The organism is Gilliamella sp. W8136 (assembly GCF_016101285.1).
GTDB classification, from domain to species: Bacteria; Pseudomonadota; Gammaproteobacteria; order Enterobacterales; family Orbaceae; genus Gilliamella; species Gilliamella apicola_N.
Genome location: NZ_JACFQU010000019.1, coordinates 1 through 57,671, shown reverse-complemented (window position 1 = coordinate 57,671; position 57,671 = coordinate 1). Strand labels below are relative to the sequence as shown.

The 57,671-nt window shown below is 34.1% G+C and carries 59 protein-coding genes and 1 pseudogene (1 of these 60 running past the window's edge); 25 read left to right on the top strand and 35 right to left on the bottom strand.

Annotated elements, in window-relative coordinates:
* A protein-coding gene (rpmB, locus tag H3T96_RS12880; RefSeq protein WP_025314527.1) for a 50S ribosomal protein L28 crosses the window boundary here: on the bottom strand, positions 1-158 show its 5' portion. Its footprint begins 79 nt before the window's first position; only the first 158 of its 237 coding nucleotides appear in the window; the start codon lies at positions 156-158; its stop codon lies beyond the left edge, outside the window.
* Between the two features lie 742 nt (positions 159-900).
* Between rpmB and aroE the strand changes: the two genes are divergently transcribed.
* The 9 genes from aroE to argA all read left to right on the top strand — a co-directional run bounded on the left by aroE (position 901) and on the right by argA (position 7,390).
* Positions 901-1,731 (top strand): shikimate dehydrogenase, encoded by an 831-nt coding sequence (aroE, locus tag H3T96_RS12875; RefSeq protein ID WP_144093221.1) that lies wholly within the window; start codon positions 901-903, stop codon positions 1,729-1,731.
* Positions 1,732-1,879: 148 nt separating this feature from the next.
* On the top strand, positions 1,880-2,233 hold the full coding sequence (locus tag H3T96_RS12870; protein WP_039130077.1) for a DUF1870 family protein: 354 nt from the start codon (positions 1,880-1,882) through the stop codon (positions 2,231-2,233).
* A gap of 221 nt (positions 2,234-2,454) precedes the next feature.
* Positions 2,455-2,967 carry a shikimate kinase AroL gene (aroL, locus tag H3T96_RS12865; RefSeq protein WP_086327304.1) on the top strand — a complete coding sequence of 171 codons (513 nt, stop codon included), beginning with the start codon at positions 2,455-2,457 and terminating at the stop codon, positions 2,965-2,967.
* A 278-nt stretch (positions 2,968-3,245) separates the two neighbouring features.
* The gene (locus H3T96_RS12860; protein ID WP_065738369.1) at positions 3,246-4,445 is read left to right on the top strand and encodes an MFS transporter; all 1,200 of its coding nucleotides are present in this window, start codon (positions 3,246-3,248) and stop codon (positions 4,443-4,445) included.
* A gap of 113 nt (positions 4,446-4,558) precedes the next feature.
* On the top strand, positions 4,559-4,696 hold the full coding sequence (locus H3T96_RS12855) for an MFS transporter (RefSeq protein ID WP_143422853.1): 138 nt from the start codon (positions 4,559-4,561) through the stop codon (positions 4,694-4,696).
* Positions 4,697-4,728: 32 nt separating this feature from the next.
* Positions 4,729-4,923: an MFS transporter gene (locus H3T96_RS12850; RefSeq protein WP_144093223.1), complete on the top strand. Its 195-nt coding sequence runs from the start codon at positions 4,729-4,731 to the stop codon at positions 4,921-4,923.
* Positions 4,924-5,130: 207 nt separating this feature from the next.
* Positions 5,131-5,340: an MFS transporter gene (locus H3T96_RS12845; protein ID WP_144093226.1), complete on the top strand. Its 210-nt coding sequence runs from the start codon at positions 5,131-5,133 to the stop codon at positions 5,338-5,340.
* Positions 5,341-5,503: 163 nt separating this feature from the next.
* Positions 5,504-5,839, top strand: a complete 336-nt coding sequence (locus tag H3T96_RS12840) for an MFS transporter (protein ID WP_144093228.1) — start codon at positions 5,504-5,506, stop codon at positions 5,837-5,839.
* Between the two features lie 222 nt (positions 5,840-6,061).
* Positions 6,062-7,390: an amino-acid N-acetyltransferase gene (argA, locus tag H3T96_RS12835; protein WP_039129191.1), complete on the top strand. Its 1,329-nt coding sequence runs from the start codon at positions 6,062-6,064 to the stop codon at positions 7,388-7,390.
* An 86-nt stretch (positions 7,391-7,476) separates the two neighbouring features.
* On the opposite strand, the gene H3T96_RS12830 is transcribed toward argA, so the two are convergent.
* The 11 genes from H3T96_RS12830 to H3T96_RS12780 form a co-directional block, all read right to left on the bottom strand.
* Positions 7,477-8,730 (bottom strand): PTS ascorbate transporter subunit IIC, encoded by a 1,254-nt coding sequence (locus H3T96_RS12830; RefSeq protein WP_086308705.1) that lies wholly within the window; start codon positions 8,728-8,730, stop codon positions 7,477-7,479.
* A gap of 772 nt (positions 8,731-9,502) precedes the next feature.
* Entirely contained in the window at positions 9,503-10,918 is a 1,416-nt protein-coding gene (locus tag H3T96_RS12825) for a glycoside hydrolase family 28 protein (RefSeq protein ID WP_144093230.1), read from the bottom strand.
* Between the two features lie 176 nt (positions 10,919-11,094).
* Positions 11,095-12,066, bottom strand: coding sequence for a sugar-binding transcriptional regulator (locus H3T96_RS12820; protein ID WP_065738373.1), 972 nt, complete (start codon positions 12,064-12,066; stop codon positions 11,095-11,097).
* Between the two features lie 108 nt (positions 12,067-12,174).
* Complete coding sequence (locus tag H3T96_RS12815) at positions 12,175-13,419, bottom strand: zinc-binding dehydrogenase (RefSeq protein ID WP_144093232.1); 1,245 nt, start codon at positions 13,417-13,419, stop codon at positions 12,175-12,177.
* Between the two features lie 160 nt (positions 13,420-13,579).
* Complete coding sequence (locus H3T96_RS12810) at positions 13,580-14,410, bottom strand: mannose/fructose/sorbose PTS transporter subunit IID (RefSeq protein ID WP_065738375.1); 831 nt, start codon at positions 14,408-14,410, stop codon at positions 13,580-13,582.
* Between the two features lie 18 nt (positions 14,411-14,428).
* Positions 14,429-15,247: a PTS mannose/fructose/sorbose transporter subunit IIC gene (locus H3T96_RS12805; protein ID WP_144093234.1), complete on the bottom strand. Its 819-nt coding sequence runs from the start codon at positions 15,245-15,247 to the stop codon at positions 14,429-14,431.
* Between the two features lie 34 nt (positions 15,248-15,281).
* A complete protein-coding gene (locus H3T96_RS12800; RefSeq protein ID WP_039129366.1) occupies positions 15,282-15,773 on the bottom strand; it encodes a mannose/fructose/sorbose PTS transporter subunit IIB in 492 nt (163 codons plus the stop codon).
* Positions 15,774-16,193: a PTS sugar transporter subunit IIA gene (locus H3T96_RS12795; protein WP_039129369.1), complete on the bottom strand. Its 420-nt coding sequence runs from the start codon at positions 16,191-16,193 to the stop codon at positions 15,774-15,776.
* 212 nt (positions 16,194-16,405) lie between these two features.
* Positions 16,406-17,092, bottom strand: a complete 687-nt coding sequence (gene mutH / locus H3T96_RS12790) for a DNA mismatch repair endonuclease MutH (RefSeq protein ID WP_144093236.1) — start codon at positions 17,090-17,092, stop codon at positions 16,406-16,408.
* Between the two features lie 69 nt (positions 17,093-17,161).
* Positions 17,162-17,710, bottom strand: coding sequence for an NADPH-dependent FMN reductase (locus H3T96_RS12785; RefSeq protein WP_144093238.1), 549 nt, complete (start codon positions 17,708-17,710; stop codon positions 17,162-17,164).
* Positions 17,711-17,792: 82 nt separating this feature from the next.
* Positions 17,793-18,353, bottom strand: coding sequence for a Dps family protein (locus H3T96_RS12780; RefSeq protein ID WP_025314541.1), 561 nt, complete (start codon positions 18,351-18,353; stop codon positions 17,793-17,795).
* A gap of 276 nt (positions 18,354-18,629) precedes the next feature.
* Here H3T96_RS12780 and srlA point away from each other — a divergent pair, with 276 nt between their 5' ends.
* The 6 genes from srlA to H3T96_RS12750 all read left to right on the top strand — a co-directional run bounded on the left by srlA (position 18,630) and on the right by H3T96_RS12750 (position 22,762).
* Entirely contained in the window at positions 18,630-19,178 is a 549-nt protein-coding gene (gene srlA / locus H3T96_RS12775) for a glucitol/sorbitol-specific PTS transporter subunit IIC (protein ID WP_065738381.1), read from the top strand.
* Between the two features lie 19 nt (positions 19,179-19,197).
* Positions 19,198-20,190: a PTS glucitol/sorbitol transporter subunit IIB gene (locus H3T96_RS12770; RefSeq protein WP_086327296.1), complete on the top strand. Its 993-nt coding sequence runs from the start codon at positions 19,198-19,200 to the stop codon at positions 20,188-20,190.
* Between the two features lie 90 nt (positions 20,191-20,280).
* Complete coding sequence (srlB, locus tag H3T96_RS12765) at positions 20,281-20,649, top strand: PTS glucitol/sorbitol transporter subunit IIA (RefSeq protein ID WP_039128977.1); 369 nt, start codon at positions 20,281-20,283, stop codon at positions 20,647-20,649.
* A 12-nt stretch (positions 20,650-20,661) separates the two neighbouring features.
* On the top strand, positions 20,662-21,441 hold the full coding sequence (srlD, locus tag H3T96_RS12760; protein WP_039128979.1) for a sorbitol-6-phosphate dehydrogenase: 780 nt from the start codon (positions 20,662-20,664) through the stop codon (positions 21,439-21,441).
* Between the two features lie 73 nt (positions 21,442-21,514).
* Entirely contained in the window at positions 21,515-21,880 is a 366-nt protein-coding gene (gutM, locus tag H3T96_RS12755) for a transcriptional regulator GutM (protein ID WP_172398420.1), read from the top strand.
* Between the two features lie 102 nt (positions 21,881-21,982).
* On the top strand, positions 21,983-22,762 hold the full coding sequence (locus H3T96_RS12750; RefSeq protein ID WP_086327295.1) for a DNA-binding transcriptional repressor: 780 nt from the start codon (positions 21,983-21,985) through the stop codon (positions 22,760-22,762).
* Positions 22,763-22,975: 213 nt separating this feature from the next.
* On the opposite strand, the gene serA is transcribed toward H3T96_RS12750, so the two are convergent.
* Together serA and rpiA are read right to left on the bottom strand one after the other, a co-directional pair.
* Complete coding sequence (gene serA, locus H3T96_RS12745) at positions 22,976-24,217, bottom strand: phosphoglycerate dehydrogenase (protein ID WP_144093256.1); 1,242 nt, start codon at positions 24,215-24,217, stop codon at positions 22,976-22,978.
* Positions 24,218-24,272: 55 nt separating this feature from the next.
* Complete coding sequence (gene rpiA, locus H3T96_RS12740) at positions 24,273-24,938, bottom strand: ribose-5-phosphate isomerase RpiA (RefSeq protein ID WP_086327067.1); 666 nt, start codon at positions 24,936-24,938, stop codon at positions 24,273-24,275.
* Between the two features lie 207 nt (positions 24,939-25,145).
* On the opposite strand from rpiA, the gene H3T96_RS12735 reads away from it, so the two are divergent.
* The 4 genes from H3T96_RS12735 to H3T96_RS12720 all read left to right on the top strand — a co-directional run bounded on the left by H3T96_RS12735 (position 25,146) and on the right by H3T96_RS12720 (position 28,246).
* On the top strand, positions 25,146-26,051 hold the full coding sequence (locus tag H3T96_RS12735) for a LysR family transcriptional regulator ArgP (protein WP_039128992.1): 906 nt from the start codon (positions 25,146-25,148) through the stop codon (positions 26,049-26,051).
* 88 nt (positions 26,052-26,139) lie between these two features.
* Positions 26,140-27,213: a uroporphyrinogen decarboxylase gene (gene hemE, locus H3T96_RS12730; protein WP_086327066.1), complete on the top strand. Its 1,074-nt coding sequence runs from the start codon at positions 26,140-26,142 to the stop codon at positions 27,211-27,213.
* A complete protein-coding gene (locus H3T96_RS12725) occupies positions 27,206-27,799 on the top strand; it encodes a YjaG family protein (RefSeq protein ID WP_144093258.1) in 594 nt (197 codons plus the stop codon). The genes hemE and H3T96_RS12725 overlap by 8 nt, the downstream gene beginning before the upstream one ends.
* Before the next feature lie 174 nt (positions 27,800-27,973).
* Positions 27,974-28,246 carry an HU family DNA-binding protein gene (locus H3T96_RS12720; RefSeq protein ID WP_025314554.1) on the top strand — a complete coding sequence of 91 codons (273 nt, stop codon included), beginning with the start codon at positions 27,974-27,976 and terminating at the stop codon, positions 28,244-28,246.
* Positions 28,247-28,387: 141 nt separating this feature from the next.
* Here the strand turns inward: H3T96_RS12720 and ybaK are convergent, their stop codons facing one another.
* From ybaK to glyQ, 4 genes are all read right to left on the bottom strand, one after another.
* Positions 28,388-28,873 (bottom strand): Cys-tRNA(Pro) deacylase, encoded by a 486-nt coding sequence (gene ybaK, locus H3T96_RS12715; RefSeq protein ID WP_144093260.1) that lies wholly within the window; start codon positions 28,871-28,873, stop codon positions 28,388-28,390.
* Positions 28,874-28,971: 98 nt separating this feature from the next.
* Entirely contained in the window at positions 28,972-29,775 is an 804-nt protein-coding gene (locus H3T96_RS12710; RefSeq protein ID WP_039129975.1) for a hypothetical protein, read from the bottom strand.
* A gap of 65 nt (positions 29,776-29,840) precedes the next feature.
* The gene (gene glyS, locus H3T96_RS12705) at positions 29,841-31,910 is read right to left on the bottom strand and encodes a glycine--tRNA ligase subunit beta (RefSeq protein WP_144093285.1); all 2,070 of its coding nucleotides are present in this window, start codon (positions 31,908-31,910) and stop codon (positions 29,841-29,843) included.
* 10 nt (positions 31,911-31,920) lie between these two features.
* Complete coding sequence (glyQ, locus tag H3T96_RS12700) at positions 31,921-32,853, bottom strand: glycine--tRNA ligase subunit alpha (RefSeq protein WP_084810878.1); 933 nt, start codon at positions 32,851-32,853, stop codon at positions 31,921-31,923.
* A gap of 209 nt (positions 32,854-33,062) precedes the next feature.
* Between glyQ and envC the strand changes: the two genes are divergently transcribed.
* Both envC and H3T96_RS12690 read left to right on the top strand, forming a co-directional pair.
* Entirely contained in the window at positions 33,063-34,274 is a 1,212-nt protein-coding gene (gene envC / locus H3T96_RS12695) for a murein hydrolase activator EnvC (RefSeq protein WP_086326241.1), read from the top strand.
* Entirely contained in the window at positions 34,274-35,092 is an 819-nt protein-coding gene (locus H3T96_RS12690; protein ID WP_186279291.1) for a divergent polysaccharide deacetylase family protein, read from the top strand. Before envC ends, H3T96_RS12690 begins: the two co-directional genes overlap by 1 nt.
* Here H3T96_RS12690 and rapZ read toward each other — a convergent pair whose 3' ends face one another.
* The 4 genes from rapZ to dsbB all read right to left on the bottom strand — a co-directional run bounded on the left by rapZ (position 35,093) and on the right by dsbB (position 37,974).
* The gene (gene rapZ / locus H3T96_RS12685) at positions 35,093-35,941 is read right to left on the bottom strand and encodes an RNase adapter RapZ (protein WP_144093264.1); all 849 of its coding nucleotides are present in this window, start codon (positions 35,939-35,941) and stop codon (positions 35,093-35,095) included.
* Positions 35,942-36,024: 83 nt separating this feature from the next.
* Positions 36,025-36,621, bottom strand: coding sequence for an XTP/dITP diphosphatase (locus H3T96_RS12680; protein ID WP_086308686.1), 597 nt, complete (start codon positions 36,619-36,621; stop codon positions 36,025-36,027).
* A gap of 85 nt (positions 36,622-36,706) precedes the next feature.
* On the bottom strand, positions 36,707-37,363 hold the full coding sequence (gene rluA, locus H3T96_RS12675; RefSeq protein WP_144093266.1) for a bifunctional tRNA pseudouridine(32) synthase/23S rRNA pseudouridine(746) synthase RluA: 657 nt from the start codon (positions 37,361-37,363) through the stop codon (positions 36,707-36,709).
* A gap of 92 nt (positions 37,364-37,455) precedes the next feature.
* The gene (gene dsbB / locus H3T96_RS12670; protein WP_086326236.1) at positions 37,456-37,974 is read right to left on the bottom strand and encodes a disulfide bond formation protein DsbB; all 519 of its coding nucleotides are present in this window, start codon (positions 37,972-37,974) and stop codon (positions 37,456-37,458) included.
* Positions 37,975-38,122: 148 nt separating this feature from the next.
* On the opposite strand from dsbB, the gene rluC reads away from it, so the two are divergent.
* Both rluC and H3T96_RS12660 read left to right on the top strand, forming a co-directional pair.
* Positions 38,123-39,112 (top strand): 23S rRNA pseudouridine(955/2504/2580) synthase RluC, encoded by a 990-nt coding sequence (gene rluC, locus H3T96_RS12665; RefSeq protein ID WP_086326235.1) that lies wholly within the window; start codon positions 38,123-38,125, stop codon positions 39,110-39,112.
* A gap of 17 nt (positions 39,113-39,129) precedes the next feature.
* Positions 39,130-39,792 carry a histidine phosphatase family protein gene (locus H3T96_RS12660; RefSeq protein ID WP_144093268.1) on the top strand — a complete coding sequence of 221 codons (663 nt, stop codon included), beginning with the start codon at positions 39,130-39,132 and terminating at the stop codon, positions 39,790-39,792.
* An 80-nt stretch (positions 39,793-39,872) separates the two neighbouring features.
* Here the strand turns inward: H3T96_RS12660 and H3T96_RS12655 are convergent, their stop codons facing one another.
* The 3 genes from H3T96_RS12655 to proS all read right to left on the bottom strand — a co-directional run bounded on the left by H3T96_RS12655 (position 39,873) and on the right by proS (position 43,782).
* The gene (locus H3T96_RS12655; protein WP_144093270.1) at positions 39,873-41,327 is read right to left on the bottom strand and encodes a M48 family metalloprotease; all 1,455 of its coding nucleotides are present in this window, start codon (positions 41,325-41,327) and stop codon (positions 39,873-39,875) included.
* A gap of 125 nt (positions 41,328-41,452) precedes the next feature.
* Positions 41,453-41,923 carry a tyrosine-protein phosphatase gene (locus H3T96_RS12650; protein WP_172398422.1) on the bottom strand — a complete coding sequence of 157 codons (471 nt, stop codon included), beginning with the start codon at positions 41,921-41,923 and terminating at the stop codon, positions 41,453-41,455.
* 137 nt (positions 41,924-42,060) lie between these two features.
* On the bottom strand, positions 42,061-43,782 hold the full coding sequence (proS, locus tag H3T96_RS12645; RefSeq protein WP_144093272.1) for a proline--tRNA ligase: 1,722 nt from the start codon (positions 43,780-43,782) through the stop codon (positions 42,061-42,063).
* 422 nt (positions 43,783-44,204) lie between these two features.
* On the opposite strand from proS, the gene H3T96_RS12640 reads away from it, so the two are divergent.
* Entirely contained in the window at positions 44,205-45,506 is a 1,302-nt protein-coding gene (locus H3T96_RS12640; protein WP_144093274.1) for a serine/threonine transporter, read from the top strand.
* A 196-nt stretch (positions 45,507-45,702) separates the two neighbouring features.
* Positions 45,703-47,070 carry an L-serine ammonia-lyase gene (locus H3T96_RS12635; protein WP_086326229.1) on the top strand — a complete coding sequence of 456 codons (1,368 nt, stop codon included), beginning with the start codon at positions 45,703-45,705 and terminating at the stop codon, positions 47,068-47,070.
* Between the two features lie 92 nt (positions 47,071-47,162).
* On the opposite strand, the gene H3T96_RS12630 is transcribed toward H3T96_RS12635, so the two are convergent.
* The 10 genes and pseudogenes from H3T96_RS12630 to H3T96_RS14785 all read right to left on the bottom strand — a co-directional run.
* Complete coding sequence (locus tag H3T96_RS12630; protein WP_065738408.1) at positions 47,163-47,522, bottom strand: helix-turn-helix domain-containing protein; 360 nt, start codon at positions 47,520-47,522, stop codon at positions 47,163-47,165.
* Positions 47,523-47,568: 46 nt separating this feature from the next.
* Positions 47,569-49,047, bottom strand: coding sequence for an NAD(P)H-hydrate dehydratase (locus tag H3T96_RS12625; protein ID WP_144093276.1), 1,479 nt, complete (start codon positions 49,045-49,047; stop codon positions 47,569-47,571).
* A 70-nt stretch (positions 49,048-49,117) separates the two neighbouring features.
* Entirely contained in the window at positions 49,118-50,512 is a 1,395-nt protein-coding gene (gene mpl, locus H3T96_RS12620; RefSeq protein WP_086326912.1) for a UDP-N-acetylmuramate:L-alanyl-gamma-D-glutamyl-meso-diaminopimelate ligase, read from the bottom strand.
* A 125-nt stretch (positions 50,513-50,637) separates the two neighbouring features.
* Complete coding sequence (recJ, locus tag H3T96_RS12615; RefSeq protein WP_144093278.1) at positions 50,638-52,374, bottom strand: single-stranded-DNA-specific exonuclease RecJ; 1,737 nt, start codon at positions 52,372-52,374, stop codon at positions 50,638-50,640.
* Positions 52,375-52,454: 80 nt separating this feature from the next.
* Positions 52,455-53,159 carry a bifunctional protein-disulfide isomerase/oxidoreductase DsbC gene (dsbC, locus tag H3T96_RS12610; protein WP_086326910.1) on the bottom strand — a complete coding sequence of 235 codons (705 nt, stop codon included), beginning with the start codon at positions 53,157-53,159 and terminating at the stop codon, positions 52,455-52,457.
* Between the two features lie 25 nt (positions 53,160-53,184).
* Complete coding sequence (gene xerD, locus H3T96_RS12605; RefSeq protein ID WP_086326915.1) at positions 53,185-54,084, bottom strand: site-specific tyrosine recombinase XerD; 900 nt, start codon at positions 54,082-54,084, stop codon at positions 53,185-53,187.
* A gap of 530 nt (positions 54,085-54,614) precedes the next feature.
* Positions 54,615-55,283, bottom strand: a complete 669-nt coding sequence (locus H3T96_RS12600; protein ID WP_144093279.1) for a hypothetical protein — start codon at positions 55,281-55,283, stop codon at positions 54,615-54,617.
* A gap of 74 nt (positions 55,284-55,357) precedes the next feature.
* Positions 55,358-56,797 carry a hypothetical protein gene (locus H3T96_RS12595; RefSeq protein ID WP_144093281.1) on the bottom strand — a complete coding sequence of 480 codons (1,440 nt, stop codon included), beginning with the start codon at positions 56,795-56,797 and terminating at the stop codon, positions 55,358-55,360.
* Between the two features lie 121 nt (positions 56,798-56,918).
* A complete protein-coding gene (locus tag H3T96_RS12590; RefSeq protein ID WP_144093283.1) occupies positions 56,919-57,467 on the bottom strand; it encodes a hypothetical protein in 549 nt (182 codons plus the stop codon).
* Positions 57,464-57,671, bottom strand: a pseudogene (locus H3T96_RS14785) (hypothetical protein); the annotation flags it as partial. The pseudogene H3T96_RS14785 and the gene H3T96_RS12590, both read right to left, overlap by 4 nt.

The window sequence follows — 57,671 nt, the reverse complement described above, 5'->3', positions numbered from 1 at the left end:
GCAGATATACGCAATTTTACAAAACGTTTTTCGCTCTCAACCCAGAAACGGTGAGTTTGAAGATTTGGTAGAAAACGACGTTTAGTAGCATTCATCGCATGAGAACGATTATTTCCTACTAAAGGACCTTTTCCTGTTACTTGGCATACTCGTGACATGTCAATAATTCTCCGAAATTTCTATGCTTAAGCCTTGGGCGTAATATGTTAATGGAATTAACCTCGTCAGGCTTTTAGTTTGCTGCAGTTCTATCTGAGAAGCAGTCTAACCTCTCACACTACACCCACAATAATGAGGTAGCGAAGTATACGCTGTTATACGCAAATTCTCAAGCATTATCTTATTTAAGCTTAAAATAAGTTTATATAAATATAGTTCACATAAAACCCAAATTGAGATAGAAAGTGCCGTGATGGATTTGGCTTCGATCTATTATGGTATAGACATTATAACAAGAGTACTCATTCTTGAAGAGTTTAATGTTGCTCACCTTATCATAAATAAAAACTATCAGAAAAGAGATATTTTTATAGCCACAATGAAAAATAGACCTTTATTACCCACAGAGCAAAAGTTTTATTGCTTTCTAATTGAACATATCTTAATTAAATATAATGACAATGCTATTTTGGTGGAGCTTGGAAAATTATCTTACTATTTGATGTGTCAAAAATATTAGCTTGCGACGGTGAATAATTAAAAAGTTAAACTCTGCTCAAAATATTCTATTAATAGAGTAGGTATTATTTTTTATATATTTAACAAATTATTATAAAACAAAATGTTAACTTTACCTGTGATTTTAGAAAAAATGATTTAATTTTATAATAAATGTGTTTTAATAATTAGGACGAAGATTTTATTTATTCCTTTTGATTTTCCAACTTTCAAGGAGATTATATGAGCCAGTTTCAGCCATATAGCATATACGGCATTATCGGTTATCCTTTAGGACACAGTATGAGTCCACTTATTCATACTACATCATTTCAAGATTATGGTATTCCTGCTGTATTAGTACCATTTCCTACTCCTCCGGAAGAAATTCCAACATTATTTAAATCGGTAAGATTATTAAATATACGTGGATTATGTGTCACTATCCCACATAAACAAACCATTATTCCTTATTTAGATGAAGTAACTGAGCATGTAAAAAAAGCGGGAGCAGCGAATTTAGTTTATTGGGATGGCGACAAGCTTTGCGGTGACAATACTGATATTGTTGGTTTCATGGAGCCACTTAGAGCGAAAGATTTGCCTGCTGAATACAAAAAGGTTTTATTACTTGGGGCAGGCGGTGCCGCACGAGCTGCCGTTGTTGGTTTACAAGATCTTGGTTATACCGATATTACTGTAACTGACATTGTTGATGATTTACCTCAATCATTAGCTAAAGAGTTCAATCTTAAAACCGTTGCATGGCAAGATCGAAATAAAGTAGAAGCGCAAATAATTATTAATTCGACTCCATTAGGTATGACAGGTAAATTTGAAGATCAAACACCTTATGAACAAGCATGGTTTAAAGGTAAAGGTATTGCGTACGATATCGTTTATACGCCATATAATACTCGCTTCAGACAAGAAGCTGAAAAAGCAGGTTGGGAGTCAATTTCCGGTCGAGAAATGTTTATTGGGCAAGCGAATGCACAATTTAAAATTTGGACGGGTAAAGATCTTTCTGAACGGGCAAAACAAGCCGTAATTGATGCCCTAGCAGGTAAATAATAAATAAAAGTATATACATCTAATTTAAATTAGATGTATTGCTGATATCTATACGTTTAACTTTTTTAAATTCTTTATATAAATAAATGATATCGGTGTCATATGTAAAGTTACTGTATAAGTAAAAATACGATAAGGAGGAGTATTTATGACTAACTTAGAATTGCAAGCGTATCGTCGTTTCCTAATGTTAAAAGTGTCTGAGGCAAGTGAATATATTGGTAAAACTGATGCTAGTACATGGCATAATTGGGAAAAAGGTACTGTTCCTGTTCCCCAATATGTTGTTACCGCAATGCAAGAATTGAAAAAATTCCGAACTGATAAAATAAATATTATTATTAATAGTATTAATGATCGTGTTGGTAGTAATACTATTCGCTATTTTATGACCTATGAAGAGTTCAAAAAAGTCAATCCAGAACTTGATATCATTCAGTGGCGATTACATCAATCTATTGCGACAGAGTTATATTTTCGTGGTTTAGAAAAATTGTGTTAACAAAAATTAATACAACCACCATTTAAGTTAGAGATATTTTTAATAAAGTGTAAATTATTTTTTACAAGTAAATATTAAAATTTATTTATATATTTCATAAAAATCAATTGCTTTTAAAAATATATAATAATATGTAAAAAAAATATTGCAAAATTTAAAGTGAATCACTAGCATAGACGGTATATTCTGTAAGCTGTAAATTTTAAAGGACAGGACTCAATATGAATAATACTATTTTTTTAGTAGGCGCCAGAGCCGCTGGCAAAACGACAATGGGAAAAATGCTTGCAAATAAGCTATCGTTTTCTTTCATTGATACAGATTGCCATTTGCTTGAAACTACTCAAAAAACAGTAGCTGAAATTGTTGAAAAAGAAGGTTGGGAAGGCTTTAGAGCCAGAGAAAGCCAGATTTTAATCGATACAACTAAGCCAAATCGAGTCATTGCTACAGGTGGAGGAATGGTACTGGCCGATCACAATCGCCATTTTATGAAACAAAATGGTACTGTCATTTTTTTATCAGCTACAGCTGCAACATTAGCAGCACGTTTAATGAAAGATCCTAATGTTGCTCAGCGTCCATCATTGACGGGTCTATCCATTGTTGATGAAATGGAAAAAGTGTTGGCAGAGCGGTTACCGTTATATCATGATGCAGCACATCATATAGTTAATGTTGAACAGGATGAAGCTCTAATACTTAATAATATACTTCATATGTTGCAAAATTAATCTAATATCCTTTTATTAAATACCACTTAAAGAGTGGTATTTTTTATTAATGATAAATAAAAATAATAAGTTAGAAACTTATAAAAACATCTATTGATGAGTTCGACTTTTATTCAATATTATTCTAATTTTATTTATACCTAATTTAGAAACTATAGATAAATATAAAAAACGAGAAGTTTAATAATAAATTTGGCGTAATCGTTTACAGATGAATATTTATATATTGAATACAACCAAATGCTCAAAAATTTAATTTTACATATGGAGTATCACAAATGGATAATCGAAAAATTAATTCTTATGGAATTGTCGGATCTATTTATGCCAATTATATTATTCAAAGTATTGCATTGATTGTGATTATGCAATTTTCTCAAGATCTTACAAAGCAGCTTAATACCGATTTGCTTGGTCTTGGCTATGTTGCTTCAGGTATAGGTATTGGCAAGATTTTTTTAATGTTTGCAGGTGGAATACTATCGGATAAATTTGGAAGAAAACTCTTTATCTATCTGGGCATGGCTTGCTATGCGATCTTCTTTATTGGCATGACTTTCTGTACCAATATTCATATCGCTTTTTGTCTTGCAATTGCCGTGGGGGCAGGCAATTCTTTTTTAGATACCGGTTCAATGCCTGCTTTGACCGAGTGTTTTCCTCGTTCAGCGGGTTCTGCAAGTGTCCTCATTAAAGCATTTATTTCTATTGGAACGCTAATTCTTCCATTTATTGTTACCTTTTTTAATACAAACGAAATATGGTATGGTTGGGCGTTTCTTGGCTTTACGGCTTATTTAGTTATTAATGGTTTAATTCTATTTCCTCAAAATTTTCCTAACAAAGATACCGCAATAAAAGGTAATGGCGGTACTGAAGATTATTTCAAAGCTAAACCAAAGTTTGAATTTGAAGGCATTTTATTAATCCTTATGGGATTCACCACCACAGCAACATTTGTCATAATTTTACAGTGGTTACCAACCATTGCGATTAATGGGGTTAATATGAGCGATCTTGAAGCTAAACAATTGATTAGCTACTATAGCACCGCATCAATTATCTCAGTCTTTGTAACGGCATTTATCGTTAAACATTTATTAAAACCTATATTTTGTATCATTATTTTACCTTTACTGTCGGCAATAGTATTAATGCTATTTTACTTTAATATTTCACCTATGATGTGTGTTATCGCTGCAATTGGTATGGGTTTTACGGCAGCCGGTGGCGTGCTTCAATTAACTCTAGTTGTTATGCAGCAATTGTTCCCAACACGCAAAGGTATAGCGGTCGGCTGTATGTATACTTTTAGTGGATTATCCTTTATCGTTATTCCGCTTATCGTTCCAAAATTGGCTATGTATGATGTAAGTTATGCTATTTTGATCGACTTCTTTATCGCCCTAGCAAGTGTCATACTTGGCTCTATTGTCCTTTATCGATTTAAACAAGTAATTGATATGACAAAAATATAAAACAAAATATTAATAAATTTTTTTAAAAATAATTACTAATAATCAAAAAATGAATGTTTATAGGAAATAATAGGTGTCTAAATAAATATTTAGGCACCTAAATTTGTTTATATATGAACTATTTTGTGCACGGAATGGGAGCCATCATTCTTGGGCTAAATATTGATTATTTAGCTGCACAATTTAACCCAGAGCTTACCTATTTATTTAATATTGCAAAAGATTCATTAACGCAGAACAAATTGGATTAGTCTGTGAAGCTAAACAAAATGTTTATAATGTCATGATGGGGCTAGGTGTTGGCCGATTATTAGTATTATTTATCATGGGGACTCTCTCAGGTAAATTTGGACGTAAACCATTTATCGTTTTAGGTGGTCTATTTTATATAGGATTCTTACTTGGTATTTTAGTTAGTCCAAATGTACAAATTGCTTTTATGTTTGCAATTTTAGGTGGCATAGCCAACTCAACATGAGATTTGGGTACTTATCCTGCTTTGATGGAAGCATTTGCAAAATCACCGGGTTCGGCGTCAATTTTAATTAAAGCAGCCATTGCCTCAGGTCGTCAATCTGTACTACCAATTATTATGGACATTATCATAGCTAACTAAGGTTATTATGGTTGATCATTTATACTGTGTTGTATTATTTTAGGATTGAATGCATTAATTGTATTAAAAATGCTATTTCCAAATTATAAAATTACTCCAGAGGAAAAAGAGAAAGACCTACAAACGCTTGAAAACCAAACGCCGATATTAAAACAAAAAGCTAATTTTTATATTGAAGGTTTATGCTTTATTGTTATTGGTTTTACATCGACAGCAACATTTTATTTAGTCTCATCTTGTTTAAAAGATTTTTCACAAACGGTTGCTGGTATGGATTAATCTGGGGCGGTTCAGGCATTTTCATCATACGGCATTGGTACATTAGCAGTGTATTTTTAACCTCAATTTTAGTAAAAAGTCTGGTAAGACCTGTTTATATTGTTGTCCTATACCCATTACTTTCAACCTTAATGTTAATTATTCTATATAGCTACCAACACCAATGATGTGTATTATCGCTGGTTTCGTGCTTGGTTTCACTGCAGCAGGTGGTGTATTGCAGTTAGCATTAACCACAATGGCCGAATTTTTCCCATCGGGTAAAGGAAAAGTATTGGGGATTTTCTTTACATCATTGAGTGTTGCAACAGCCGTGATACCATTTTTCATTGGTTGGATATCAACAAATTTAGGTTTGTATCATGTTATGCTTAGCGATGCAATTATTGCTGGTTTAGGGACATTATTAGCGGTAGTTGTATTAATCCGTTACCGAAAAATATTTAATATTCCTAAAAGAGCAGATAAAGATAATTATTCATTTAACAAAATACTCTGATATTAAGAGCATGCCGTTATTGGTATGCTCTTTTTTTTATATTTACTAAATAAACCACATTTGAAAAATTAATTATTTCAAATTGATAATTTAAGTTTTTTATTTTTATATTAGTAAAAATCCCTTTCTGAATTATTTTTTAAAAACTGCTTGCGATCAAAATAAAAACACATAAAATTACATAAATAATGAATAAATATTCAATGATGAAAGGTTGTGAAGATGAAAGAGCGTACAACAGAGTTAGTTGAAGGTTTAAGACATTCAGTGCCTTATATAAATGCCCATCATGGTAAAACATTTGTGATTTTACTTACTGGAGCGGTTCTAAAAAGTGATAATTATTCAAGTATCATCAGTGATATTGGTTTGCTTTATAGTCTAGGAATTAAACTCGTTATTGTTAATGGTGCACGTAATCAAATTGATGCGTCGTTAAAAAATCATAACATTACGCCTAAATATCATAAAAATACCCGTATCACTGATGCCGCGACATTGGATGTCATCAAGCAAGTTACAGGCCTATTGCAGCTCAACATTACCGCAAGTTTATCAATGAGTTTAAATAATACACCATTACAAGGCGCTCATATTAGTGTCGTTAGCGGTAACTTTGTCATTGCTCAACCATTGGGGGTTGATGACGGAGTTGATTATTGTCATACAGGTAAAATTCGTCGCATAAATAACGAAGCCATCGAAGAACAATTAGAGCGTGGCTCCATTGTATTACTTGGTCCTGTAGGCGTTTCGGTAACAGGCGAAAGTTTTAATTTAGCATCTGAAGATGTCGCTGCTGAAGTCGCTATTCGCTTAAAGGCCGATAAACTAATTAGTTTTTGCGCAGAACAAGGTGTTCTCGATGAAAATGGTCGAGTTATTACCGATCTTTATCCTATAGATGCGGATAATTATGTAAATAATAAAGAGCAACAAGGTAAACATTTATCAAGTGAAGCACGTTTTTTACGGGCAGCCTCTAAAGCATGCCGTTGTGGAGTTAGACGAAGCCATTTAGTTAGTTATTTAGTTGATGGCTCTATTTTACAAGAACTCTTTTCCCGTGATGGTATTGGAACACAAGTTTCGATGGAACATTCAGAACAGATTCGCTCTGCAACCATTAATGATATTGGTGGCATATTAGAACTCATCCGACCATTAGAAGAACAAGGTGTATTAGTTAAGCGTTCACGTGAACAATTAGAGATGGAAATTGATAAATTTACCATTATTGAACGTGATAATATGACGATTGGTTGTGCTGCTCTTTACCCTTATCTAGAAGAAAAAATGGGTGAAATGGCTTGTGTCGTAATCCATCCTGATTATCGTAATTCATCTCGTGGTGATTTATTGATTGAAAAGATCATGGAAAGTGCAAATAACTTAGGGTTAAAAAAAATATTTGTATTAACTACCCGTAGTATTCACTGGTTTAGAGAAAAGGGTTTTAATCCAGCAGAAGTGGATGATTTACCAATTAAAAAGAAACAACTCTATAATTATCAAAGAAATTCAAAAATATTAATGTTTAATATTGAATGACATAATCATTAAAAAGTCTGCTTATTCGGCAGACTTTTAACCAATCATGAATATTTAACTTAATAAAAGCGAAAACGCTTTTAGTGCTAGTTAAACAATTTCACTACAAATTCGGTAATCAATGACAAACTGGTAAAGTCAGGATCGGCAAATGTAACGCCTTCTACACCAAGAAATGCAAAAAGAGGTAACGCTAGGGCAGGTAATATACATAACAATAGCCCATTGATAAAAGCAGCAATTATTGCACCTCGTGCTCCGCCAGTTGAATTACCAAAAATAGCCGCGGTTCCACCTGTAATAAAGCTTGCCATAATTCCTGGAATAATAATGGGTAAGCCAACAAAAGGAAAAACAACAACACAGGCTATTTCCGTGAAGAAACTCACAATAAAACCGACCAATACACAATTGGGTGCTTTATCAAATAACACCATAGGGTCGACAGCGGGTACACAACCGGGTGCGACAACTTGAGCAAATCCTTTAAAAGCAGGAATAATTTCTTCAGTAAAAATGGCTACCCCTTTTTTAGCAATATATAAACCGCCTGCAAAAATAGCTGATTGTTCCAGTGCAAAAATAATGAACGTGTTATTTTTAAGAATATCTTTTAAATAATCAGCAGAAGAAAACGCGCCAGATAAACATAGTAAGACAAACATGGTAATAAAAGTCGCCACATCAGACTGTCTTAAAAAGCTAAAACGATCGTTTATTTTGATATTTTCAATATCATTTTTTTTATTTCCTAACAATGAACCTAAATAAGAACCTATCAAATATGAGATAGTCCCTGCATGAGCAATACAATAATCATTATTACCTATTATTTTACGGCTGAATTTAGAGAGTAAAGTTGGAAATATCGCCATATAAAGCCCAATAATAATTGCGCCAGTAGCAACAATTATATAGCCATTATAGCCCATACCCTGTAATACGGCAGTGAACGAAAATGCCATAAATAGCACTAAATGCAATGATAAATAAATCGATTTAAAGCGAGTAAATCTTGCTAATAGCAGATTAATGATCATCGCAAAAAAGAGGATAAAAGCAGCGCTTGTGCCAAGTGATTCCATTGTCAATGCGGTAATGGCTTCATTACTTGGTACTACGCCATGCATTCCAAATGCGTGAGTAAACATGTTACTAAACATAATTAACACACCACCCAAAATTTTTCCGCCAGTCTTAATTAACACAAATCCAATAAATGAAAGTAGCGTTCCAGTAATAATTTTAGAAATTTTTGCTCTCTGTAATACCAGACCGATAAAAGCTACTAATGCAATAATGATAGCTGGTTGACCAAATATATTTAGAAAAAGCTCCATGTTTCTACTCCAAAACCTAATAATAAAATTATAAATCATTATAAGTGAAACGCTATTTCATTTTGTGTTTTGGATCACAAATTAGCAAATGTAATAAAAAAATAATTAATTATAAGCAACTATTTATCTTAATTAAGGATGATTAATTGACCTTTTTTAGATAACACTTACTTGAGTTTATTCATGTTAATCTGTAAAAATAATTCAGGAGTCTATACCATTTCATTAAGTTTTGAATATGAGAAAAGGATTATAAGATAAAAAAGTTGATAAAGATGTTATCACCATACTTTTTAATTCAAAGTTATTTCTGGCAGTGACCATTATCCCTACAGTTGTCAGCAACTATTTTATTGATTGTCTTTTTTAGATAACTCTTACTTGAGTTTATTAACGTTTATCTGTAAAAATAATTCAGGAGTCTATACCGTTTCATTAAGTTTTGAATATAAGAAAAGGATTATAAGATAAAAAAGTTGATAAAGATTCACTATACTTTTTAATTCAAAGTTATTTTAGGCAGTGACATTATTCTTCATTGTTGTCAGCAAATATCCCAATTGATTGTTTTTTAGATAACACTTACTTGAATTTATTCATGTTTATCTGTAAAAATAATTCAGGAGTCTATACCGTTTTATTAAGTTTTGAATATATGAAATGAGCGTTACCTGTTTTGATTGTCGATTTAATATTTTATATCAAAACAGGTAACGCCCTCCGTTGTTAGCTTTTTATCCAGTTCAATCTAAACTAACACATTAAATTATTATTACTTAGTTATTTTACTGCCCTTTTCTTTAATAATATCTGCTCCTTTTTCTACCTTAATTGTCGTTTTACTGAACTCTACGGAGGCATTACGAATTTTAAAACCAAGTTCAGATTCAATATTAATGTTAGAAAATTTGATATTATCAAATGGTTTTTCAGGGGTTCCAATGATAAAACCTGCATAATTGGTTTTACCTTTAACTGTAAGATTATTAAAGCTTATGTTATTAAAGTAAGGTGTTTCGTTTTCTTTATACTCTTTCGGTTGTTCATTATCAGCAGGATAGATTTGGTCGCCTAGCATAAATCCACCTGCAAATTCGCCTTCTTGCAATGCTTTAATTCTCGCATCTTTAGTTGTTGGTCCTCCTTTATAATAAGCTGACAGTACAATTGGTGTTTTTACATTAATCATTGTGTTGTTGTTATATTGAATATCTTTGACTTCGCCACCTTTACCTCGAGGAGATTTTATTCGAATACCATACATTGCATCGGTGAAAGTATTATTTTCAGCAAGCAGATTACTCACGCCACCATTTGTTTCTGAGCCAATAGATAACCCACGCCCAAGCATAAAGTTATTATCAGCAATATAAAAATCATGGCTAAGGTTGTTTACGGTCGCTTTGATTGCAACGTGATCATCGCCAACACTAATATTGTTTTTGGTAATACTGACTCTTCTACTATTCATTGGATCAATTGCATCAGTATTTTGCCACCAAGCAGGAGCGGATATGGTTGTTTTGTTAATCGTAATATCTTCTACATTTTTAAAAACGATATGAAAACTTGGTGAATTCTGTATAGTGACGCCTTCAATTAAGATATTATTCGCGTCTTTAAATAAAAGTAAACGTGGACGATTTGTTGGTCCTTTTTTTCCTGCCTTACGAGTCTCCGCGCGATATTTTTCTAAAAGCGTTGAACCCTGTCCATCAATAATACCTTCACCAGTGATAGCAATATTCTTTTCTTCTGCAATATTAATAAAGCCAATCCATTGTTCAGCCAATGGCAATGATTTAGCCGAGCTTGACCATTTTTGTTGCTTTTCTGTGGGATGATAAGCACTCTCTTCAGCAGAAGCTTGTAAAACAGCACCTTTTTCTAAATGAAATTCAATGTTACTTTTTAAAAAAAGGGGTTCTGATAAGTAATAACCCTCAGGGACAATAACTTTACCCCCGCCTTTTTGAACACAATCATCGATAGCCGCTTGAAATGCTTTTGTGTCATACCAAATACCTGTTGCTTCAGCACCATAGTCTCTAACATTACATTGTTTATTAGGAATATTTAATTTTTCTAAAGTAACAGGGGAAAATGAAGGCGATGCAAAAACACCAAAGCTAGCCGTGAGAGAGAATAGACCAATAGATAATCCATTTTTTATAGTTAACCGATACATAATTTTTCCTTAATCAAAAGTAAAAAAGACAAAATAGTGAATATACAAATGATTATCTAGGTTAACTGTAAAAGAATCTGTTAATAGAATCACAAAACAGAAAAATAGTTTATAAAAATTGAAATGAAGTTTTATTTTTTGATGTATGTTAACTATCTATTCGATTATCTAATGGCTTAATTAGCTAATTGATTGGCCATTTCATCACTAATGACTAATATATCAATATAATTTGCATTTAACGCCGCAATCAAACTATTGAGTTTTTCCGCATCACCACTCGCACATATTTTTAAAGGAATTTTTTTGAGATTTTCTAAGGTAACACCAATGATTTGATCATGAAAAGGGGTTTGTAATTCCTTACCGTTTTTATCGTAAAATCGTGACAAAATATCTCCAACAATTTTTTTGTTAGTAATTTTTTGAAAAAGTTCACCATAAAAACCATACCAAATGGAGTTTTTGGATATTGCAGGACAGCCTATACTAAATAAAGCAACGGTAATTTTATTCCACCAATTATTAAGTTCCTTCATATGCTGAGTTTTTTCTATTTCAGTTTTTAAATTAGCGGTATCGACGATGGCTGGATAATCAATTAATATCGCGTTACTTTTAAGTTTATCCGATAGTTTATAAGCTATATTATTTACGTGGTATTTTGTTTCGATCTTGCCAGATGGGCCGCCAATCATTGGTACGATGGTAACGTTTTCGAATGTAGCATTATCATTTTTTAAGCTATTAACTATATAATTGATCGATCGACCCCAAGACACACCAATTACATCATTCTCGGTAATATTTTTGAGTAGAACATTTGAAGCGACATTACAAACAATCTGATTTTTACTTTCATTGTCTATATCAAGATTGACTGGTACGACAATAACTTGTTTTAAATGATATTTCTTACGAATTTTTTCTTCTAACGCGATATCGGGTAACAAATTATAATTAATCGAAATAGAAACAATACCGAGCTCGCGTATTGTTTTTAACATGCGACTAATGCTTGAACGATGTATATTCACAATTTTTGCTATTTCTGATTGTGTTTTATTTTCTTCATAATACAACTGAGCAATCTTAATTAACATCTTGTGTTGTTCAAACTCGTCGTTGCGAAAATTTTGATTAATCATAGTAGCGTTATCTTATTATTTTTAGTTATTAAAAAACTCCGTGTTTTTATTCACATCAAGAAGTCATTTTTGTATGACAACTTGAAGTGAATAGAGTATACCAAAAAATCAAGAATCGACATCAGGAAAATAGTTTAAAACATAATCTTCGGCCTCTTTTGACCAAATGCCATGATTTTTAGACAATATTTTGTGTAAAGCAATATCATCCGCATCTTCATTTAATGATTCCAAATTTTTAAGATCAAACTTTTTATGAGTATAAACCAATTTTTTTCCTCCTTTAATCTGGTCTTGAATTTGAGTGATGTTACTCGCGTGATCAATACCCATAATGTGCGATACGATTTTTGCCACATCGACTGCTCCCGATTCAATAAGTTTAACCGCTTCGCGCATGTCATTAGTATTACCGCCTGAAGTGCCAACGATATGGGTAAAGTTATAATGAACATCGTAGAAATTAATTTCAGCAGAAAAGTTTTTGTCTTGTGGACCGGCAAAAAAGTTAAGGCAACCGTCAATTGCCAATAATTGAGAGGCAAGTTGAATCAACTCTTGCGAAGGTAAGAAAACAAAAACATCATCGAAACTGCCTGTTGTTGATTTATTTTTTAATAGGGTAACTTGATCATCGGTCTTTGAGATATCCACAAATTCTAATTCAATACCATTGCGGGATTGGTAAAGGGTTTTTAAGTGTTCTATTTTTTCTTTACTGCGACCGGTTACAACTATCTTTTTAGGTGCAATAGGACCACCTAATGCATAATCTATTGCCAGCATTCCCATCGGACCGGTACCACCTAAAATAATCAAATTACCATTAGGTTTTATACCCATAATATGTTCATAACTATTGGATTTTAAGTGAAAATTAGCATTAAATGCGCCAATAATACATGATAAAGGTTCAATTAATGCACCTTCGAAATAAGTTTGTCCATCATAAGGAATCAAACAGTCTTGTTTTAATACATCATGGTTGATTATCATGTACGTTGCACAACCACCAGTATAAGGATAGGAGTATCCTACGCAATATGGACTATCCGTCAGTTGCAAATTGGCTTGAACAACATATTTTTGTCCGGGCTTAAATTTATGTTGCCAATTTTTTCCAACCTGTATAATTTCACCACAACATTCATGGCCAATAATGATTGGATTATTTTTTAAATCAGGTGGTGTCTTTTTATGATTTTCACCTTGATTGACTAGTTTTAATGAAGACATACACATACTATCAACAATGACTGTCACTAGAATTTCATCATCAGTAATTTTGGGAAGTTCAAATGATTCCAATCGCAAATCATTTTTTCCATATAGTCTAACTGCATGAGTTTTCATATATTCCTCTTATTTTTAAAATTGATTAAATTTGCTCAGTAAAAAAGGTTCAAAGTAACTGTATTACTGGTTAAAAATCAGTGTTATCCGATCACTTTGTAATGACTTTGAACCTGTTAATTAATTTTGGGCGGTGAAGTTTTTGTTTTGAATCTATCTTTTAACCAAGAATACCTAAACCATAGCCAATAATGCCTACCGCAAATAATGCAAAGATTAAAGTTATTGGACTAACTTTTTTTCTTAATAATTTCATCATTAACAGTGTTAATGCTAAAGGGAGTAATCCTGGCACCAGATCATTAAGGATGCCTTGTACTGTCATAGTGACCTCTTCACCATTAATGCCCGTAGTTTGTGACACAATAAGTGGGACATTAATCGAGGTCCATTTGGTGACCAATACGCCCATTATGAATAACCCCAAAATAGACGCACCTTCAGTTAATTTTGGAAGAATATTACCGGATAGATCTTTAACGATTCCGATTCCTTTCGATAACCCATAAGTTAAGCCATACCATTTCATCGCAATTCGAATTAAGTTAAAGAGGATAAAAAACAGTAATGGACCAGCGATATTTCCAGTAAGCGCTAATGATGCACCAAGAGCGGCGGTAATTGGACGTAATGTGCCCCAAACTAATGGATCACCCACACCCGCTAAAGGCCCCATAAGACCAACTTTCAAACTGTTAATCGTGCCATCAGAAATATCCGCGCCATTTGCTCTGGCTTCCTCCATTGCCATGGTGACGCCCAAAACAGGCCCACACATTGCAGGTGTTGTATTGAAAAAGGTTAGATGTCTTTTTAATGCTTCTCGTTGCTCTTCTTTTGTTTTGTATACCCGTTTAATTGTCGGAATCATATCGACACAAAAAGCTAAGGCATGAATTCGTTCATAATTGAAAGATGCTTGTTGAAAATTAGATCGAATAAATGTACTGACAATATCTTTCTTTTGTATAGTATTTAATACTTCTTTCATAATAAAACCCTTTACTTATTAATCATCTAATTCATCATCAGCAATGATTGAATGGTTATTGGTCACGACATTAATGTTTGTTTCAGTATTTTTAGTCGTATTAAATTTAGAATTTAATTGAACATAAATGATGGCGAAAATGACGCCTAAAATGCCAAATGACAGTAAACTAAAATTCAAATACCCACCAAGAACAAACCCTAAATAGAAGAAAGGGGCCAGATATTTAACCATCATCATGTTCAAGACCATTGCATAACCAACCACAACAATAAAACCACCGGCAACAGCAAGGCCTCCAGTCACAATATCTGGTAACAGATTTAATAAGCTCTTGACAGTGTTTGCATCAACATAAATGGCAACTAAAGTTGCAGGTATTGCCACTCGCAATGCTTGTACAAACAGCGCACTAAAATGCAAAAGCTCTATTTTTTTGAATTGAACTTTTTCAGCGGCGTTATCCGCTTCATGTTGAAAGGCAACCGTGATGGTTCTTGCAAATACCGTTAAAACTTGTCCAGCGGCAGCAACGGGTAGGGCGATTGCAATTCCGGTTTGAATATCTTGTTTACCAACGACAACTAAAATTGCTGATATAACACTAGCGAGTGCTGAATCGGGTGACTGAGCGGCACCTATATTCATCCAACCTAATGCTATCAATTCAAGCGTACCGCCCAAAATAATACCTGTTTTTATATCGCCTAAGATTAAACCTATCACGGTACAAGCAATTAATGGCCGATGGGTTTGAAACTCATCAAGTACACTTCCCATTCCTGCGATACAAGAAAAAATAAAAATTAATACAATTTGAAATAATGAAATTTCCATTTTCTACCTCCTTATTTATTACTAATGATGGTTGTTAATATGGAAATTCTTGGTTAAGCAATTTGATAAAATCGACGGTAGGATCGGTAATCACCACTTTTAAGCACAGATCAACCCCCATCTGATGCATTTTTCTAAATGCTGATACATCGTTTTCATCAAGTGAAACAGCTTTAGTAATCTGCTTTTTGCCTGTTTTGAAAGACATACCGCCAATATTGATACTTTTAATTGGTACACCTTCTTCAATCAGTCGCATGACATCTGTTGGGTTGGTAAAAAGATAAAACACCGTATCATTTTCATATTTAGGGTTTTTATAAACAGCCGCCGCTTTAGCAATACTCACCACAGAAACTTTAATTCCAGGAGGCGCTGCTTGTTTAACTAAAGTGGAACGAATTTCGTCATTAGCCACTTCATCACTAACAACAATTATTCTTTCTGCTTTGGCCTCTTTGGTCCAAACAGTCGTGACTTGACCATGTATTAAACGGTCATCAATACGGACTAAATTTATAATCATTTAAAATTCCTCATGTTTAGCGATGTTTTTGGATAATTGACTGAAAGATTTGATAAAATCTGCTTTCATGTCGTTAAGTTGTTCAAAAGTTTCTTCTAAGCTGATTGAGGCGTAATCAATATGTAATAACGCTAAACAAAGTGGTAAGGATAGGCCACTGATGACTTCAATATTGCCATTTTGCATTGCCAACATTGCCGCTGCGTTATAGGGGCTACCGGAAAAGATGTCAGTAATAATAATGAATGGTTGCTCAGTTGATTGACTAATAATTTTTAGGTATTTATCTTTTAAACTCTCAATACCTTCACCTAATTGAAAAGTAATAGCATGTAGGTTTGCATATTCTCCAGCTATCATTTCAATACTCTTTTTCATTTCAATAGCAATGTTTCCATGGCCAGCTAATATAAAGTTCATATCACACCTCTTTCACAAATTCTCTTGTTGCTTCACAAATGTTTAGGTGAATTTATATTCACAAATAATCAAAGTAAATCACAAATGTGAAGAAATGTGATTTAGATTTGATTTTCTTGCAAAATAAAAGAAATTTCTTTTATGGTGATATAAAAAAGTAGTAATTTGTAAGGTTAAACTTTATAAATTTGAGGGGAAAAATTGAATTATGATTATTTTTTAATAAAAGAAGGTGTTGCGTTTTGTAGAATCTGTAAAGTAAAAGATTTTTTAAGATAGAATCCTCTTGGACGTGTTAGGATAATTTGTCCATTTTCACCAATCGCTTCAGTTAATGCTTTTCCATTTGCTGCTTTAGGTCTGATTTGTAGATAAGTACCATAGCGAGCGGTAATCTTTTCCACTTGACCCAGTGCTATCATATCCATCAATTCTTGCCAATCTTGCTTAAGCTGTTGCTCTTGTTCGTGCGTTGGTGTCCATAAAATAGGATGCCCCACTTTTCTATCTGCAAGAGGAATGGTTCTTTCTCCTTCAATTGGGATCCAAAGTACTTTACTGAGTTTATATTTGACATGACTCGTTTCCCAAATCACACCATGATTCGCCATTAATGGCGTAACACTAACAAAGGTCGTTTCTAATGGTTTACCTTGTTTGTTGATTGGAATTGTTTTTAGTTCAATGCCTAAATTAGCAAAATCGCGTTCCGCTTTACTTCCAGCATTCGCACCTAAAAAGGTCTCAATAAGATTACCCGCCCAGCCTTTTTGCTTATTAAGATTATTCGGTACCGGCATATTGAGATAATGGGCTATTTCACCAAACGTATAACCCGCAACTAATTGGGCACGGTTTAATAATTGTTGTTCATTGGTTGGAAAATAAATTGTTGTCATGTCAAAACTTTATCAATTGCAAAATAAACCCACAGTTAATTAGAACTGTGGGTACTCAATAAAACATAATTAACTTAACTTTTCAACCCAATGTGCATAACTGTTGATAATAGCAGAAAGAAATTCTTTGGTTTTCTCGTTCATATTCCCATTTTCATCAAAAGCGTTATTAATATTTCCTATATAGGCTTCAGGTTGCTGTAAGGTTGGCATATCAAGAAAAACGAATGATTGTCGAAATTGATGATTAGCGCCAAAACCGCCTATAGCGCCTTGTGATACAGAAATTACCGCCGCAGGTTTTTTGGACCAAACACTTTTACCATAAGGACGAGAGCCGACATCCAAAGCATTTTTAATTACGGCTGGTAAACCTCGGTTATATTCTGGGGTAACAAAAATTACACCATTACAATTGGCAATTTCTTGACGAAAACGAACGTAGGATTGGGGTGGGGTGTCTGTATCAATATCTTCATTATAAAAAGGTAAATCGCCGATCTCGATAATATCGAGTGATAGTGATTGTGGTGCAATTTGCTTAAATACCTTCGCTACTTTTAAATTGAAAGAATCTTTACGTAAACTACCAACAAGTACAGCTATTTTTTTACTCATTTGTAATTCCCCTTAACAGAAAGATAAAGAGACACAATAATGTGTCTCTTATTAGGGATAATGATTCAACATTACTAAATTTTTAGTGACCTGAAGAATCCAATTTACGACTGGTTTCAAACAAAAACCAAGCACGTTTTTCTGTTTGATCTATCCACTCTTCAATTAAACTTGCTGTTGCCGAATCGTTATATTTATCACAAATATCATGTGCAACCCGCATACGAGTGGTAAGTTTAATATTATCTTGGCAGAGTTCAGCAATCATATCTGACGGCTCAACAAAATCCGCATCATTATCAGAAATACTTTGTAATTTTGAAATGTGACCAATAGAGCGCAATGTTGTGCCACCTAATTTACGCACACGTTCAGCAATTGGATCGGTCATTGCGAATAATTCGTCACCATGATCATCTAACATTAAGTGATAATCACGAAAATGAGGGCCACTTACATGCCAATGAAAGTTTTTAGTTTTTAAATATAAAGCAAATACATCTGCTAATACAGAGTTCATTGCGCCGGAAATATCTTTTGATGCTTTTTGACCTAAATCAGTAGGGAACAAAATTGCTGCTTGCTGTAGTTTCTTTGCGCTAGCTGCTTTTTTAGATTTAGAAGAGGTAATACTTTTAGCCATGATATTCTCCTTAAGTTGAAAAACAAAATAAGTGTGTATTTACAAATTACGCTAACTGGCAATCAAAGTCCAATCAAAATGAGCTATTGTTGGCTATCACTGCTATTTTAGCAATCTATGGATAACACTCATTTCATACAGTTTCCTTTTTTTAATTATTTTCTAATAAATTTCTTTCACAATAAAAGAAAATATTTCAAAATGTGATCGAGTTAAAAGTTATTTGTTTTTGAAGTTGATAGTATTTAATCGAAATTTAACTCAATAGGAGACATTATGATTGATGCTATTTCATTTGGTGCCGAATGGTTTATTGGTTTATTCCAAGAAGGAGGCAAAGTTTTTGTGGGGATGGTAACGTCGATTTTACCATTATTAATTTCATTACTGGTTGTGATGAACGCACTTATTAAATTTATCGGCCAAGAACGTATCGAACGTTTAGCTCAAGCTTGTGCTGGTAATCCTGTTTCTCGTTATTTAATTTTACCGTTAATTGGTACTTTTGTGTTTTGTAATCCAATGACATTAAGTTTAGGTCGCTTTATGCCAGAGTTTTATAAACCAAGTTATTACGCTGCTTCATCTTATAGCTGCCATTCAATGAATGGTTTATTTCCTCATGTTAACCCTGGTGAACTTTTTGTTTATTTAGGGGTTGCAGCTGGCTTAACCACTTTAAATTTACCGTTAGGTCCTTTAGCGGTTAGCTATTTCCTTGTCGGTTTAGGCACCAACTTCTTTAGAGGTTGGATCACAGATTTTTGTACTGCCATTTTTGAAAAAAAAATGGGCATTAAATTAGATAGAAAAGTGCATTTATAACAATGGTAAGGAACACAAAATGGCTAAATTTATTCGTATAGAAAAAGGTGAATCGGGTTGGGGCGGACCTTTAGAACTTCCTATCATTGCAGGAAAAAAAATCGTCTATATTGCAGCCGGTACGCGACCAGCAATAGTTGACACACTCACTCAATTAACAGGCTGGCAAGCAATTGATGGTTTTAAAGAAGGCGAACCACCTAAAGAAGAAATTGGCGTGGCGGTTATTGATTGCGGTGGCACATTACGTTGTGGTATTTATCCAAAAAATCGTATACCAACGATTAATATTCATGCAACGGGCAAATCCGGGCCTCTTGCTCAATATATTGTTGAAGACATCTATGTTTCAGCCGTAAAACCAAACAATATCACATTAATTGAAAAAGAGGGGGATGCCGTTAACCAAGCTGCATCGCAAGCGAGCAAAACCACTTCTGAATTTAAAGATTATGATAGCAGCAAAAAAATTACTGAACAAAGTGATGGTTTACTAGCAAAAATCGGTATCGGAATGGGATCGGGTGTTGCCGTTTTCTTCCAAGCGGGTCGTGACACTATCGATACCGTACTTAAAACCATTCTTCCCTTTATGGCGTTTGTATCGGCATTAATCGGAATTATCATCGCATCTGGGTTAGGCGACTTTATTGCACATGGTCTTGTGCCATTAGCTAATAATCCACTTGGTCTAGTTATATTGGCGCTAATCTGTTCTTTCCCTTTGCTTTCACCGTTCTTAGGACCGGGCGCGGTTATTGCACAAGTTATTGGAACCTTAGTTGGGGTGCAAATAGGGCTGGGTAATATTCCACCTCATCTCGCTTTACCAGCATTATTTGCCATTAATGCGCAAGCAGCATGTGACTTTATACCGGTTGGTTTGTCATTGGCAGAAGCTAAGCAAGATACCGTTAGAGTTGGCGTACCTTCGGTACTTGTTAGTCGCTTTTTAACGGGAGCACCAACCGTATTAATTGCTTGGGGCGTTTCATTATTTATCTATCAATAAACCGATTAAAAAATGGGATTGCGCATCCCGTTTTAAGCTAACAATCGCAATAAAAATGAGTGTTTAGTACAGAAAATAAGAAGGTTAAGAATGTCAAATGTTATCTATCAATCAAACATTAATCAAATTGGTGAATTTGCGTCAGAAGCATTAGCTGATGGCATGCTAATTCTATTTAAAACCGGTGCGCCAGCCGATTTAGCCGATTACTGCTTTATTCATAGTCATGATGTTTTAAAGCAGGATTTACAAGTCGGACAAGTGATTCATTTAGGTCATCATATTTATAACATTACCGCGGTAGGTGATGTAGCAAATGTTAATTTTCAACAATTAGGACATATCACAATAAGGTTTGATGGTAATCGTCAAGCTGAATTACCCGGAACGGTGCATGTAAAGGGTGAAATCCCTGAAAAACTTTTTGTAGGTGATGAAATTAAAATTTTAAATAATTAAGGAAAATAAAAGATGAAACAAGTAGCAGTTATTGTAGGTGGTGGTCAAACTTTAGGTGAATTTTTATGTAAGGGTATTGCTGATGCTGGATACAAGGTTGCCGTTGCTGATTTAAATATCGCAAACGCCAATAAAGTTGCAGACGAGATAAACCAAAAGCATGGTGCAGGTACTGCTAAAGGTTTTGGGGTTGATGCAACAAACGAAGAAAGTGTTATTCAGTTGGCAAATGATGTTAATGATACTTTTAAACGTGCGGATTTAATGGTGTACAGCGCCGGCGTTGCTAAAGCTGCGCCAATTACTAATTTCGTATTAAGCGATTTTCAACTATCAGTGAATGTAAACCTTACTGGTTATTTCTTATGTGCACGTGAATTTGCTAAATTAATGGTAAATCATAAAATCCCGGGTCGAATTATTCAAATTAACTCTAAATCAGGTAAAGTCGGCAGTAAACATAACTCTGGATACAGTGCGGCTAAATTTGGCGGTGTTGGGTTAACTCAATCATTGGCGCTGGATCTTGCTGATTATGGAATTACAGTCAACTCATTAATGTTAGGTAATTTATTAAAATCGCCAATGTTCCAATCATTAATACCTCAGTATGCTAAAAAGTTAGGTATTGCAGAAGATCAAGTTGAGCAAGTTTATATTGATAAAGTACCCCTTAAACGTGGTTGTGATTATCAAGATGTACTTAATGTCTTATTATTTTATGCAAGTGACAAAGCTTCTTATTGTACAGGACAATCAATTAATATAACGGGTGGTCAAGTGATGTTTTAATGAGAATAAAGTGCGTAAGTTAATTTAAAACTTATCGCACTTTATTATTCAATTTATATAAAAAGGATTAATCATGAATATGACCAATACGCTAATTGTCATGGCATTGATTGCGTGGTGTATCCAAATTATTTTTAGTTGGTTTCAAATACGCCGTTTTAATCATGCTTTTTTATCCTTGAAAAAAGGTATGTACTTGGGAGTTGGTCGTAGTAAAAATAAACGTTTTAAACCCAGAGTATTAATTGCGATTTCGTTAGATGAAAATCAGGTAGTCATTGATTCTGTTATTATGAAAGGGATTACGGTTTTTGCTATACCCAAACCTATCTCACAATTACATGGATTGTCGGTTTTAGATATCATACCTGAAAAGATATTTCCTAATGAGCCATCTTCACAAAGTGCATTAACTGTCGCTTTGACTGCCAATAAATGAAAATTAACTTTTATTTTGAAAAGTATTTTCTTTCATTATAAAGTATAATAATTATATAAAATAAAAATTTTTATACGCTAGTTATAGTGATGGGATCCAAGCATGAAGGTAAGGCAAAGACAGACAGCTATTTTAGAATATTTGCAAAGTCATGGACAAGTTAGTGTTGATGAACTGGTTGAACACTTTAAAACTACTGGCACAACTATCCGTAAAGATCTTACACAACTTCATGAAAGTGGTTTAGTTTTGCGTACTTATGGTGGTGCTATGCTAAACCGCGAAATTGGTGACCGAGCCATCGATCATAAAACTTACATTAATACTGCTCAAAAAAAGGCGATTGCCGAAGAAGCCTCTAAATTGATCCATGAAGGTGATTCAATCATTTTTGATGCTGGTAGCACGGTTGCTCAAATGATCCCTATGCTTGCTAGATTCAATAATTTAACTATTATGACCAATAGCTTACATATGGTAAATGAACTGGTCGCTAATGATAATGACCAAACTATTATCTTAACGGGCGGAACATTTCGCCGTAAATCAGCCTCATTCCATAGCAATAATGCGTCCGCCATTGCTGCTTTTGAATCCTACACGTTTGATAAACTCTTTATGGGTGCAGATGGCGTAGATTTAGTTGGTGGAGTTACTACATTTAATGAAAGCTATCATGGTAGTGTTGCAATGAGTAAAGCGGCTGCGAAATTAATCTTATTAGCGGATTCTTCAAAATTTGGAAGACGCAGTCCAAATGTGGTGTGTGATTTAAGTGCTGTCGATACCATCATTACAGACAATAATTTAGATGATAAATATTATGATGCATTAATTCAAAAGGGCATTAAAGTAATAAAAGTAAAGCCCTTAACCAAATAAAAAATCCAGATAAAAAATCTTAGAAAGGGTTCAGCCCAAAGTTATGCATCAAACCTAATAATGAATATCAAAGCTTATTAAAATTGGCTTAATAATAAGCTTTGAGTCTTTAACCGTTTTAGGTCATTTCCGACAGTATAGATATGCGCTCAAACGTTTTTTATTCATTAAATTCTTTGAAAAATGATCATTCGAACATATCACTAAGATAAATTAAAATAATAATCTAGCTCGAATGGTACCATTTACATTTTTTAATTTAACTAATAACTCTTCGGCTTTGCTTTGTTCTACTCTATCGATATCAATAACAACATAACCAATTTGAGGAGCGGTTTGCAAATATTGTGCAGATATGTTCAGGCCTTGTTCTGCAAATAACGTATTAATTGCCGTTAATACGCCAGGTTGATTGTGATGAATATTGATAAAACGACTTGAACCTTTTGCTGGAATTGGCAAAGCAGCTTTAGGAAAATTAACTGCGGAAAGTGTTGCCCCGGTGTCTGAATATTTAGCTAGTTTTGTTGCTACTTCAATACCAATATTTTCTTGAGCTTCACTGGTTGAACCGCCAATATGAGGAGTAATAATGACATTATCAAATTTACACAATGGCGATTCAAATGGATCACTATTGCTAGCCGGTTCAGTTGGAAATACATCAATTGCTGCGCCACTAAGCTTATTGGCTTCTAGCGCTTGAGTGAGTGCATCAATATCGATCACACTGCCACGGGAAGCATTAAGCAAAATTGCACCTGATTTCATCATATCAATTTCTGATTTGCCAATCATTTTAATTGTTGTTGCATTTTCAGGAACATGCATACTAACAATATCACTCATAGCAAGTAATTCTTTCATGGTTGCAATTTGTTTGGCGTTTCCTAATGGTAATTTGGTTTCAATATCATAAAAGTAAACATTCATACCTAATGATTCAGCAAGTACACTCAATTGACTACCAATATGACCGTAACCAATGATGCCTAAATTTTTACCTCGTGCTTCGTGAGAGCCAGTGGCTATTTTGTTCCATTTACCTTGATGAGCTCTAGCATTGGCTTCTGGTACTCGACGAAGTAATAAAATCGCTTCAGCTAATACGAGCTCTGCAACTGAACGAGTATTAGAAAACGGTGCATTAAAAACAGGAATTCCTTTAACGGTAGCAGCCTCAAGTTCAACTTGATTGGTTCCAATACAGAAACAACCAATCCCAGCAAGTTTAGGTGCAGCATCAATGATATCTTTCGTTAAGTGTGTCCTTGAGCGAATACCAATAAATCTTGCATCTTTTAATACGTCTTTAAGTTCAGATTTAGATAATGCAACTTTATGATATTCAATGTTGTTATAACCTGCTGATTTAAGTGTTTCAACCGCACTAGGGTGGATCCCTTCAAGTAATACAAACTTGTTTTCATCTTTCGTTAACGCCTGAACAACCATTATTTCCTCTCTATCCATCAAAATATAATAGGTATTTACTATAATTTTTTAAAAATTAAATAGTTTTATTTAACTCTTTTACACCTGAGCTGCATCCAACTAGTGCGATATCTGCCCCTCTATTGGCAAATAATCCAACGGTTACCACACCAGCAATATTATTAATACGATGTTCTAATTCCACCGGATTGGTAATAAGAAGATCATGCACATCTAAAATAACATTGCCATTATCGGTCACGACCCCTTGTCGATATATTGGTTTACCGCCAAGTTTAACTAACTCACGGGCAACATAGGAACGAGCCATTGGAATGACTTCTACAGGTAATGGGAATTTTCCTAATACATCGACAACCTTTGATTCATCCACAATACAGATAAACTGTTTTGCAAGTGCTGAAACTATTTTTTCACGTGTTAAAGCGGCTCCTCCGCCTTTGATCATTTGTAATTGTTGATTTATTTCGTCAGCGCCATCAACATATACATCTAAGCTATCAACATCATTACAGTCTAGTACTGGAATACCATAGCTCTTCAATTTTTGTGTCGAGGCTTCCGAACTTGAAACAGTGCCTTTAATCTGATCTTTGATTGTCGCCAAGGCATCAATAAAATGAGATGCTGTAGAGCCCGTTCCTACTCCAACATATGAATCTGGTTTAATATATTTTAAGGCTGACCAGCCTACCGCCTTTTTTAATTCGTCTTGTGTCATGATATCATCCTATGTTAAGGATACTTTTTCTTAAAAAAATAAAATTTTAAAAGAAAAATTATTAAAGATATGGCATAGTACCCAATTGGAAAGCAAAAATCATTAGTATTTTAATAAATATATTAATTTTCGATAGGTTAAAAATTTTTTACGATATTAAAGTAGCTTTAATATCCAAGCAATGATCAAATCATTAGTAAAGAGATTATGAAGCGTCCAGATTATAGAGCATTACAAGCATTAGATGCAGTGATAAAAGAACGGGGATTTGAACGTGCAGCTGATAAATTGTGTATCACACAACCAGCCGTATCGCAACGTATTAAACAATTAGAAAGCTTTTTCGGTCAACAATTATTAGTTAGAACGATACCGCCGAAAGCCACCAAGCAAGGAGAGCATCTTTTAGGATTATTGCATCAAGTTGAATTATTGGAACAGCAATGGTTAGGTGATAATGAACAAAACACAACACCATTGTCGTTATCGATTGCAATCAATGCTGACTCTTTAGCAACATGGCTTTTACCAGCTTTAAAGCCCGTATTGGATAAAAATATTCTTCGTTTTGATATTCAAGTAAGGGATGAAGAACATACTTTAGAACTACTGCGTTTAGGCACAGTAGTTGCAGCAATCAGTATTCAACCTAATCCATTACCTGGTTGCTTATCTGATTTATTAGGGGCGCTTGATTATATTTTTGTAGCATCGCCTGAGTTTGCTAAAAAATACTTTCCCAATGGGGTAACTCGATCTTCGCTTTTAAAAGCGCCTGCGGTTGCTTTTGACCATTTGGATGATATGCATCAAGCTTTTCTACAAGAAAACTTTAATCTAACGCCTGGTAGTGTAATTTGTCATATTACCAGTTCATCAGAGGCCTTTGTTCAGCTTGCTAAGCAGGGATCTGCCTGTTGTATGATACCGATGTTACAGGTTGAGCAAGAGTTAAAAAATGGTGAATTAGTCAATCTGACTGAAGGTTTATACCAAAGACGTATGCTTTATTGGCATCGGTTTGCGCCTGAAAGTAGTGTAATGCAAAATATTTCTGAGACTTTAATCCGTTATGCACAACGTTCTTTATCTCAACCACAAGATAGGAAATAGTAAGTAAAATTTAATGTTTTTTACTAAAACGTAATGCTAACCTGAAACTTTTTTACAAAGTGCAATAACCACTTACAGAGCAGATAATATGAGTCAATTAAAAAATGATCGTTATTTACGCGCATTACAGTGTTTACCTGTTGATTACACCCCTATTTGGATGATGCGGCAAGCCGGTCGTTATCTGCCTGAGTATCGACAGTTACGAGCCAAAGCGGGTGATTTTATGACGATGTGCCAAACACCCGAATTGGCATGTGAAGTGACATTACAACCTTTGCGTCGGTTTGACCTTGATGCAGCTATTATTTTTTCGGATATATTAACCATTCCCGATGCAATGGGACTTGGATTGTATTTTGAAGCAGGCGAAGGACCCAAATTTACTAAATCCCTATCTCAATTATCTGATATTGAAAAATTACCTATTCCCGATCCGCAGTTATCTCTTGGCTATGTAATGGATGCAATACGTCTGACTAAAAAAGAGTTAAATGGCAAAGTGCCTTTAATTGGTTTTTCTGGCAGTCCTTGGACGTTAGCTACTTATATGATTGAAGGGGGAAGCAGTAAAACCTTTACCAAAATAAAAAAGATGCTTTATAGTCATCCCAAAGCACTGCATCTATTACTTGAAAAATTGGCGACGAGTGTTGCTTTGTATTTAAATGCACAAATTGAAGCGGGAGCTCAATCAATAATGATATTTGATACTTGGGGTGGCGTGTTAAGTCATCAAAGTTATCAAGAGTTTTCTTTAAACTATATGCAATTAATCTTATCAAAGTTAAAACGAGGCAATAAAACTCAGGATGTCACCTCATATGTGCCTGTTACTTTTTTTACCAAGGGTGGCGGATTATGGTTAGATAGCATTGCTAACACTGGCTGTGATGCTATTGGTGTTGATTGGACAGTTAATTTGAGTGATATTCGACAAAAAGGTAAAATTGCTGTGCAAGGTAATTTAGATCCGTCAGTTTTGTATGCTGATAGACAAACAATAGAATCTAATGTTGATACTGTTCTTAAAGAATATGGTACTCATAATGGGCATATTTTTAATTTAGGGCACGGTATTCATCAAGATACTCCAGTAGAACATGTACAATATTTAATTGAGGCTGTACATCAACGCTCCAAAAGGTTTCATCATGATTAAAAATCCAGTTCAATTAAGAATCGAAAAATTAGCATTATGGCAACAACGTTTATTCATGCTTTGTTTGTGTGAAAGAATGTACCCAAATTTTGTCTTTTACGCAAAACAACAGCAAAATGAGGAAGATGCTAAAAGTTATAAGAAAATACTTGATCTGATGTGGGAATCATTATTAGTTGAGAATGTAAAAATCAATTTTGATTTACAGCTGGAAAAGTTAGAAGTGATTATTCCTAGTATTACCGAAGATAGTCCTTATATTATTTACCCTGCTATTGATGCATGTCAGGCATTAAGTGAGGTTTTACACTCATATTTAACGGGTGAAGTAACCGAACACGCAGCAAAAGTGAGTAGTATATCGGCAACAACCGTTGCAGAATTTGAAATGACAAAATCAAATATTGTTCTAAGTGAAGATGAACAACAAACTTTACCTAGTGTGATCGATGAATTTGATTTTCAATGGGAAATTTTTCGAATTTTACGAGATGAAAATAACAATATGATTGACTTAATAAAAGGTTTAAAAGCTGATATTCGAGAGTCTGCAATAAGTAATGTTGGTGTTTTTTTGAGCAATTAAGCTTTTAAATGCGTCATTTTTTTATTTTTTACCAAATTTTTCTTTAACATTGGAAGAATATAGACTACATTTAATAACAATGTAATCTGAAGTTGTTTACAGAAGCAAAGTTGACTTTCGACATTGCTTATAATGTTAACTTTAACAATAAAATAATTATGTAAGGATATTTCCATGAATAAAACAGAACTTGTCGATGCTATTGCTAGCAAAGCAGATATTACAAAAGTTGCTGCAAAAACAGCTCTAGAAGCAACATTAGCCGCTATTACTGAATCATTAAAAGCTGGTGAGCCAGTGCAACTAGTTGGTTTTGGTACATTCAAAGTTAATGATCGAAAAGCTCGCGTTGGTCGTAATCCAAAAACTGGTAAAGAAATCAAAATTGCCGCAAGTAAAGTACCCGCATTTGTATCAGGTAAAAGCTTAAAAGAAGCAATCAAATAAGTTTGTTTATTTCTTCCTATTTTTTATATTGATGGGATGTACTTTTGGTCATAAGGCGTTGTCTTGTGGCCATGTTTTTTATTTGTATAGTTTTTTAACATATAGCGATTGATTAGAAAATAAAAGCAGATACAAGCAAGGTTACGATTTTATCTCTATAAATTTTGCATTTAATACTTTTGCTAAATCTTGTGGGATGAGTTCTATTTCTAATCCTCTTCTTCCCCCCGAAATAAACATTTTTTCTAGTTGAGCCGCGCTTGAATCAATAAGAGTGGGTAATTGCTTTTTCTGTCCTAATGGACTAATACCACCCACTAAATAACCTGTAATTTTTTGCGCTAAATTAGGATCGGCCAAATCGACTTTTTTACAGTTTAGTGCTTTAGCCACTTTTTTAAGATCTAAGTGATTATCGACTGGTAATACACAAACCGCTAACATTTTATCGTTACCATTTAAACTTACTACTAATGTTTTAAACACTTGTGCAGCAACTACGTTTAAACTGGGATCGAGTTTATTTACAGCTTCTTGTCCATAGTGTGTATCATTAGGATCATGCTCATATTGGTGAATTTTAAATGTGATATTTAATTTTTTAAGAAGCTTAATCGCAGGTGTCATAGTGATGTCTACTGTAATTAAATAAAATAGGTTAATGATTGAATTTTAGTTACCCTATTAATAAAAATTAATAGGGTAACTAAACGTAATGGCTATTTTTAAATAATTAAACTGTTATTTTGCTCAGGTGGTTCAAGTGTTGATTTGTTACTTGTTAATAGCATATTCAAACGATAAAAGAAGCAAATTGTAAAAATATTTAAGATCGTTAACAGTGTTGAATAAATAACGGATAAAAAGATATTATTATCTAAAGTATTAAAAAGCGAAATAACAAAAACCACAAGAAAATATATTAACATCATCGGAAGAGCAAAACGCCAATGAGTTAATATAGATCTGTTACATTCAGCGAATTTTTCGAAAAAAGTTTTAGTTGTTGGTTGAGCAATTAATCCACAAAAATTGTAGTAAATCGCATTAAAAAATATGGCAAACACAATCGCGACGACTGCAAATAGGAAAACGACTAGAGCCTTTGGAACAATTAATCCCAAAATCATAAATATTAATCCCGCAAATAGGAAAATTATTGGCAATATGATTAAGAAAATCAGCTCAAAACCAATCATATTTAGTACATTGGGTAGCATTCTGGATAATACTGTATTTAAATTAAGATAGTTATTGACAGAATAGTTATAAATAACAGCAATTAAAATCGAATCAATTATTATAAATAACACTAATTTAATTAACAGCATTTTTAAAAAAAGAGGAAATGCGCTTGGACTCTTTGCTTGAAATAATTGAGTAATAATTACAGGATCAACAGTATTTTTTAAAATTAATGAAGAGACTATATTTAATAATAAACTGATTAGCGCAATTGACCAAAACCGATTTCGAATAAAATTAACAGTCTGAGTAAAAACTATGGAAAAAGAGAGTTCTGTTTGCATATTTACATTCTTACCTTATTAGTGGTAACCAGAAAGCTACCACTAAATAATTAACGAAAGGGATATTATTGTAAAAGTGAAATATCAGCAACTTTTAAAAATAAATTTTGTAGTTTTTTCAAAAGGGCTAGACGATTAAGTTTCACCTGTTCATCATCTACCATCACCATGACATTTTCAAAGAAAGCATCAATCGGTGTTTTAAGTGCTGCTAATTCAACTAAAGCCTCTTGATAACGCCCATCGTTAAAGTAAGGAGCTAATTTATCGGTTAATATCGCTACATGTTTGGCTAATTCCCCTTCAGCACCCTCTACCAATAGGGCGGCATTAACATGTTCAGAAATAACACTGTCGGTTTTAGATAAAATATTAGAAACACGCTTATTGGCTTCCGCTAATGATGATGCTTCTGATAGTGTTCGAAAATGCGTTACTGCCTTGACTCTTGCATCAAAATCGGCAGGTTTCGTCGGATTAAGTGCTAATACCGCTTGAATGGTATCAATGGTAAAGCCTTGTTCTTGGTACCAAGCACGGAATCGCCCTTGCATAAAGCTAACAATATCTTCAACAACATTTTTATTATTTAACTTCTCACCATATAGTGATACTGCATAAGTTGACAATTCGGCCAAATCTAATGGTAACGCTTTTTCGACAATAATACGTAGCACACCGATAGCTGCACGACGTAACGCAAATGGGTCTTTATCCCCCTTAGGGTGTTGACCAATACCGAAAATACCCGCTAAAGTATCCATTTTCTCGGCAATTGACACAGCGCACGATACGTAAGTGCTTGGCAATTCATCACCTGCAAAACGAGGTTTGTATTGCTCCTCAATGGCCGTTGCAACTTCAATACTTTCCCCATCTTTAAGTGCTAAATAGCGACCCATTATACCTTGCGTTTCAGGGAACTCGAAGACGGTATTTGTCACTAAGTCACATTTAGTCAGTTTACCTGCACGTTTTGCTTGCTCAACGTTAGCGCCAATTTTGTCGGCAATAAAACCAGACAAGGCTTCTAACCGTAACGCTTTATCTTTAACCGTTCCTAATTGTTGTTGAAATAGAACGGTTTCAAGGCGAGGTAAACGATCTTCTAAACGTTGTTTTAAATCCGTTTGATAAAAGAATTCTGCATCGGCTAGGCGAGGGCGAACTACCTTTTCATTACCTGAAATCACCACTTGAGGGTCTTTTGATTCAATATTTGCCACAAAAATAAAATTCGGCAGCAGTTTGCCTTGCTTATCGTAAACTGGAAAATATTTTTGATCGCCTTTCATGGTATAAACCAGTGATTCGGCAGGTACAGCCAAAAAGCGTTCTTCGAATTTAGCTGTTAATACAACCGGCCATTCAACTAAAGAAGAGACTTCCTCAAGTAAACTGTCGGTTAAATCTGCTTTACCATTTAATTTGGTTGCAGCGTCTTGCGCTTGTTGTTTAATGATAGCTTTACGTTTATCATAATCCGCAATGACTTTACCTCGTTGTTCTAAAATATCTGGGTATTGATCTGCATTATCAATAGTAAATTCTTGCTCACCCATAAAGCGATGACCTCGAATCACTCGATTCGATTCGATGTCTAAAATAGTGCCAGGCACTAAATCTTTACCATAAAGCATTGTTACAGTATGGCAAGGTCGAATAAATTCAACTTGTCGAGCCGCCCAACGCATGGGTTTAGGAATAGGTAATTTGCTTAATGCGTTTTTTACCATATCACACAATAAATTAACGACAGGCTGACCTTTTTGATTTTGCGTATAACAAAGCCATTCACCCTTATCTGTTTGAATGCGCTGAGCCTGATCGACACTAATACCACATCCGCGAGCCCATCCTTCAGCGGCTTTAGTTGGATTGCCATTTGCATCAAATGCTGCGCTCACCGCTGGGCCACGTTTAACGATTTGGCTATCTGGTTGTGTGTCATTTAAATTTAAAACTTTTAATGCTAAGCGACGAGGCGATGCATACCAAAGTACTTCACCATGTTCCAATTTGGCATTATCAAGTTGTTCAATAAAATTAGCTGCAAAACTTTCAGCTAATGTTCGGAGTGATTTTGGAGGTAACTCTTCAGTACCAATTTCCACTAAAAATGTTTTTTGCATAATCTTTAAATTCCTACTTTGCTGCGCTTGGGTTAGAACGTGAATTTTGGCACATAGGGAAGCCAAGCGCTTCGCGTGATGCATAGTATGCTTCGGCCACCATTTTAGTTAATGTTCTGATACGTAAAATATATCGTTGTCTTTCAGTAACTGAAATTGCTTTACGTGCGTCAAGTAAATTAAAACAGTGAGCAGCTTTTAAAATACGTTCATAAGCCGGTAATGGCAGTGGTTTTTCAAGTTCAAGTAAAAATTTAGCTTCTTTTTCATGTTGTTCAAAACAGTAAAATAAGAATTCGGTATTGGCATATTCAAAATTATAAGTCGATTGTTCAACTTCATTTTGGTGAAACACATCGCCATAAGTTGTTTTACCAAAGGCGCCATCACTCCAAACTAAATCGTATACGCTATCTACACCTTGAATATACATAGCGAGTCGTTCAAGACCATAAGTGATCTCACCTGTAACAGGTTTACACTCAAGTCCTCCAACTTGTTGAAAATAAGTGAATTGGGTGACTTCCATACCATTTAACCAAACTTCCCAACCTAGTCCCCATGCACCTAAAGTAGGATTTTCCCAGTTGTCTTCAACAAAACGAATATCATTAATCGTTGGATCAAGCCCTAACTCTTTTAATGAACCTAAATATAACTCTTGAATATTGTCAGGAGAAGGTTTTAAGATAACTTGAAATTGATAATAATGTTGTAGCCTATTTGGGTTTTCGCCATAGCGACCATCGGTAGGGCGACGCGATGGTTGAACATAAGCCGCATTAATTGGCTCAGGACCAAGTGCTCGTAAGCAAGTCATAGGGTGCGAAGTGCCTGCACCAACTTCCATATCTAACGGCTGAATCACCGTACAACCTTGATTAGCCCAGTAATCTTGTAACGTTAGTATTAACCCTTGAAAGGTTTTGACATTAAACTTTTGCATGATGTTATCTTTATGGTTGAATTGATTTTTTGGTAATTTAAATAGTTTTGTATTTTATACTTTTTATCCGTGCTTGTGAAATGTCTAATATACTATATGCTGCAATTATTCTTAAACCCGCTGAGATGGTATACATTTTGCTTATTTAGTTATTTGTATGTATAGTGGTTTATCTTTTACGTTTGATAATAAATCCTAATTACAATTCTATGGCTATTTATCAAAAATTTCTTATCCCTATTTTAATTGGATTAATGTATGCCAACCCTTTGTATGCGATTGATGATAATCAAAAATTACAAAATTTGCGCCAGTCAATTAAAGAGCAAGAAATTCGTTTAGCTGAACAGAAAAAGGAAAGGACTCAATTAGTTAATGATCTCAAACAACAAGAAACCGAGATAGCTAAACTGCTGACATCAATTGAAAAAAATAATGCTACACTGAATAAACTTAATAAGGAAATTGCTCAGTTAATCAAGCAAATTGATGATTTAAATGTTAAACAACAGCAGCAAAGACGCGCATTGGCTAAGCAGCTTGAAACCGCTTTTAAACTAGGCAAAAATACCGGCTTTCAGCTTATCTTTGCTAGTGAGCAAAGTGAACGCAATGAACGTCTTATCACCTATTTTGGTTACATCAATGACGCCAGAGAACAACATATTAATGCCTTGCGTGAAACGCAAGTGCAACTCAACGAAAAAAAATTAGCTTTACAAAAGAAGCAAGTTTCTCAACAGGCATTACAAACAAAACGCAAGCAGGAGCAGGTAGGGCTTGAAAAAAATCGCCAAGATAGAAAAAAAACGATTACTTCATTAGAATCATCCATGCAAGTTAATCAACAAAAATTGGCGCAATTGCATGAAAATGAGGCAAAACTACAAGCGAAAATTGCTGAAGCAGAAAGAGAAAGTCGACGCATAGCAGAAGAAGAAGCAAGACAAGCAAAAAAAATTCAAGCAAAACAGAAAAATAATAATTATACTTTAAGCCCTGAAGAGCGATCGCTCATGGCTCGAGTTAGTGGCATTGGTAAACCTAAACGTCAATTTAATTGGCCAGTAAGTGGATCTGTCTTGCATCGATTTGGCGAATCATTACATGGTGAACTGTATTGGAAAGGAATGGTAATCAATGCTAAAGATGGTACACAAGTAAAAGCGATAACCGATGGACGCGTAATATTAGCAAGCTGGTTACAAGGTTATGGTTTTGTTGTTGCAATTGATCATGGTAAAGGTGATATGAGTTTATATGGGTATAATCAAAGAGTGCTTGTGGCAGTCGGTGATAAAATTTATAGTGGTCAACCCATTGCGTTAGTGGGCTCAAGTGGCGGACAAAATAGTTCAGGATTATATTTTGAAATTCGTCGAGATGGAAAAGCTTTAAATCCTAGTGGATGGTTAAAATAGTGGTTCGTTTACTTATTTCAATGGCCATTGGTCTATTATTACAAACAAGCAATGTATGGGCAGCAGAGTTAGCAATAGTTATTGATGATTTTGGCTATAGACAACATAATGAAGAGCAAATTATTAAACTTTCGCCTAATATTACGGTGGCGGTGTTGCCTAATTCTCCAAATGCACATCATATTGCCAATATCGCTCATGAGCACGGCAATGATGTGATGATTCACTTACCAATGGCTCCCTTTGGTAAGCAGCCGTTAGAGAAAGATACGTTGTATCCTTATATGGAAGAAGAGGAAGTTGATCGTATTGTAAACAATGCGGTAGCGCATGTACCTTATGCAATTGGAGTTAATAACCACATGGGCAGCTTAATGACATCAAGCCAAATTGGAATGGAAAATGTTATGAAAGCGCTAAGTTACCACTCAATGTTTTTTTTAGATAGTAAAACCGTCGGAAAAACAGCCGTCAGAGAAGCGGCAAGTCTTTATGATATTCCAGTTGTAGAACGAGATGTATTTTTAGACGATAAGCAAAATGAGGCTGTTATCAGTCAACAATTCGATTTAGCTATCAGAGTTGCACGTAAAAATGGTTCTGCCATTGCGATTGGGCATCCACATCCACAGACGCTCAATGTGCTTAGAAATAAATTGGCTAACTTACCGTCTGATATTGAACTAATCAAAATCAGTCAACTTGTGGCTCCATTAACAACAGAATCTAAACCGAAAGTAACATTAAAATATATTTTTGAAAACTGCATAAAATCTTTAGAAGATGCATGGAATTTCAATAATGATCTCAATAAATAATTACTTTTTTTCTAATGTTCGATGGCGAATTTGTATTTGTTTATTTTGTGCTTTAAAAAATTCAGCTAATTGCTCTGCAATGAAAACGGAACGATGTTGTCCTCCAGTACAGCCAATCGCGATAGTTAAATAACTTCGATTATTTTTCTCTAACATTGGCAACCATTGTTGCAAGTAATTAGCTGTTTGATAGATAAAATTGGTTACATCATCTTGTTTTGATAGATAATTAATTACAGGCTCATCTAATCCTGTTAAGGGTCTTAAATTGATATCCCAATGAGGATTAGGTAAAAAACGGACATCAAATACAAAATCGGCATCAATAGGCAAACCGTGTTTAAACCCAAATGATTCAAAAATCATAGTTAATTCACGCTCTTTTTTACCTAAAATGCGTGCTCTTAAAATGTCAGATAATTGGTGAACAGAAAGATTATCTGTATTAATGACTAAACTGGCATGCGATTTTAATGACTCTAAATAATTTTCTTCAAGATCGATTGCTTCTTCTAGTAAATACTTTTTATTGGCTAAAGGGTGTATACGTCTTGTTTCACTGTAACGACGGATAAGTGTGTTACGACTACAGTCTAAGAAAATAATTTCAGGTGTTACTGATTCTGGAAGTTTTTGCAGTATATCGTAATTAAATTCAAAATTGATAGGCAAATTGCGAATATCAATGCTAACAGCGACAGGGGTATTATTGTTTTTTAATGCATCAGCTAACTGTGGTAATAAAGCGACAGGAATATTATCAACACAATAAAATCCCATATCCTCTAGCGCCCGTAATGCAATTGATTTTCCAGAGCCGGAACGGCCACTTACTATCATCAGAATCACAATCAACCTCCATTATTGATGGTTTGTGCAAGTATATACTGTTTGTTTGTAAAGATACAATTTAGTAAATATAGGATACTGGTTTAATATTCGGTTTTAATCTTAGCAATGAGTTGTTTAAGCGCTTGTCCTCGATGTGAAATCTGACTTTTATGCTCTTTTGTTAACTCTGCAGCGCTACAATTTAGTTCGGGTACATAAAATAAAGGATCATAACCGAAGCCACCTTCTCCTCGTGTTTCATTTAAAATGATGCCATCCCATTTTCCCAAACAAATAATGGGTGTTGGATCATTTTCATGTCGCATAAACGCTAATGCACAATAAAAATAAGCGGTACGTTTTTCACTTGGTACATTTTTTAACTCTTGCAATAATTTTTGATTATTGCTTGCATCGTTACCATGTTCGCCTGCATAACGGGCAGAATAGATCCCCGGTGCACCACCAAGCGCATTAACCACTAATCCAGAATCATCAGCGATTGCTGGTAATTTAGTAAATTTAGCCGTATGTCTTGCTTTTAATATCGCATTTTCAATAAAGGTTAAACCAGTTTCATCCACCTCAGGTACATTGAACTCTTTTTGTGCAACAACATTAAAACCAGCATCGGCTAACAGGTTTTGTAGCTCATTAACTTTACCTTGATTATTTGTTGCTAAAACAATTTTTTGCATTTTAATTTCCTTACCATAACTGGTTTGTCAAATATTACCATCAGTGAATTTTATGTAACAGCCGTTATTTAATATATGAATATTTTCAAAAATCAGGCTCGCATGTAAAAGTCATGCTTTCTCCTGTTTTAGGATGATTTATTGTCAGTGATTGGGCATGTAACAACAATCTTTGAGACATCGAAAATGCCTCAGGATGTGCATAAAATTTATCTCCCAAAATAGGATGCCCAATAGCTTGCATATGTACACGTAATTGATGTGAACGTCCCGTAAATGGAAATAATTTAACTCGGGTAGTATTATTCTCATTTCGTGAAATAACTTGATATTCAGTTAATGCATGTTTACCGTTTTCAAGATCCACCATTTGCCTTGGACGATTCGGCCAATCACAAATTAAAGGTAATTCGACTTGTCCGGTATCTTGCTCAAGATGCCCATATACCACAGCAATATAGGTTTTTTTGGGGATCCGTTCACGAAATTGTTTTTTTATGTCTCGATCGGCTAATTTAGATAGCGCTGCAACCATAATACCACTGGTTGCCATATCTAAACGATGAACCGATTCAACATAGCTGTATTTTTGTTGTAACCGGTGAATAATACTATCAATAAATTGAGGTTTATTACCTGATACAGATAATATCCCAGGCTGTTTATTAACAACGACAATATGGTCATCTTGATGTAGGATAGAAAGCCAAGGGTCAATAGGGGGATGATATTCCAAAAGCATTTATATATGACAATTCTTAAAATAAAATTGTCATATATTCTAGCAAACTCAACAAAAAGCGCCAGTTTTATAAAAGCAGCGCTGGTTTCAAATTATATTTTCTTTGCTGGAAAGAATTGGGAAATTAATATGGTTAGACCGACAAAAAGATAACAAGCAAAAATAATAATCATCCATTGAGACATTTCGATGGTTAAAAAAGTCCAAATTTTATCGGCACATGAGCCATAGGCATTAAACATACTTGGTAACCATTGATTTAAAGGTAACCAAGATGGAAATTGAACGTTAATTGCACAGGTATCACTAAAATTGGGTTCAAATTGTAAATGAGCGTGAAATGTCGCTAACATAAATCCTTTATAGGCACTAAATAACCAAACCAAAATTCCGCCTAATCGAAAAATATAATTATTAGGCTTAATTAGTCCGATAATACTTGCGATCATAATTCCAAAAATAGCACAGCGTTGATAAATGCATAATGTACAAGGGGCTAGATCTAACACATGTTGAAAAAAGAGCGCTGTTAATTCAAAAATAAAGGTAGAAAGGAATAATAAAAACCAAGCAGCTCTGCCATTTGAGTAATGATTGAGTAGTGATAACATACTATTTTATTCCTCCATATTCCGTTATAATTACTTATCTTTAATTATATCGAAAGTAATCTATCTAATTTTTAAGTGATGCTAGTGTAGTTTATTTTCGGATAATGTAAACGACTTTTATATATTGATGGCGGATTAATCACTTCTTATGGATTCAAACGTTCCACAAACAAAATTGCAAGTCTCATTTGTCACAATTTCAGAAGAAAATGCGACACAACGAATTGATAACTTTTTAATTACACACTTAAAAGGTGTACCTAAAAGTATGATTTATCGCATACTAAGAAAGGGTGAGGTGAGAGTTAACAAAAAACGCGTTAAACCTGAATATAAATTAAATAATGGCGATGAGATTCGTATTCCTCCTATACGCGTTGCTGAAAAAACAACACCCGAAATTTCAACTAAGCTTAATAAAGTTGCTGATCTGGAAAAAGCAATCATCTATGAAGATGATGTGATTTTAGCCATTAATAAGCCTTCTGGTATTGCCGTTCATGGCGGTAGTGGTTTAAGTTTTGGTGTCATTGAGGGGTTACGCGCATTAAGACCCGAAGCAAAGTTTTTAGAATTAGTTCATCGAATTGATCGTGAAACATCGGGTGTACTATTAATAGCTAAAAAACGTTCCGCATTAAAAGCGTTACATGAGCAGCTTAGACTTAAACAGATGCAAAAAAATTATTTGGCATTAGTAAAAGGAAATTGGCCGTCAGAATGTAAAGTGGTGCAGGCGCCATTACTTAAAAACGTATTAAAAAGTGGTGAACGTGTTGTCAAAGTTGATAAAGAAGGAAAGCCTTCTGAAACGCGATTTAAAGTTGAAGAGCGATTTGATTTTGCAACTTTAATTAAAGCCAGTCCAGTTACAGGACGTACTCATCAAATTCGAGTTCATACTCAATATGCTAACCATCCAATTGCTTTTGATGATCGTTATGGTGATAACCAATTTGATATGCAACTGGCAAATACCAAACTTAACCGATTATTTTTACACGCGGCTAATGTGAAATTTATTCATCCGAAAACTTTACAAGAAATGCAGTTACATGCACCGATGGATGATAAGTTGCAAGCATGTTTAAATCAGCTTAGAAATGATAAATATCAACAAACAGAATCATTAAAATAAAAAGGTAATAAGTGCGAATGAAAGATCTCAATTTATACTTAATTAGACATGGGCAAACAGAGTGGAATATTAAAGATCAAATGCAAGGATCGCAAAACTCTCCTCTTACAGAACAAGGCGTTTTAGGGGCTAAAATAACAGGGCAATCTTTAAAAGATGTCCCTTTTTTGCAAGCATATTCCAGTACTCAACAACGTGCTATAGAAACACGTAATTATATCGTTAACGAAAATATTAAAGATATTCCAACATTTGAACTGTCTGATTTGCAAGAAATGGATTTTGGTGATTGGGAGGGTAAACATGTACCGACTCTTAAAAAGGAAGTGCCAGAGTTTACAACTTATTTAACCGATCCTGCTAATTTTGATGCTTCTGCCAATAAAGGTGAAAATTATCTTGATGTTCTAACGCGTATGAAACAAGGACTCAATACGATAATTCAAAATGCACCACAAAATACGGGTAATATTTTAGTCGTTTCGCATGGAACGGTATTGCGATTATTACTTTGCGTATTAAATGGAGGTGATTGGCGTTTACACCGTGATGATCAATACTTTCCGCGCATGTTAAATACCAGCATAAGTGTTGTTAATTATCAACAAACGGATGATAAATCAGAAGGAAAATTTACGGTTAAATACTATAACAATGTCGATCATTTAACGGATAAATAATCGGTGATGTAAATTTTTTATTATCTCTCAAATAATGTGTTTAATAACATAAAATGAGAGATAATAAGGCTATTTAGCGTTTATCTTTTACTGTATTTTGCGTAACGTTGTTGTAGCTGTTGTAACTGTTTAATTCTGGCCTCAATCCTCGAAATCATGATTTGATCACCTTTCGTTTGGTTTTTAGCATTTTGTAATATTTGGATTGCTCGTGGAAATTGACCTTCGAGTGCAATCAATTCTGCTTGAGCACTCATCTCTTTCGCTCTTGAATGCGATCCCCCATAAGCTAAAATCAGTAACTCCCAACCATTAGTATCATCATTGTGATCAAAAGTATATCGATGAAGTAGACTTATGGCTTGTTGATAATTTTTATTTTTCACATAAGCATTAGCCAAATTGAGTTGTAATGCGGAGCTATTTGGTGATTTTTTTATTGCCGTTTGCAATCGATTAATTGCAGCATTATTGTTATTTGTACTTAAATCAATATCCGTCATTAAATCTATGTACCAAATGTTATTAGGATCATTATCTAATAATGGTTGCAGTTGTTGTTTTGCTCTTTGATAATTGCCACTTCGGTAATCGGCTAGTGCATAACCATAAACGATGGCAATTTTGCTTTGTTCATTATTGAGTTTTTTGTAATCTTCGAGTAACAATTTGCCTGTATTGATATTATTACTCATTAAAATAGCTAATCTTGCTTTAGCTAAATAATAATTGAGTGATGGGGCAATATCTTTTTTAGAATATTGCATTGAACGATTTCGAATATCGGATAAACGGCTATTGGGTAATGGGTGAGTAAGTAAAATTTCTGGCGGCTTACTACTAAAACGAGTTTCATCAGCTAACTTTTGCAAAAACTCCGATGAAGCATATGGATCAAATCCTGCTTTAGCAAGTGTTCTTAGACCAACACGATCGGCTTCTTGTTCATTACTTTGTGTAAAACTAATCATGCTTTGCGTTGAACCCGCCATAGCACCTGTCATTACCATCATCCCAGCTTCTGGATTGGCTAATGCTAATAATAAAGAACCTAATGTGGCACCCCAGACATAAGGGCTGTTGCGATTTTGGTTTTCTATTGCCCTAGCTAAATGGCGTTGAGTAACATGACCAATCTCGTGAGCCATGACAGAGGCTAGTTGGCTTTCATTATTGGTATCCAATATTAATCTAGAGTGAATAACCACATTACCGCCAAAAAAAGCAAATGCATTAAGTACATTGCTTTTCATAATATAAAAGTGAAAAGGTGTTTGTACTGATTCCGATTTTAAAACTAATCTTTTACCTAAATCATTGATATATTGATTTAAAACAGGATCATTAATGATAGGGGCATCAGCGCGTAATAGCCGCATATAATAATCACCCATCTCCATCTCTTGCCCTATACTTAATGTTGAAGCAGCAGCAGTACCTATATCAGGAAGGTTGATGTTATCGGCATAAACTAATGGGGCATTTTGTAATAATAACGATGTAGATAGTACCAATGCGACTACTTTTTTTAACATTGTTTCAACCTATAGAGATAAGAATATTAACTGATTACTATTTTAGCCGAAAAAAAGGACAATTTCACTTTGAATTGCTCATCAACTGTTAGGTATATCAGGGGTTAATGATAAAAAATAATAAATTATTGGAATACTGCGGCTCGAATTTTTTCGATATCAACATTTTCGATGTATTTGACAATATTAGGGTAAACATTATAGTGATGACCAAATTCAGGTTTCATTAATTCATTAATAGCTTGAGATTTTGACCAATTTTGGAAGACTATACGATACATAGCTACAGCAACACCCGTGCGATCACTACCATGCCAACAATGAATTAATATTGGTTTGGGCGATTGATTAATGGCTTTTAGTATCTCAATTATTTTTTCGTCAGAAATATTTCCTGCTCGTATTTTGATCCAAACTTCAGAAAGATCCGTATTTTCTAATTTATCGCGATCACTATGCAGTAAACGTAAGTTAATTATGGTTTTAAAGCCTAACTTTTCAAGATATTGTATCTGTTTTCTGGTTGGCTGTTCTGATCGTGAAAGATCATCGGATATTTTATAAAAATTATCGGGTAAATTATCACTCGGTTTCATATTAGATTGACAGCCTATTATCATCAAGCAGACACAACACAGCATTAATGAATTTGCTAATTTTACTTTGATAAAATCATAACAAGATCTTAATTGTTGTGTTGTGTATAGCATAAATAGATACAATTTATTAATTTTTAAGCCAATTGACGACGGTTTTGGATAAATTCAATGATGTTTTCAATTTTCACCATCTCTTTATCACCACCACAACGATGTTTATATTCCACTTCGCCATTATCCAGATTTCGTTCACCAATAACAATAGTATGCGGGATCCCAATTAACTCAGCATCTGCAAACATCACACCTGGTCGCTCTTTACGATCGTCAAACAACACATCAATACCTGTTGCTTGTAAATCCGCATAAAGTTTTTCTGCCGTTGCTTGTACTTTTTCAGATTTATGCATGTTCATAGGAATAATGACAACACTAAATGGCGCGATGGCTTCTGGCCATACAATTCCACGCTCATCGTGACATTGTTCAATCGCTGCAGCTACAATACGACTTACGCCAATGCCATAACAACCCATAATCATAACGTGGTTTTGTCCATCCTCACCTTGAACGGTTGCTTTCATCGCTTCTGAATACTTAGTTCCAAGTTGGAAAATATGCCCAACTTCAATGCCACGTTTAATTTGCAATGTGCCTTTACCGTCTGGACTAATGTCACCTTCAACCACATTACGAATATCTTCAATGCGCGGTAGGGTAACGTCTCGTTCCCAATTGATATTAAAGTAATGTTTATGATCAATATTGGCACCCGCACTAAAATCACTCATTACTGCGACATCTCGGTCAATAATGATTGGCATATTAAGGTTGATTGGACCTAATGAACCAGGGCCTGCATTGACAATAGCGCGAATTTCTTCGTCAGTTGCAAATTCTAGTGGTGAAGCAACAATGTCAATTTTTTCAGCTTTGATTTCATTTAGAGTATGATCACCACGTACCAATAATGCAACTAATTGATGACCACTTTCTTTAGTCGCTTTTACCATTAATGTTTTAACGGTTTTTTCAATTGGTAAATTGAATTGTTGAACTAATTCATCAATGGTTTTGGCGTTTGGTGTATCAACAATTTCCATTGTTTTAGTCGGTGCTGCACGGTTTTGAGTTGGCGCTAATGCTTGTGCCATTTCGATATTGGCTGCATAATCCGATTCAGTTGAAAAGACAATATCATCCTCACCACTATCAGCTAAAACTTGGAATTCGTGTGACCAATTACCTCCAATAGATCCTGTATCGGCGCGTACGGCTCTAAAGTTTAAGCCAGCACGAGTAAACACGGCACTATAAGCTTTGTACATGTCATCATAAGTTTCTTGTAATGATGCTTGTGAAGTATGGAATGAATAAGCATCTTTCATAATAAACTCACGTGAACGCATTACCCCAAATCGCGGGCGAACTTCATCACGAAATTTGGTTTGAATTTGATAAACATTCAACGGCAATTGTTTATATGAACTCACTTCATTGCGTAGTAAGTCGGTAATTACTTCCTCATGCGTTGGTCCTAATACAAAGTCACGATTACCTCGGTCTTTAATACGTAATAGTTCTGGACCATATTGTTCCCAACGTCCACTTTCTTGCCAAATATCGGCAGGTTGAACAACAGGCATTAATACCTCAATTGCTCCCGCTTTATTCATCTCTTCTCGGACAATGTTTTCAACTTTTTTAAGTACACGATAACCAGTTGGCAACCAAGTATATAAACCGGCCGCAACTTTTCGGATCATACCGGCACGTAACATTAATTGATGACTAATTACTTCAGCATCAGCTGGCGTTTCTTTTAACGTAGAAAGAAGATATTTACTGGTTCGCATGAATTTATCCCGAAAAATAATTTACTTATAAATATACTAAAAATGCTTGCTAGTTTAGCAGTACCCAGCGCAACACTAAAGTAATTTTATCGTTATTTTTGATGTGAAATAGATAATAAGACCATCAAAACAGTATCAAACAAAGCAAGTTACTTGCGATAAATGCCAAATCTAATTCAAAAGAATCATGCATTATAAATTGGGGGGTATTGTGAAATTGCAGGCAGTTTTATAAAAATTTAGTATTAAAACTGATACTTTAATTTTTTTGGACACAATAAGTATCAAAATAGATATTTTTTCAAGAATATATCATATTGATTATATTAAGTTTTTTAGTATTTGTGTGACGTAGATCACGTTGATAAGGAGATTAAATTGATATCATACGCGCAAAATTTTAGACAAAGGAGTAGTTCAATATGGGCCAATTAACCATTAACGAGGGTATAACAACTTCTAAAGAGGATGCTGCGTTATCTAAATGGCGTAAAAGCGATACTTTATGGATGTTGAGCCTTTATGGTACTGCAATTGGTGCAGGGGTATTATTTTTACCAATTAATGCAGGTGTAGGTGGTTTGATTCCATTATTAGTGATGTTAATTCTCGCTTTTCCTATGACCTTTTTTGCTCACCGTGCTTTGTGCCGTTTTGTATTGTCAGGCAAAAGTAGAGACGGGGATATCACTGTCGTAGTTGAAGAAGCGTTTGGTCGCACGGCAGGAAATTGGATAACGGTACTTTATTTTTTTGCTATTTACCCCATTTTATTAGTATATAGTGTAGGTATTACTAATACTGTCGATAGTTTTATGGTGCACCAACTGGGTATGGCGTCACTACCAAGAGCTTTGTTATCATTTATTTTGGTCGCTTTTTTAATGTCGATTGTCCATTTTGGTGAAGAGCTTATTGTAAAAGTTATGTCCATTCTGGTGTTTCCTTTCATCGCGGTATTAATGATTTTGGCATTATTTTTAATTCCTGAATGGAATGGCGAAATTTTTAATAATATTTCTTTTAGCAGCAATGGTTACAGTGGACACGGTATTTTAATGACACTTTGGTTGGTTATTCCTGTTATGGTTTTTGCTTTTAATCATTCGCCAATCATTTCTTCTTTAGCTGTTGCTAAACGTAAAGAATACGGTGAAAATTATGCCGAATCAAAATGTACTAAAATTATTGCAGCAAGTAATATTATGATGGTTGCAACGGTGATGTTTTTTGTGTTCAGTTGTGCACTTTGTTTATCGCCTGCAGAACTTTTAGAAGCAAAAGCGCAAAATCTTTCAACGTTATCTTATTTAGCGAATCGTTTTAATTCGCCAGTTATTGAGTATATTGGTCCACCAATTGCATTTATTGCTATGGCTAAATCGTTTTTGGGGCACTATTTAGGTGCGAAAGAAGGATTTAATGGTATCGTGAATAAAGCTTTACGTAGTCGTAATAAAACACTATCTGAAAAGAAACTTGAAAAACTTGCTGTAACATTTATGTTTTTAACAGCATGGGGCATTGCAACGCTCAATCCAAGTATTTTAGGTTTAATTGAATCACTAGGTGGCCCAATTCTTGCAGTACTATTGTTTATAATGCCAATGTATGCAATTCATAAATTACCCGCATTAGCACAATATCGTGGCAAACTCAGTAATGGGTTTATTGTGATTATGGGATTTATTGCGATTTCAGCCGCTATTTATAATTTAGTTTAAAAGATCCCATTATTTATCGTAGTTGATTTGATTTTTTATGAACAAAACCATCGGCATTAGCCGATGGCTCGTATTCTTTAATAGGCAAAATAGTTTTAATAGTAAATTTGCTCCTTGCCCATTTCGTTGCAATAGTAAATTTATGAAGATTTAAACTTACGCAACACAGTTGCGTAAGTATCAAAAAGGGAAAAATATGAGTTCGGTATTTGAAATATTTAAAATTGGTATTGGTCCTTCAAGTTCACATACGGTTGGCCCTATGAGAGCCGGGAAGGCATTTGTTGATCAACTGATTAGTAATAACATGATGTCATCGGTAACCAAAATTGTGGCTGATGTCTATGGCTCTTTATCGCTAACGGGTAAAGGTCACCAAACGGATATCGCTATCATTATGGGACTTGCTGGCGAAAAACCTGATATGGTGAATATTGATAATATTCCATCTTTTATCGAAAAAATCAGTCAGACACATCGTTTACCGATTTATGATAATCGCTACGAAATCGATTTTCCTCTTGCTAGTTGTATGGTGTTTCATTCTAAATTTTTACCTCTCCATGAAAATGGTATGACGTTGAGTGCCTATAGTGGTGAAACGCTCTTGTTTCAGAAAACCTATTATTCAGTAGGGGGCGGTAAAATTGTAGAAGAAGAACAATTTGCAAAGCAAAAAACCGAATCAGTAAAACTACCTTATCGTTTTTCTTCTGCTGCACAATTATTGAAACATTGTGAAGATAATTCATTATCAATTTCCAGTATTATGATGAAAAATGAGCTGCAATTTCATTCGTATGAAGAAATTGAAGATTACTTTTCACGCGTAGGGCAAACTATTTTAGAATGTATCAAACGAGGTATGAATACAGAAGGTTTATTACCTGGGCCACTTAAAGTGCCACGCCGAGCTTTTTCTCTTTATCGACAGCTATCTACAACCAAAGATCAGATCATTAGTGATCCAATGGTGATCATTGATTGGGTTAATATGTTTGCACTTGCTGTGAGTGAAGAAAACGCAGCAGGGGGGCGTGTGGTTACGGCTCCAACTAATGGTGCTTGCGGTATTATTCCAGCGGTATTGGGTTATTATGATAAATTTATTAACCCAGTTACGCCTGATATCTATATTCGCTTCTTTTTAACTTGTGGTGCAATTGGTCAACTTTATCAAATGAATGCTTCTATTTCGGGTGCGGAAGTTGGTTGCCAAGGTGAGGTAGGTGTAGCTTGCTCAATGGCTGCGGCAGGATTAGCTGAGCTTTTAGGCGGAAATCCCGAGCAAGTTTGTATGGCTGCCGAAATTGCGATGGAACATAATTTAGGTTTGACTTGCGATCCGGTTGCAGGGCAAGTGCAAGTGCCATGTATTGAGCGTAATGCTATTGCAGCGGTGAAAGCTATCAATGCTACAAGAATGGCGTTGAGACGAATAACGGCAGCAAAAGTAACTTTAGATAAAGTGATTAAAACAATGTATGAAACGGGTAAAGATATGAATGCTAAATATCGAGAAACATCTCGAGGTGGATTAGCAATTACGGTACATTGTAGTTAAGAGCTCATTTTTTATCTTCGCCTTTTTTATAATTGGCGAAGATAAAAATTACGTTATATCCTTAGTTTTAGCGTTTTATTTTTTGAATTTTTTTAGTATTTCCAGCGCATGGTATTCACTTTAGAACGTAAAAAATCATTTTCAACAAGTACGTCAACTTTTTCTTTGTTTGTTGTTCGTTTTTTTCTTTTCCGCTTTGGTTGGTCTGCTGAGGTTTTGTGAATGACTTCGTTGTAGGCAAGTAAGTTATTAAGCTGATCGAGTTCGCCTAATCCTTTAAGAACTGAAATTAATGTTTGTAATGTGATTGATTCGCCTTGCTCAATACGTTTTATTGTTGCTATACCAATTTGAGATTTGTCGGCAAGTTCTTGTTGCGATAAATTTTTTTCGATTCTAGCCATTTTTATTCGGCGACATAACAATTTTATCATGTCGTTAATTTCATTCATGAATAATCCTTACTGGGTAAACTAAAATTTAAGGTTATTTTTATAGCTAAACATGTAATATATCATTTAAACTTTCAATGATATCACTGGCTAATAAACTATATTTATTATGTCTTTTTAAAGCAGCATCACCGGCTAATCCATGTAAGTAAACACTTACTGGGGCTGCTTTTGTCGGCGATAAATGTTGAGCGATAAGTCCTGCTATTATTCCCGTTAAAACATCGCCCGTCCCCCCGGTAGACATACCATTATTTCCGGATTGGTTAATATAAGTGGCGTGTTCAGGTATTGCGACAATGGTTTTTGCATCTTTTAGAACACAGATTACGTCAAAGTCTTGTGCAAATTTTTTAGCTGTTGTGATGAGATTAGATTTAATATTTTCAATCGGTAGATTGACTAACCTAGACATTTCGCCCAGATGTGGCGTGACAATAACCGTTGACTGAGCTTGTTGAAGTAATTTTAAATTGGTAGCCAAGGTATTAAGTCCATCAGCATCAATAATTATAGGAATTGTAGCGTATTGCAATACGTGCGCTAGGATTTTATGAGTATCATCGGATACGCCCATTCCTGGTCCAATCACAATGACTGAAGCCCAATTTATTAATTCTTCGAGTTTTTTTATATCAATTTTATTGGGAATATATGGCGTAAGTAATACTTCAGGTAGTTGTGTCAATAAAATATCACGATTGCATATTGGTGTGTAAATACGTACTAACCCTGCACCGGTTTTATAAGCGGCTTTAGCCGAAAAGAACGCCGCTCCGGACATATTTTCTGAACCAGCAATAATCAATACTTTACCATAGCTACCCTTATGGCTATTATTTGAACGGCATGGCAGTAATTGACTCAACTCATTAGATTGATAAGTATAATGACTTGCTGGGGTATTTGCATAGATACCAATATCTGCAATCGTGACTTCACCAGCTAATTCAGCTCCAGGATAAAGTGATAAACCAATTTTTGAATAGGCAAACGTTACCGTTTGTTTGGCCTTGACTGCAATACCAAGAATTTTACCTGTATTGCTACAAAGTCCTGAGGGAATATCAACAGCAAGCACTTCAGCATTACTTTGATTAATCAATTCAACCGTATGAAGAAAGTCGCCAGTGACAATACGATTAAGTCCTATACCAAAAATGGCATCAACAATAGTTGTATATTTGGCAAACGAATCAATGGGTGATGTTACAAAGGTAATATTATAATGCTGGGCTATTTTAAGTTGCTGTAATGTTTCATCGGAAGCATTTTCTGGCTTACCAATTAAATAAACATCCACATCAATATGTTGTAATTTAAGTAGGCGAGCAACAGCAATACCATCACCACCATTGTTACCGTATCCACATACTACAGCTACTTTATTTAAATTATAGTTATTGAGTTGGTTCACAACGGCTAGTGCCGCGCGTTCCATGAGTACTAGAGAGGGTAAACCAATTTCATTTGAGGTATAAGCATCGTAATGCTTCATTTCAGACGAGGTAACTAAGTATTGCATGATACTGCCTCTTTCTGTAAATGAGATGCCACATTAAGTGGCAAAATCATACAGGTAAATTAATCAATGATTAGATTAATGATTGTTCATTCATTTGCTTTTTTAACTGTTGTTTTTTTAGGCTTTCTAAGATTTTATTATGTATTCCGCTAAAACCGCCATTACTCATAATTAAAATGGCATCAGTCGGTTTAGCCGATTTTGTTATCATTTCGACAAGTAAATCGATATCGCCAGACCAATATGCAGGCTGAATACAACCATCCACAACATCCGCTACTAACCATGGTAATTGTTCAGGTTGGAATAGGAAAACTTCATCAGCACGACCAAGTGATGGCGCCAACTCATCTTTTGATACTCCAAGCTTCATTGTATTTGAACGAGGTTCAAGAACAGCTAAAATTCGGCGATTAGCGCCAATTTTACTACGTAATGCTTCAAGTGTTGCCAAAATTGCAGTTGGATGATGGGCAAAATCGTCATATATTTCTATATTATTAACTTCACCATAAAGTTCTAACCGTCTTTTGGCGTTGATAAATGAACCGAGTGCTGCACAAGCATCCGTCGGCTTAATACCAACATTATGAGCTGCAGCAATAGCCATCAACGCATTATGCATGTTATATTCACCGACTAAAGAATACTTAACTTCGCCTACTTTTTCGCTATTGTAGTAAACCGCAAAATGGCTGGCATCACTGTTAATACGTTGTGCTAACCAACCTGTTTCAGATTCCGTAAAGCTTTGTTCGCTCCAGCAACCTTTAGCTAGTACTTGTTTTAAATTAACATCATCTTGTGGCGTGATGATAAGTCCTTTACTTGGTACTAAACGAACTAAGTGGTGAAACTGCTTTTGGATTGCAGCAAGATCATCAAAAATATCAGCATGATCAAATTCTAAATTATTCATGATTAATGTCTTAGGGCAGTAATGCATGAATTTTGAGCGCTTGTCAAAAAATGAACAATCGTATTCGTCAGCTTCAATAACAAAAAAGTTACCTTCGCCTAATCTTGCCGATACATCAAAATTACCAGGTACACCACCAATAACAAAACCTTGCTTATAACCTTGTTTTTCTAAAATCCAATTGACCATTCCAGCAGTGGTTGTTTTACCATGTGTACCTGCAACCGCGATAACCCAACGATCGCGTAAGACATTGTCATGTAACCATTGAGGGGCTGAAATATAAGGAATATTATTATCAAGCACATATTCAACACAAGGGTTACCTCTTGATAACGCATTACCAATGATCACCAGATCAGGGGTAGGAGTCAGTTGTGAGGGATCATATCCTTCAATAATATCAATATGCTCTTTTTGTAAGAGTGTACTCATCGGCGGGTAAACATTTTTGTCTGAACCCGTTACGTGATGACCCTGCGAACGGGCTATTAATGCAATTCCTGTCATAAATGTGCCACAAATTCCTAGAATATGAATATGCATTTTTAGTCCTTAACTTTTTAATAAAATGTACTGATAATAATATCTGTTTTGTTATCACTGTCGTTTTGATTGGCAATTGGATGTAATTCCGAAATGTCCAGATAATTATAGTCGATTTTTATGGCTTATGCGATAGGCCATAAATATCGAATCAATAATTTTGCCATTTGATTACCTCGAAATTCATCTACCATCAGATGATAAACGATTTTGACATTTTTTAATGATTGATCTGGCCATTGTTGCAAATTAGCATTAAATAATATCCCTTCAATCACCGGTCCCCCTTTTTGGGGTTCCAAAACCAATCTAAGATGTTTTTCTGCAAATAAGCGCTGTTGATGAATGATAAATTCTCCATCAAAAATAGGCTCAGCAAACCCTTCTCCCCAAGGTCCTGCTTCTTTTATATGTTTTGCGATCGCATAATTAAAATCTTTACCATCAATTTCACCATCTGTTTCAATAATTGGTTCTAGTGATGTCTTAATTAATTTTGTATTGATTAACTCTTCAAAACAATTTTTAAATTGTTCAAAATCTTCTTCACGAATGGTTAAACCTACCGCCATTGCATGACCACCAAAACTTACAATTAAATTAGGGTATTTCTGATCAAATTCATCTAATAAATCACGGAAATGTATTCCTGCAATTGATCTTCCCGATCCTTTTAAAAAACCGTCTGATGTTGAAGCAAATGAGATAACGGGTCGATAATACTTATCTTTTAATCGGGCAGATAAAATACCAATAATACCTTGATGCCATTCAGGATGATAAACAATAAGTATGTCAGGAATAGCTGTTGCTTGATTTTCAATTTTTTGAATAAATGATAATGCTTCTTTATGCATAGTTTGCTCAATCAACTTGCGATCATTATTGAGCATATCAAGATTTTTGGCTTGTTCTAAAGCAGTATCAAAATCATCACAAAGTAATAATTCAACACCTAAAGACATATTATCCATTCTACCTGCAGCATTTAATCGGGGGGCCACATAAAAAGCGAGATCGGTTGCAGTGAAAGAAGACTGCTCTTTTTTAGCAATTTGCAATAAAGCTTTTATTCCTTCACAACAATAGCCTGATCGAATTCGGCTTATGCCTTGATGGACTAATATTCGATTATTGTGATCAAGTTTTACTACATCAGCAATAGTACCTAACGCCACTAAATCCAGTAAATTAGTAACATTGTATGGCGTTAAATTTCTCTTTGTATACCAATCTTCCTTACGTAATTTTGCCCTTAGTGCCAGCATAAAATAAAAGGCTACCCCGACGCCAGCCAAATGTTTAGATGGAAAAGCACAATCAGGTAAATTAGGATTGATTATGGCATCAGCATTGGGTAACTGTTCAGGACATAAATGATGATCAGTAATAATCACCATTAAATTAGCTTGCTTTGCATACTCGACCGCTTCAACAGCAGCAATACCATTATCAACAGTGATAATTAAATCCGTGTGTTGTGAAATAGCTTTTTTTACTACGCTTATACTTAATCCATAGCCATCTTCAAAGCGATCTGGAATAATATAATCAACAAATTGACAGCCCATTTTTCTAAGTGCTGTGACCATTAATGCCGTACTTGTTGCCCCATCGGTATCGAAATCACCGACAACGACAATGCGTTTATTCTCTTTCATTGCCGAATAAAGAATTTCAACAGCATTTTGTGTCCCATCCAATTTATCAAAATTGCATAAATTTTGCGTAGTATAATCAAGTTCATGCATGGATCTAATACCACGCAATGCGTATATTCGTTGCAATAATCGCGGAATATCTTGTGATAACTCAGGAAAAATTTCAGGTAATTTTCGATGTAATATTTTGGTTTTATTCATATTATAAATGTTAGCGTCAAAACGCTAACATATGTCTTTATATTCGTTTTAATTAATGATTAAAAATGATTAGTTAAATATTACTTAACCGATTTTTTATTTAAAATAGTCAGTAATTTATCAGCAGGAACATAGCCAGAAACAAGTTGACCATCAGCTAAAACAATGGCAGGTGTGCCAGTAATACCAATTTGTTTGCCAACGTTAAATTGTTGGGTTACATAAGGTATCATACTGCTTGCCGGAGAGATAGGATTATCTTTGTAAGCATTTTCAAAAGCAGCTTTACGATCTGCTACACTCCAGATTGATTGCATGTTTTTCCCAACTTCGCTATCTGCACCAGCACGAGGAAAAGCAAAATAGTGCACTGAAATACCCGCATCTAAATATTTATTAATATTTTCATGCAATAACTTACAATAATGACAAGTATAATCGGTAAATACTGAAATAACATATTTTTCATTGTTAGCTTTATAGACAATAGCATCTTTCTCAATAGATTTAATTAATTTAACATTGTTGCTATTGGCTATATTTTGTGGTTCATCACCTTGTACATCAAAAATAGGTCCTTGAGTTAAGTATTTACCATCATCAGAAACATAAAAAATACCATCAGGCGTAATCACGGTTTTAAATCCATTTACTGGACTATTCTCAATTTTTATATCTTTGGATTCATAACCTAATCGGTTTAAGCTTTTTGTAATATCTGTATTAGCTGCTAGTACTGAAGTTGAGATTAATGCCAAACCTATACTTAAAACTATTTTCTTCATTTAATTATCCTTATTTTGTTGAGAACTACGCTCGAGGATGATGTTTGCTGTGTAACTGCTTTAACCTTTCCGTTGCTACATGTGTGTAAATTTGAGTGGTTGATAAGCTACTATGACCGAGTAGCATTTGTACCACGCGTAAATCCGCGCCATGATTAAGCAAATGGGTTGCAAAAGCATGTCGAAGTACATGGGGGGAAAGAGCCTCAATATTAATGCCGGTTAGTATGGCATAATATTTGATTCTATGCCAGAAAGTCTGTCTGGTCATTTTTTTTCCTAATCTGCTTGGAAAAAGTACATCAATTGCACCATTTTTCAAAAGATCATTTCGAGCATATTTAAAATAATATTCTAACCAATAAATCGCTTCTTCACCAAGTGGCACTAGACGTTCTTTGTTACCTTTACCGATGATTCGAACGACACCTTGACGTAAACTAACATCACTTATTTCTAAATTAACCAATTCAGAAACACGTAAACCTGTGGCGTAAAGAACTTCTAGCATGGCTTTGTCGCGAAGCTCAATAGGATCTTCAATACTAGGTGATTCAAGCAAAGCATCAACTTGTGATTCGGTTAAATCTTTAGGCAGTTTTTTGGGTAATTTAGGTGATGATAAAACTGCAGAAGGATCATCAGTACGATAATTTTCTTGATAAAGATACTGAAAAAATCGTTTAGTTGCACTGAGTAAACGTGCAGAGCTGCTGGCTTTATAACCATCTTGAACTCTCTGCATTAAAAAATTCTGTAAATTATCCGTTTGTGCGGTCAATAACGTTACATCTTGTTGTTGCAGTGATTGACTTAATGCTATTAAATCAAGTTTATAAGATGCAACAGTATTTTCTGCTAAATTGCGTTCTAGCCATAGTGCATCTAAAAATTGTTGTATTAACAGTTTATTTTGTGCTGGTATATTTTTATCAGATATCAAAAGTCATCTCTACTATTAATTTATGATAATTATTATATACCAACTGAGGATAAGTTGCAGATAGGTTCAGATTATAGGCTGGTATAATACTTTTTCGATATTCAATTATTCGTTTAACCCATTTTTTACTTAAACGTATAGTTAACCTGAAACTTTTTGACAAAATCATTTTATTAAGCGGGTTATACTAATTTTTGTAAACACATTAGCATCTATTTTTTTATTGTATACCATTAACTGCATAACGTTATTTAATGTCTAAAGTTTTAAAATAAACAGATCTAAAAAGTTTGATATCGGTTTTTTGTTCAAATATCATTACTTTTATAATTAATCCTTGCTAAGAACATCAATCTTTTCAATTCGAATTTTGTTACAGCATACCTTTTAGTAAAATGATCTATTTTGATTATAAAACCACATTTTGTAATATATTTATAGGTTCACTTACAGTTAAATTTATAAACAATTATCATTAATACAATTAAATAATTAATGATTTTTTTGAATCATTATTTATAACATTTATCTATAATAACTTTTTCTTCAATTGATTTTTCAGGGTTGTTACTTAAATCATCTAAAATATCACCTAAACATTGACTGCGTTGCTTACTTACTTGCAGCATATTTTGTTCACTTAATGTTAGATTGCTCTTTTTCTCTAACATGATAATAATAATTTTATATATTTGAAAAATTCTTATATATTTATTAAATACTAAAGACTCAACATCATCAAAAGAAATTTTCGTTTTAATATATTCCTTTCTTTTATCATCTTCCTCACTCAATTGAAGGTCAGTAAACAAAACTTCAGGAGTTGGATAATTACGTAATAAAGGAATAAAAAACTCAGGGTAAGGGTAATCCTTTTTTATTTTCTCAAAATCCTTTTGAAAAGACTGTTTTTGTTCTAACGAAAGTGATGATATTTTTTCTTCAAAAAAATTTGCACATTCTTCAATATTGTAACTAACAACCAAATTCAGATTGCAATAAGAATGAGTGTTTGCAAATGATTGGTTATTAATAAAAACAAACAATAAGGGTATCAAGATTTTATTCATTAACTTGCAAAGTTGCGACAATATTATTTCCATTTTTTGATACTCAAAAAGGTAAGACACCACTCCTCCATCAAAGCTCCGCATTATTTCTAATTTATTTTTCCTATCCATTTATACTTAATATCAACACCCTTACTGTTCAATTCTAGATGGATAATGACTATCATCGTATCTTAAAATTTAACCTATTCATAAAATAATTCTTCATCTTTTGGTTGCCAAAAGAAAGCAAAGTAATTTTCACCGACAAAAAAGAGTTTATTGTCCATATAAATCGCCTGATTGCCATTCAATAAAAAATTAGTTAATCGGGTATTTTCAATATTTTGGAAAGTGATATATTCCAACTCATTACTTATATCAATACCTACTTTCTTAAAATTTTCAACCTGTTGTTGGTATAAATTTTCATTATTGAAAAACTTTTTAGCATTGATTTTATTCAGAGTTATTGGAAAAGACTGTTGATAATTGAGACAAAAAATATTTTCTTCAATATTTAGTGTCATAGTCATATCATAGAAATCATTTTTATCCTCAAGATAAGAGCGTAAATAGTTATTGGCTTGAAAGTTTGATAATAAAAGACTTTTTGAGGAGTGCTTATTTTTATCTTTAGGCGGAAATTGATTATAACATTCCGATGTCACAGGAATTTCTTTAAATTTCCCATTTTGGTTTACTTGATAATGTTGGATTTCAATAGTTTCATCTTCAAAACGTTGCCGACGTTCAATTGAATAGTTTTTATCTATGTTAAAATAACGATAACCAACAGGAAGCCCGTATCCTCCAGGCCCGCCCCTTGTCGTGGTTATATAACTAAAAATTAATAGTTTATCTGACACTTTATCATTGTCTGAAAATAAATATAAATACGAATCCCTTTCTCCACTATCCATAACATAACTAATAATATATGGATTAATATTTGAAGAAATTGAAGGTAATTTCGCTGCTAATATATCTTCTCCCTCGTACGAAGGAATATCCAAATACTTTTTATAATGGACAGGTATTTCTTTTAATGAGTCTTCCTTATCTAATTCATACAAATCATAATCATTTAAAGGAGTGTCAATAATCGGTAGTTGTGTCAACTCTTTTGAAAATGATTTGTCATTTGATTGAGAGAGATCTTTTTCTAAGTTTTCTGAAAAAATGAGTAAATATCCTGATTTAGTCATGAAAACCATAAAATTACCTGTTTTTATTAAGTCTGTAAATTCCTCTTTAAAACAGGGATAATTTTCATTTTCATAGTTATTTCTTGTTACTTCTATTTGGTTTTCTAGTGGGATTTTTTCTTCTATAAAAATTTTTTTATACTTGTCTGTTAGTTCGGGAGATTTCCAATATGATAAAGGTGTTTCAATATCAGTCGTTGTCTCATGTGGCATGGTACAAATTTTATCTACTGTTAAATCGCCATCAATTAAGATTAGTTTAGTTTCTGAATATTTATCTATTAAACGCTCTCTTTCAGAATCTGATTCATAATCTAAAGCTGTATTTTTCGAAACTTTATAAAAATACCATGTTTCGGGTGGTTCGGTTGCATAGACAATGTTTATTGATAAAAATAACACCGTAATAATTTTTAAAAAGATTTTTTTTAATTTCATAATGGTTCTTTCATCGTAAATCATAGATTAGGTATATTTTGCTAACTAAACTCAATTAATATGTATTTTTACATACATGCTTTACATGTAAAGTAAAAATTTAATAAAACCAATTGGTAAGTTATTTATTATCTAACCCAAATTTTCCTGTTTCGGGATTAATTTTATATTTAATCCAACTTCCAGTTGTTGTGGATTCTAAATCATAAATAAAATACAGTGTCCATAAATTATAATCTTCTAGATAATACAGTTTTTCTACGGCCAAACTATCATTTGGATTATTTTTGTATTCATAACATATTATAGAATCCACTTTTTTATTATTTTTATATGAGATTAATTCGATAGTTATTAAAAATTCGTTTTGAGTTTCTTCTTTTTTTAATTTTAATTCAATATTATTCTTAAGTTTCGATATAGTTATTTCATCATTGTTTAGGTCACGAAATTGCTGATAATAACTTTTTTTTATCTTCGAAAGAGTACATGTGTCATCATCTTCACAAGTTCTATTTACAGATTGTACAAATTCTTTACTTGATATTAATTTTTCACCAGTAAACGAGTTGGTTATTAAGATTTCATTTTTTATAGTATTTGCAATTGCTTTATTAACGTTTACAAACACAATAAAACAGATAATAATCATATAAATTAACTGTTTCATTCTTTGATTTCCTTAACTTTCTTCATATCATAATATTGAACATGTAAATGATGATCGTGATTTGTAGTTTCTATTGGATTTTGGTTTAAAAAGTATACTTTACCCTTTATGGAGTAACTTGATCCTCGCCAAAAAAGTGGACAAAAGTCGCCTCTATGATATAAACAAAAATCATAGGAGACAAATATCATGGTCAAAAAATTT

Bases quoted from the DNA above. Each gene is read 5' to 3' on its own strand.
- H3T96_RS12795 (WP_039129369.1), bottom strand. From the start codon at position 16,193: ATGAACTTTATATTAGCTGGCCATGGAAACATTGCTATTGAAATGAAA.
- recJ (WP_144093278.1), bottom strand. From the start codon at position 52,374: ATGAATAAAACCAAAATATTACATCGAAAATTACCTGAAATTTTTCCT.
- H3T96_RS12805 (WP_144093234.1), bottom strand. From the start codon at position 15,247: ATGGAAATTTCATTATTTCAAATTGTATTAATTTTTATTTTTTCTTGT.
- H3T96_RS12815 (WP_144093232.1), bottom strand. From the start codon at position 13,419: ATGAAAACTCATGCAGTTAGACTATATGGAAAAAATGATTTGCGATTG.
- H3T96_RS12635 (WP_086326229.1), top strand. From the start codon at position 45,703: ATGAGTTCGGTATTTGAAATATTTAAAATTGGTATTGGTCCTTCAAGT.
- serA (WP_144093256.1), bottom strand. From the start codon at position 24,217: ATGGTTGTTCAGGCGTTAACGAAAGATGAAAACAAGTTTGTATTACTT.
- H3T96_RS12680 (WP_086308686.1), bottom strand. From the start codon at position 36,621: ATGCAAAAAATTGTTTTAGCAACAAATAATCAAGGTAAAGTTAATGAG.
- H3T96_RS12660 (WP_144093268.1), top strand. From the start codon at position 39,130: ATGAAAGATCTCAATTTATACTTAATTAGACATGGGCAAACAGAGTGG.
- aroE (WP_144093221.1), top strand. From the start codon at position 901: ATGAGCCAGTTTCAGCCATATAGCATATACGGCATTATCGGTTATCCT.
- H3T96_RS12720 (WP_025314554.1), top strand. From the start codon at position 27,974: ATGAATAAAACAGAACTTGTCGATGCTATTGCTAGCAAAGCAGATATT.
- srlD (WP_039128979.1), top strand. From the start codon at position 20,662: ATGAAACAAGTAGCAGTTATTGTAGGTGGTGGTCAAACTTTAGGTGAA.
- H3T96_RS12625 (WP_144093276.1), bottom strand. From the start codon at position 49,047: ATGCAATACTTAGTTACCTCGTCTGAAATGAAGCATTACGATGCTTAT.
- H3T96_RS12630 (WP_065738408.1), bottom strand. From the start codon at position 47,522: ATGAATGAAATTAACGACATGATAAAATTGTTATGTCGCCGAATAAAA.
- ybaK (WP_144093260.1), bottom strand. From the start codon at position 28,873: ATGACACCTGCGATTAAGCTTCTTAAAAAATTAAATATCACATTTAAA.
- hemE (WP_086327066.1), top strand. From the start codon at position 26,140: ATGAGTCAATTAAAAAATGATCGTTATTTACGCGCATTACAGTGTTTA.
- proS (WP_144093272.1), bottom strand. From the start codon at position 43,782: ATGCGAACCAGTAAATATCTTCTTTCTACGTTAAAAGAAACGCCAGCT.
- H3T96_RS12820 (WP_065738373.1), bottom strand. From the start codon at position 12,066: ATGATTAATCAAAATTTTCGCAACGACGAGTTTGAACAACACAAGATG.
- H3T96_RS12825 (WP_144093230.1), bottom strand. From the start codon at position 10,918: ATGTATCGGTTAACTATAAAAAATGGATTATCTATTGGTCTATTCTCT.
- H3T96_RS12810 (WP_065738375.1), bottom strand. From the start codon at position 14,410: ATGAAAGAAGTATTAAATACTATACAAAAGAAAGATATTGTCAGTACA.
- H3T96_RS12750 (WP_086327295.1), top strand. From the start codon at position 21,983: ATGAAGGTAAGGCAAAGACAGACAGCTATTTTAGAATATTTGCAAAGT.
- srlB (WP_039128977.1), top strand. From the start codon at position 20,281: ATGTCAAATGTTATCTATCAATCAAACATTAATCAAATTGGTGAATTT.
- H3T96_RS12855 (WP_143422853.1), top strand. From the start codon at position 4,559: ATGAACTATTTTGTGCACGGAATGGGAGCCATCATTCTTGGGCTAAAT.
- H3T96_RS12840 (WP_144093228.1), top strand. From the start codon at position 5,504: ATGATGTGTATTATCGCTGGTTTCGTGCTTGGTTTCACTGCAGCAGGT.
- rluC (WP_086326235.1), top strand. From the start codon at position 38,123: ATGGATTCAAACGTTCCACAAACAAAATTGCAAGTCTCATTTGTCACA.
- rpiA (WP_086327067.1), bottom strand. From the start codon at position 24,938: ATGACACAAGACGAATTAAAAAAGGCGGTAGGCTGGTCAGCCTTAAAA.
- H3T96_RS12800 (WP_039129366.1), bottom strand. From the start codon at position 15,773: ATGATTATAAATTTAGTCCGTATTGATGACCGTTTAATACATGGTCAA.
- glyQ (WP_084810878.1), bottom strand. From the start codon at position 32,853: ATGCAAAAGTTTAATGTCAAAACCTTTCAAGGGTTAATACTAACGTTA.
- mpl (WP_086326912.1), bottom strand. From the start codon at position 50,512: ATGCATATTCATATTCTAGGAATTTGTGGCACATTTATGACAGGAATT.
- H3T96_RS12725 (WP_144093258.1), top strand. From the start codon at position 27,206: ATGATTAAAAATCCAGTTCAATTAAGAATCGAAAAATTAGCATTATGG.
- gutM (WP_172398420.1), top strand. From the start codon at position 21,515: ATGAATATGACCAATACGCTAATTGTCATGGCATTGATTGCGTGGTGT.
- H3T96_RS12785 (WP_144093238.1), bottom strand. From the start codon at position 17,710: ATGAGTAAAAAAATAGCTGTACTTGTTGGTAGTTTACGTAAAGATTCT.
- H3T96_RS12710 (WP_039129975.1), bottom strand. From the start codon at position 29,775: ATGCAAACAGAACTCTCTTTTTCCATAGTTTTTACTCAGACTGTTAAT.
- H3T96_RS12590 (WP_144093283.1), bottom strand. From the start codon at position 57,467: ATGAAACAGTTAATTTATATGATTATTATCTGTTTTATTGTGTTTGTA.
- H3T96_RS12870 (WP_039130077.1), top strand. From the start codon at position 1,880: ATGACTAACTTAGAATTGCAAGCGTATCGTCGTTTCCTAATGTTAAAA.
- H3T96_RS12600 (WP_144093279.1), bottom strand. From the start codon at position 55,283: ATGGATAGGAAAAATAAATTAGAAATAATGCGGAGCTTTGATGGAGGA.
- H3T96_RS12830 (WP_086308705.1), bottom strand. From the start codon at position 8,730: ATGGAGCTTTTTCTAAATATATTTGGTCAACCAGCTATCATTATTGCA.
- H3T96_RS12595 (WP_144093281.1), bottom strand. From the start codon at position 56,797: ATGAAATTAAAAAAAATCTTTTTAAAAATTATTACGGTGTTATTTTTA.
- H3T96_RS12640 (WP_144093274.1), top strand. From the start codon at position 44,205: ATGGGCCAATTAACCATTAACGAGGGTATAACAACTTCTAAAGAGGAT.
- dsbC (WP_086326910.1), bottom strand. From the start codon at position 53,159: ATGAAGAAAATAGTTTTAAGTATAGGTTTGGCATTAATCTCAACTTCA.
- dsbB (WP_086326236.1), bottom strand. From the start codon at position 37,974: ATGTTATCACTACTCAATCATTACTCAAATGGCAGAGCTGCTTGGTTT.
- H3T96_RS12845 (WP_144093226.1), top strand. From the start codon at position 5,131: ATGCTATTTCCAAATTATAAAATTACTCCAGAGGAAAAAGAGAAAGAC.
- H3T96_RS12650 (WP_172398422.1), bottom strand. From the start codon at position 41,923: ATGAAACCGAGTGATAATTTACCCGATAATTTTTATAAAATATCCGAT.
- H3T96_RS12860 (WP_065738369.1), top strand. From the start codon at position 3,246: ATGGATAATCGAAAAATTAATTCTTATGGAATTGTCGGATCTATTTAT.
- H3T96_RS12735 (WP_039128992.1), top strand. From the start codon at position 25,146: ATGAAGCGTCCAGATTATAGAGCATTACAAGCATTAGATGCAGTGATA.
- H3T96_RS12655 (WP_144093270.1), bottom strand. From the start codon at position 41,327: ATGTTAAAAAAAGTAGTCGCATTGGTACTATCTACATCGTTATTATTA.
- H3T96_RS12770 (WP_086327296.1), top strand. From the start codon at position 19,198: ATGGCTAAATTTATTCGTATAGAAAAAGGTGAATCGGGTTGGGGCGGA.
- H3T96_RS12850 (WP_144093223.1), top strand. From the start codon at position 4,729: ATGATGGGGCTAGGTGTTGGCCGATTATTAGTATTATTTATCATGGGG.
- envC (WP_086326241.1), top strand. From the start codon at position 33,063: ATGGCTATTTATCAAAAATTTCTTATCCCTATTTTAATTGGATTAATG.
- H3T96_RS12780 (WP_025314541.1), bottom strand. From the start codon at position 18,353: ATGGCTAAAAGTATTACCTCTTCTAAATCTAAAAAAGCAGCTAGCGCA.
- srlA (WP_065738381.1), top strand. From the start codon at position 18,630: ATGATTGATGCTATTTCATTTGGTGCCGAATGGTTTATTGGTTTATTC.
- argA (WP_039129191.1), top strand. From the start codon at position 6,062: ATGAAAGAGCGTACAACAGAGTTAGTTGAAGGTTTAAGACATTCAGTG.
- aroL (WP_086327304.1), top strand. From the start codon at position 2,455: ATGAATAATACTATTTTTTTAGTAGGCGCCAGAGCCGCTGGCAAAACG.
- rluA (WP_144093266.1), bottom strand. From the start codon at position 37,363: ATGCTTTTGGAATATCATCCCCCTATTGACCCTTGGCTTTCTATCCTA.
- mutH (WP_144093236.1), bottom strand. From the start codon at position 17,092: ATGACAACAATTTATTTTCCAACCAATGAACAACAATTATTAAACCGT.